Genomic DNA, 54,760 nt, shown 5'->3' on the forward strand with positions numbered 1-54,760 from the left:
GCATGCGAAAGCTCGTCCCCGAATGGCGGGCGAAGTCCTAGCACGACGGCCGAGCTATTCCGAAGCGGGCTCGCCCGACGCCGCCTTCCGCCGCGCCGAGGCCCGCATCTTCTCGCTCTCGCTCTTGAGCTGGCCGCAGGCGGCGAGGATGTCGCGGCCGCGGGGCGTGCGGATCGGCGAGGCGTAGCCCCCGCGGTTCAGGATCGCGGCGAACTGCTCGATCGTGGACCAGGACGAGCACTCGTACTCCGTCCCCGGCCACGGGTTGAACGGAATCAGGTTGATCTTGGCCGGGATGCCCTTCAGCAGCTGGACCAGGGCCTTGGCCTCGGCCGGGCTGTCGTTGACGCCCTTCAGCATCACATATTCGAAGGTCACCCGCTTGGCGTTGCCCAGGCCGGGGTAAGCGCGGATGCCCGCCATCAGCTCCTTCAGCGGGTACTTCTTGTTGAGCGGCACCAGCTTCTCGCGCAGCTCGTCGTTGGTCGCGTGCAGCGAGATGGCCAGCATCGCCTGGGTCTTCTCGCCCAGCGGCTGCAGCTGCGGGACCACGCCCGAGGTCGACACCGTGATCCGGCGGCGCGAGATGGCGATGCCCTCGTTATCGGCGATGATGTCGATGGCCTTAGCCACGTTGTCGAGATTGTAGAGCGGCTCGCCCATGCCCATGAACACGATGTTCGTGAGCTTGCGGTCCTCCTTGGGCGAGGGCCATTCCTCGAGGTCGTCGCGGGCCACCTGCACCTGCGCCACGATCTCGGCGGCGGTCAGGTTGCGGACCAGGGCCTGGGTGCCCGTATGGCAGAAGGTGCAGTTCAGCGTGCAGCCGACCTGGCTGGAGACGCACAGCGCGCCGGCGCGACCGACGTCGGGGATGTAGACGGTCTCGACCTCGATGCCGGGGCCCATCCGGATCAGCCACTTGCGGGTGCCGTCCTTGGACACCTGGCGCTCGACCACTTCCGGGCGCTCGAGGCTGAAGGATTCGACCAGCTTGGCCCGCTGCTCCTTGGCGATGTCCGTCATCCTGTCGAAGTCGGTGACGCCGTAGTGGTGCAGCCAGCGCCAGACCTGGCTGGCCCGCATCTTGGCCTTCTCGGGCGGCACCGCCCCCGCCTCGACCAGCGCAGCCGCAAGCTCCTGGCGGGAGAGGCCCGTCAGGTTCGGCGTCTTCTTCGGCGCAAGCTGTGTGGCCGGCGCCCGGCTGAGGTCGAGGGTCACGCCCAAGGGGTCAGGTCCTTCTGGAAGGGGCGGAATATAGGTGACACGCCCATTCCTTCCAAATCGCTGCGACGTCGCAGGCTTCAAACATCTGTTCGAACCCGCTAGGGTCGCCGCCAAACTCGAAATCGACGCGGGAGATACGTCCATGAAAGCGCTGCTGAGCAAGGCGGTCGGCGGTCCGGAGACCCTGGTTCTGGAGGACGTGGCGTCGCCCGAGGCCAAGCCGGGCTGGGCCGTCGTGTCGGTGAAGGCCGTAGGCGTGAACTTCCCCGACGTGCTGATCATCGAGGACAAGTACCAGTTCAAGCCGTCGCGCCCCTTCGCGCCGGGCGGCGAGATCTCGGGCGTGGTGAAGTCGGTCGGCGAGGGCGTCACCCACATCAAGCCGGGCGACCGGGTGCTGGGCAACACCGGCTGGGGCGGCATGGCCGAGGAGCTGGCGCTGGAGGCGCACCGGCTGGTGAAGATCCCCGACGCCATGCCCTATGACGAGGCGGCCGCCTTCATCATGACCTACGGCACCAGCTGGCATGCGCTGGATGCGCGCGCGAACCTCAAGCCGGGCCAGACCCTGCTGGTGCTGGGCGCGGCCGGCGGCGTGGGCCTCGCGGCCGTCGAGCTGGGCAAGGCGATGGGCGCGCGCGTGATCGCGGCCTGCTCCAGCCAGGAGAAGGTCGATCTGTGCATCAAGCACGGCGCCGACGCCGGGGTGGTCTATCCGAAGGGGCCGTTCGACCGCGACGGGCAGAAGGCGCTGGCGGGCCTGTTCAAGGACGCCTGCGGCCCGAACGGCGCGGACGTCATCTACGACCCCATCGGCGACGCCTATGCCGAGCCCGCGCTGCGCTCCATCGCCTGGGAAGGCACCTATCTGGTGGTGGGCTTCGCCGCCGGCGAGATCCCCAAGGTGCCGCTGAACCTCGCCCTCCTGAAAGGCTGCCAGATCGTCGGCGTGTTCTGGGGCGGCTGGGTGGCCAAGAATCCCGAGAAGCACCAGAAGAACGTCGCCGAACTGCTGGAGATGTACGCGCAGGGCAAGATCAAGCCGTTCGTCTCGGAACGCTTCCCGCTCGCGCGCGCCGGCGACGCCATCGCCCACCTCGCCAGCCGCAAGGCCCTGGGCAAGGTGGTGGTGACCGTCGACTAGGGACCCTCAGGGCTTTTCCCAGTCGACCTGCGGCCAGTCGGGCATGACCTGACCCTTCTGGCCGCTGCCGCGGAACGTGCCGTCCATCCGGGTGGACCAGATCGGCAGGCGCACCCCGCCCGGAACCGCCTCCAGCGGCCCGAGCACCGTCCCGGTAGTGGCCTCGCCCACTCCGAAGGCGAACGGCTCGCCCTGGGTGTTGAGGCGGTACCACATCAGCTGCGAACCATCGGGCCGGACCAGTTCCAATCGCCCGCCCGCCCCGACGCGCGGCGTCACGCCGGGATCGCCCACGGCCAGGCGGCGCACGTTGCGGTAGGGGTGGGCCTCCCACCAGTCGAGATCGCCCTTCACCTGCTGGGGCGTCATGGGCCCCAGGGCCGAGACTTCGCTCACGCGCCAGCCCCGATCGCCGACCACCGCCCGGGTGCGGCGCATGCCCCACGCGCTCCGGCCCTCGAACCGCATGCGGGGCGAGTCGAGGGCGATGGCCAGCACATTGTCATACGGGCCGGCGAGGTCCGGCTCGTAGTGCGTGGCCGCGATGCGCAGGCCCCTCGCCTTTCGCCAGGCCGCTGCGCCGCCCATCGCCTCGACCAGCCGCGCCGCCAGGGCTTCGCCCGATGGCGGATCCGCCGCCCCTGCGCCGCCGGCGCTCATGGCCACGAAGATTCCGCCGAGGATTATCCGTCGATCCAGCATTGCAGCCTCCGTTCGTGACGGGCACGCTTGCGCCGCGGGACCCGGGCGGCAAGGGGCGCATCGGCAGACGGCGTCGATCCTTGCGGCGAGCGGCGGACGCTCTTACTGAACGCCGATAACCTACAACCGAGGGGATGCGTATGGCGGGGCGGCTGGACGGCAAGGTGGCGGTGATCACCGGCGGGGCGTCGGGGATCGGGCTGGGGACGGTCGAGCTGTTCGTCGCCGAGGGCGCGTGCGTCGTCGCCGCCGACATCCAGGACGAGAAGGGGGCGATGCTGGAGCAGCGCTTCCCCGGCCGCGTCCGCTACGCCCACTGCGACGTCACGAAGGAAGCCGAGATCGCCGCGGCGCTGAAGCTGGCGGCGGACGAGTTCGGCGGGCTCGACATCCTGTTCAACAACGCCGGCATCTCGGACGGCATGCGCGAGCTGGCCTCGATCGACGCCGAGACCTGGAGCTGGATCTACGACGTCCTGGTGCGCGGCCCGGCGCTGGGCATGAAGCACGCCGTGCCGCTGATGCTGGCGCGCGGCGGCGGCTCGATCGTCAACACCGCCTCGATCGCGGGCCTGCAGGCCGGCTGGGGCCCGATCGCCTATTCGTCGGCCAAGGCGGCGGTGATCCACATGAGCCGTGTGGCCGCCGCCCAGCTGGGCACGCAGCGGATCCGGGTGAACGCCATCTGCCCCGGCCTGATCGCCACCTCGATCTTCGGCGCCTCGCTGGGCCTGCCCCGCGCCGTCGCCGACCAGATGGCCGCCCGCGTCGCCGAGAACGCCGCCAAGGTGCAGCCCGTGCCGAAGGCCGGCCTGCCCGACGACATCGCCCAGGCGGCGCTCTACCTGGCCTCGGACGCTTCCGCGTTCGTGACGGGCACCCATCTCGTGGTGGACGGCGGCATCACCGTGGGATCGCGCCACAGCTGGGACCAGAGCGGCGTCTCGCCGTTCGCGGAGCTGTTCGGGGACGCCTTCTCCCAATCCCAAGACTCGTGACCGAGCCGGGCGCGCCGGCCCCGGGCCGCCTCTCGGGCCTGTCGCACAACACCCAGGGCGCGCTCTGGATGTTGCTGTCGGCCGTCACCTTCTCGGCGATGGCCACGCTCATCAAGTTCCTGGGCGACGACTATCCGGCGGCGCTGCAGACGTTCTACCGCCAGCTGGCCGGCGTGGTGATCCTGCTGCCCGTGATCATCCGCTATCGCGGCGCGGCCTTCGCCACCTCCCGGCCGGGCATCCTGATCTTCCGGGCCAGCGCCGGGACCATCGGGGTGATCCTGTCGTTCTACGGCTTCCAGCACATGCCCCTGGCCGACGCCAACGCGCTGTCGTTCACCCGCACCCTGTGGCTGGTCCCGCTGGCGATCTTCGTCGTGAAGGAAGAGGTGGGCGCGCTGCGGATCGGCGCGGCGGTCGTGGGCTTCCTGGGCGTGCTCCTGATGGTGCGCCCGGGCGCGGGCGGCGAGTTCGCTGTGGGCGTGCCGGCCCTGGCCATGCTGGCCTCGTCGTTCCTGTTCGCGCTCACCGTCACCGGCATGAAGGTGCTGACCCGCGATCATGCGCCGCGGGTGATCCTGGTCTGGTCGGCGTTCCTGGGGCTGGCCTTCTCGATCCCGGGCGCGGCGCTCACCTGGCGGGTTCCCGAGCCCGTGGACCTGGCGCTGCTGGCCGCCATGGGCGTGATCGGCGTGATCAACCAGGCCTGCTACATCAAGGGGATGAGCCTGGGCGACGCCGCCGCCATGGCCCCCATCGACTACACCCGGCTGATCTTCACCGCGGCCATCGGCTTCTTCCTGTTCAGCGAGATCCCGACCGTCTGGACCATCGCCGGCGCCCTGGTGGTGGCGGGCTCGACGCTGTTCATCACGCTGCGCGAACAGCGGCTGGCGCGCTCCGCGAAGCTGAGCGCGGAGGCCGACGCGCCGTAGTCAGGGCGTCGTCTCCGGCAGGCCTTCCTTGCGCCGCATCCGTCGGATCTTGGCCCCGTCGCGCGCCAGTTCGGTCTTGAGCGCGGTGATGTTGGCCTTGACCCGGGCCTGCGCCGCCGGGGGCGCGGCCGCCAGCGGGTGCGCTTCGTTCCACGCCAGAACCCGGTCCAGCGTGGCGCTGAACCGCGGGATGTTCCCAGTGGCGTAGCGGACGACCTCCTCGTTGAAGGCGCCGAAGACCTGCGTGTCGCCGTCGGAGATTTCGATGCCGATCGCCCGTTCGAGCTCGGCCCGCATCATGGCCACGTAGAACCAGAACACCGCCTCGTCGCGCTCACCGTCGCGGGAGTGGCGCAGTGCGAACCGCAGGATGTCCGGCGCGCTGCGCTGCGGCATGCCCGCCGTCAGGCCCTCCACGGGCGCAAAGGCGATGGGATCGAGCGCCGCGGCCCGGGCCTGCACCCGGTCGGCTTCGGCCACGTCGGCTGGGCTGCCCGTTCGAAGCCCCTTGGCCAGGAGCGCCAGGTAGCCGGCGGTGTCCGGCTCCAGTTCGGCGGCCCGGCGGGCCCAGCGCAGACCTTCGGCGCGGTCGCGGAGGCGGTCGCTCATGGCGCTGTGCAGCCCACCTCCGAGGAGGTGATACTCGGCCAGCTGGAACATCTGCGGCGTCCAGCCGGCGAGCGCGAAGGACAGCCTCTGGTCCACTTCCAACTCTTCCCACAGCAGGTGGAGCCGCCTCGCTTCGGCCTCGTCTTTGGCAAAGCCGTACGCTCCGAACTCGAGATTGGAGCCAAGCTCACTGGCGGCGTCGGGGTCGCCATGCTCGACGCCGAGGCGATACCAGGCGCGGGCTGCGGCCACATCCTTGGGAATCCCCGGCCCACCGTCGGCGTAAGTTTTCGCGAGATGGAAGGCTGGGCCGCCGCGTTCCTCGAGGAAGCCCGGGACCAGGTTCTCCTGCCGGTCGATCTGCTGCTTCAGTTCAGCCATCTCGGCGGCCAGCGCCCGCTCCGACCATGCGGTCGCCTGCCTCGGGTCCTTCGGGTAGCCGTTCTCCCCCGACTCATAGCCGTGCGCCACGGAGCGCATTGCCGACACGCTGCCGGCCTCGGCGGCGGTCAGCATCCACCGCCGGCGCTCGTCCACCGGAACGCCCTCGTCATACTCCAGGCGCTGCATGGCCAAGACGTCACCGAGGCCCGCGGCCCGCAGTCTAAGCGCCCGCGCGCGATCCGGCTGGGCCGGGCGTTGCAGCGAATGGGACAGCACGTCGGCGAGGACGACCATCGCCGGGACGTCGCCCTTCTCGATCGCCAGGGTCAGGAGCCGCTCCGCCTCGGCGTCGTCGTCGCCCTCGGCGAGCACCCCAAGCTTGCGGAGCGCCATGGCGTCGCCCTTGTCGGCCGCCTGCTGCAAGATCGCCGCGCCGAGTTCCCGCTGGCCCGGCATGTGGCGGATATGGGCGACGCCCACCGTGGCCAGGGCCCGGGCATCGCCGGCCCGCGCCTTCTCGATCGTCTGAGGGGTGAACTCGCCCTCAGAGGTGATGCGCCGCATGCGGGTGCGGCCGGCGGGACAGAAGAGCGCGGGTTCGGCCAGGACGGTGCGCCACTCGCAGCCCGGGAACTCGCCGAGGCCAGGTGTTTGCGCGAGCGCAGACGCTGGGCACAGCACCATGCACGCGACGACAGCCAGGACGATCCACACGCTCTTCCCCCGATATGCAGCGACCCGACGCTACCGGGCGTTGCGCGCCCGCGCTACTCCCCGCGCAACCGCTCGATGTCGGCCTCGGCCGCCTGCTTGTGCTTGGGCTTGAGGTTGCGGCCGATGATGGCCATCAGCGCGGTGAAGACGGCGGCGTCGTCGGTGTAGCCCAGGCCCACGATGACGTCGGGGATCGCGTCGACCGGGAGGACGAAATAGGCCAGCGCGGCCAGCATCATCCCCTTGGCGGCCAGCGGGGTGTCGTCGTCCTTGGCGCAGTACCAGACCGACAGGGCCTCCTTGGCGAAGGGGACCTTGGCCGCGACCCGGCGCATCTTGGGCCAGAAGCCCTCGTCCACGCGCTGTTCGTTCAGCTTCATCACCGCGGGCACGAGGGCGCGGTCCGGCGCGATCTCGCGGTCCGGATCGAAGGTGACGTCAGGTGACGCTTTTTCCCGGGCGCTCATAGCGCTAAGCCTTCGCCGATTTTACTCACGCCATCATATGGGAGCTCGGCGTCCATGGAACTCAATTCATCCGTCGCGGCGGTGGTTACGGGCGGCGCCTCGGGCCTGGGCGAAGCGACTGCGCGCTCGCTTGCGGCCAAGGGCGTGAAGGTCGCCATCTTCGACATGAACGAACAAAAGGGCGAAGCGGTCGCATCGGACATCGGCGGCGTCTTCTGCAAGGTGAACGTCACCTCCGACGAGGAAGTCGACGCGGCCTTCGCCAAGGCCCGCGCGGCGCACGGCCAGGAGCGCATCCTGGTGAACTGCGCCGGCACCGGCAACGCCATCAAGACCGCCAGCCGCGACAAGGCCACCGGCGAGACCAAGCACTTCCCGCTCGACGCCTTCAACTGGATCATCCAGATCAACCTGGTCGGCACGTTCCGCTGCATCGCCAAGTCGGCGAAGGGCATGCTGGACCTGGAGCCGATCAACGGCGAGCGCGGCGCGATCGTGAACACCGCCTCGGTGGCGGCCGAGGACGGCCAGATGGGCCAGGCGGCCTACTCGGCGTCGAAGGGCGGCGTGGTCGGCATGACCCTGCCCATCGCCCGCGACCTGGCCGGCGACGGCATCCGGGTGAACTGCATCCTGCCGGGCATCTTCAACACCCCGCTGATGAACGCCGCCCCGCCGCAGGTGAAGGAGGCGCTGGCCGCCTCGGTGCCGTTCCCGAAGCGTCTCGGCAACGCCGAGGACTACGCTTCGCTGGCCCTGGAAATGATCACCAACGGCTACTTCAACGGCGAAGACGTCCGCCTCGACGGCGCCATCCGCATGGCTCCGCGCTGAGCCATCAGAGGCTGGCCTTCTCCCCTTGCGGGAGAAGGTGGCCGGCGTGAGCCGGTCGGATGAGGGGTCTCTCGGCGTCGCCGGAGACCCCTTCTTCGTTTTGAGGGCTGTTCACGAGAGTTCGGCACGACCCCTCATCCGTCGGCCGCCGGCCGACACCTTCTCCCGCAAGGGGAGAAGGACGTTTCCGATCAGCGCCGCCGGCGCGTCGGGCGGCTGGAGCCCATGAGGCCGCCGAGGACGCCGCGGATGAGTTCGCGGCCCACCTGGCTGCCGATGGTGCGCAGCATCGACTTGGCGAAGGCCTCGCCCATGCCCTGGCGGTTCGAGGGCCGGGCGGCCGGCGCGCGGCGGGGCTCGCCGCCGCCCTGGTTCGCCCAGCTGTCGTCGCGGCCGCGGGGGTCGGGCTGTTCGGCCTCTTCGACGGCGGCCTCGGCGGCCTTGGCGCGCGCCTGCAGCATCTCGTAGGCGCTCTCGCGGTCCTTGGTCTCGTCGTAGAGGCCGCGCACCGGGCTCTGGCCCATGACCCCCGTGCGCTCGGCCGGCTGCAGCGGACCCAGGCGCGAGACCGGCGGGCGGATCAGGGTCTTCTGCACCACCGTGGGCGCGCCCTTCTCGTCCAGCACAGAGACCAGCGCCTCGCCGACGCCCAGGCCCTGGATCGCCTCGGCGGTGTCGAAGGCCGGGTTGGGCCGGAAGCTCTCGGACGCCGCCTTCAGGCCGCGCTGCTCGGCCGGCGTGTAGGCGCGCAGCGCGTGCTGGATGCGGTTGCCCAACTGGCCCAGCACGGTGTCGGGGATGTCGGCCGGGTTCTGGGTGACGAAGTAGACGCCGACGCCCTTCGACCGGATCAGGCGGACCACCTGCTCCACCTTCTCCAGCAGCGAAGAGGGCGCGTCGCGGAACAGGAGGTGGGCCTCGTCGAAGAAGAACACCAGGCGCGGCTTCTCAGGGTCGCCCACCTCGGGCAGCTCCTCGAACATCTCGCTCATCAGCCACAGCAGGAAGGTGGCGTAGAGGCGGGGCGTCGAGATCAGCTTGTTGGCCGCCAGCACGCTGACGAAGCCGCGGCCCGAGCCGTCGACCCGCATCAGGTCCGACAGTTGCAGGGCCGGCTCGCCGAAGATGTTGGCGCCGCCCTGGTCCTCCAGCACCAGCAGCTTGCGCTGGATGGTGGCGATGGTGGTGGGAGAGATGTTGCCGTACTGGGCCGAGAGCGCCTTGGCGTTGTCGACCGCATAGGTCAGCGCCGCGCGCAGGTCCTTGAGGTCGAGGAGCAGCAGACCCTCCTCGTCGGCGGCGCGGAACACCACCGACAGCACGCCCGCCTGCACGTCGTTGAGTTCGAGGATCCGCGAGAGCAGCAGCGGTCCCATCTCGGACACCGTCGCGCGGATCGGGTGACCCTGCTCGCCGAACAGGTCCCAGAAGACGGTCGGCGCGGCCATCGGGTTGAGGGTCAGGCCCATCGACTGGGCGCGGGCCAGCATCTTCTCGTTCGGCGCGCCCGGGGCGGCGATCCCCGACAGGTCGCCCTTCACGTCGGCGCAGAACACCGGGACGCCCGCGTCCGAAAGGCCCTGGGCCAGGATCTGCAGCGTCACGGTCTTGCCGGTGCCGGTGGCCCCGGCCACCAGCCCGTGGCGGTTGGCCCGGTGCAGCAGCAGATGCTCCGGCTGGCCCGAGAACCCGATCAGAACGCCGTTGTCGGCCATGGACTTCCCCTCCGCACGCGCCGCAGGCGCCATCATCTGAAACCACGGAAAACACGGAAAACACAGAAGCTCGTGCGTCTCCGAGCCCGCGCGGCCCCCTTCCGTGTTCTTCCGTGTTTTCCGTGGTTGAATCAAATGGCGTGCTGACACGCTCCGAAGGCAGCGTTTTCCCGACAATTCATGCCGAGAACCGAGACTTTGAAGGCAAAGACACTCCCAATTCGGCAGAAAGCGGGGTAGAGAACGCCCGATTTGACGGCGTAGCCGACCACGTCGACATTGCCTCCGAGCCTTCTCTGAAAGCGCGCATGCCCGCCCAAAGACCTACGATGGCCGCCGACGCCGTCTCGCGCAACGCGCTGGTGATCCTGGCGACGATCGCGGCCGGAACCGTTCTGTACGTGCTGGGCGACATCCTGACGCCCCTGGCGCTGGCGCTGTTCCTGGCCGTGATGATCGACGGCTTCGCCCGCGTGCTGGAAGCCCGCGTGCCGGTCGTCAGCAGGCGGCTGGCGACGCCCGCGGCGATCGTCCTGTCGATCGCGATCTTCGGCGGCGCGGCCTTCTTCATCGCCGACAACGCCAGCGCGTTCGCCACCCAGCTCGTGGCCGACACGCCCAAGCTCAACGGCCTGATCGCGCGCATCGCAGGCCAGCTGGGCGTCGAGGCGCCGCCGTCGCTGACCCAGCTGGTCCAGCAGCTGAACCCCACCAGCTACCTAGGTCAGGTGGCGCGCGGGCTGCAGACCTTCGTGGCCGCGGCCGCGTTCGTCCTGGTCTATCTGGGCTTCATCCTAGCCTCGCGCCGCGGGTGGGAGCGCAAGGCGGTGAGCCTGTTCGGCGACCGCGAAGAGCGTCAGGAGGCCGTCGCCGCGTTCCTGCGCATCCGCAACGGCGTCGAGCAGTACCTATGGGTTCAGACCGTCACCGGCCTGATGATCGCGGTGGCGTCCTGGCTGGCGATGGTGGCCATCGGCCTGGACAACGCCCTCTTCTGGGCGATCCTCATCTTCATGGCGTCGTACATCCCGGTGGTCGGGGGCATCGTCGCCGTGGCCCTGCCGCCGATCTTCGCCTTCGTGCAGTTCGAGGGGATCGTGCAGCCCCTGATCCTGTTCGGCGTGCTGCAGGCGATCGGCATGTTCGTCGGCAACGTGGTCCAGCCGCGAATGCAGGGGCGCAGCCTGAACATCGACCCCATCGTCCTCCTGCTGGCGCTGGCGTTCTGGAGCGTGGTCTGGGGCTTGCCAGGCGCGTTCCTGTCGACGCCGCTCACGACGGTGATGATGGTGATCCTGGCCCAGTTCCGCGGCACGCACTGGATCGCCGTGATCCTCTCGGCCGACGGCAACCCGGGCGAGTTGCGCGAAGGCCGGGTCGAGCCGCCGTCGGCCAGCGGCCCCGCAAAACCGACGAAGACCCCAGCGCCCAAGCGGCGCTCGAAGAACTTGCCATCCGGGACTTAAACTCCGATGCACGCCTCCCTATCTACTGTTGGCTGGACGACACAATCCTCCAGCAGGTGCGTCCGTTTCCCAACCCCACGGGCGCAGCGAGCACCAGGTGTTTCGCCGGTCCCCCTCGGCGAAACCACACGCCGCCGGACACTCTCCTCCGGCGGCGTCCTCGCGTTCCGGTCCCACCCCATTTCGGCGTCCTCCACCCGCGTTGAGGAGGCGGCCCGATGACCCGCGCGCCCCGATCCGCCACCAAGGGGGCCGCCGCCGGGCTCGCCCGCGCCCTCCAGGCCGAACTCCAGGACGACGCAGCCCTCGACGGCGCCAAGGCCTTCGCCAGGCAGGCCGCGGCCGACGCCCAGCCTGAGGAGATCGCCCAGCTGGGCGCCCAGGGCCTCGCCCGGAACCTCGCCGACTTCTGGCGCTTCGCCGAGCGACGGCGCGGGCGCGGCGCGCAGATCCGCATCGCACCGGCGTTGGACGCCGAGCTCGACCGGCTCGAGATCGTGCAGGACGACGCGCCCTTCCTCGTCGACAGCGTGATGGGGGAGATCGCCGACCAGGGCCTGCAGGTCCGCGCGCTGTTCCATCCCATCGTCGAGGTGAAGCGCGATCGCGCCGGCGACCGTGGGGAGACCGGCGCGCCGCGCCGCGAGTCGATGATCCAGGTGCTGCTCGATCCGGTGGGCCGCGACCGGGAGAAGAGCCTCGTCGAGGGGGTCAAGGCCACGCTGTCCGACGTGCGTCAGGCGGTCGAGGACTTCCCGGCGATGCTGGAGCTGATGGGCAAGACCGTCGCCGAGCTGGACGCCTCGGGCCGCGCGCGACCCGACGAGGTGGAATTCCTCAAGTGGCTGCGGGCCGAGCACTTCGTCTTCCTGGGCGCGCGCGTCTACGAGTACCCCAGGCTGAAATCGGGCGAGTACGCCGCCGAAGAGCCGCTCTACCAGGCCAAGGACGGCCTGGGCGTGCTGCGCGATCCCGAGCGCACCGTCCTGCGGCGCGCCAACGAGCCGGCCGTGCTGATGGCGGCCATGAAGGATCGCATCGTCCGCGACCCGGCGGTGACCATCGCCAAGTCCAACGTCCGCAGCCGCGTGCACCGGCGGGGCTACATGGATTACGTCGGCATCAAGCGGTACGGCGACGACGGCCGGCCCTCGGGCGAGGTGCGCTTCGTCGGCCTGTTCACCGCCGAGGCCTACGACCAGCCCGCGGGCGTGGTGCCGCTGGTCCGAGAGAAGGTGGCCCGGGTTCTCGCCCGCGCCGGCGCCGCGCCGGGCAGCTACAACGAGAAGCGCCTCAAGAACATCGTCGAGAACCACCCCCGCGACGAGCTCTTCCAGATCAGCGAGGACGAGCTGCTGGAGATCGCGCTGGGCATCCTGCACCTGTCCGACCGGCCGCGGGTGAAGCTGTTCGAGCGCAAGGACCCGTTCGACCGGTTCGCCTCGGTGCTGCTGTTCGTGCCGCGCGACCGCTACGATTCCGACCTGCGCAAGAAGGCCGGCGACATCCTGACCGAGGCTTACGGCGGGCGACTGTCGGCCTACTACCCCAGCTTCAGCGACAGTCCGCTGGCGCGCGTCCACTTCATCATCGGGTTCACGCCGGGCCAGCACCGGCTCCCCGATCTGCGCCGGCTGGAAGCCGAGATCACCGAGGCGGCCCGCACCTGGGAGGACCGGTTCGACGCCGAGGTCCGCGCCAGCGGCCGCGAGGCCAGCGCCGTCGGCGACGTTGTCGGCCGCTACCGCGACGCGTTCCCCGCCGGATACCGCGACCGCTTCAGCGCCGCCGAGGCGCTGGAGGACGTGGCGGTCATCGACGGCTTCTCCGACGACCAGCAGATCTGCGTGCGGGCCTATCGCACCGAGGCCGACGGGCCGCTGCATTTCCGCTTCAAGCTCTATCGCCGGATCATCCCGGCGGCGCTCGCCGACGTGTTGCCGATCCTGGAGAACATGGGCCTGAAGGCGCTGGCCGAGGCCGGGTTCGCCATCACGCCGGAAGGGCGCGACGCCGTCTGGATCCATGACTTCGAGATCGAGGACCCCCGTGGCGCCGACCTGGTCTTCGCCGAGATCAAGGACGCGTTCGAGGACGCCGTCGTCGCCGTCTGGAGCGGGCGGACCGAGAACGACGGCTTCAACCGCCTGGTGATGGAGCTGTCCATCCCATGGCGCGACGCGGCCCTGATGCGCGCGCTCGCGCGCTATCGCCAGCAGTCCGGCCTCGACCCGTCGCAGCGGGTGCAGGAAGAGGCGCTGTCGAACCACCCCGGCGTGGCGCGGCTGATCCTCGATCTCTTCCGCATCAAGTTCGACCCCGCCATCGCCGCCGACGTCGCCACGCGCCAGGAGCAGGCGTCCGCGGTCATGGACGAGGTCAACGAGGCGCTGCAGCTGGTCGAGAGCCTGGACGACGACCGCGTGCTGCGCCGCCTGGCGCTGCTGGTCGGCGCGATCCAGCGGACCAACTTCTACCAGCGGACCGCAGACGGTTCGGTGAAGTCGTATATCTCGTTCAAGGTGGCCAGCGGCCAGCTGGCCGATCTGCCGGCGCCCAAGCCGTATCGCGAGATCTTCGTGTCCTCGACGCAGGTCGAGGGCGTGCACTGCCGTTTCGGCCCCGTCGCCCGGGGCGGCCTGCGCTGGTCGGACCGGCGCGACGACTTCCGCACCGAGGTTCTGGGGCTGGTGAAGGCCCAGCAGGTGAAGAACGCGGTGATCGTGCCCGTGGGCTCGAAGGGCGGGTTCTATCCCAAGCAGCTGCCGAAAGGCGGCTCGCCCGACGCCGTCCGCGCCGAGGCCATCGCGGCTTACAAGGTCTTCCTGTCGGGCCTTCTGGACATCACCGACAACCTGGACGCCAGGGGCAAGGTGATCCCGCCGCAGGGCGTGATCGTCCACGACGGCGACGATCCGTACCTGGTCGTGGCGGCCGACAAGGGCACGGCCACGTTCTCCGACATCGCCAACGGCGTGGCCGAGTCCTACGGCTTCTGGCTGGGCGATGCGTTCGCCTCGGGCGGGTCGGTGGGCTACGACCACAAGGTGATGGGCATCACGGCCCGCGGCGCCTGGGAGGCCGTGAAGCGGCACTTCCGCGAGATGGGCAAGGACATCCAGTCCGAGCCCTTCACCGTCGTCGGCTGCGGCGACATGTCGGGCGACGTGTTCGGCAACGGCATGCTGCTGTCGCGGTTCACCCGCCTGCAGGCCGCGTTCGATCACCGCGACATCTTCATCGATCCCGATCCCGACCCGGTGAAGAGCTATGCGGAACGCGAGCGGATGTTCGCCCTGCCCCGCTCGTCCTGGCAGGACTACGACAGGAAGAAGATCAGCAAGGGCGGCGGCGTGTTCTCGCGGTCGGCCAAGTCGATCCCGCTGTCGCCGCAGATCCGCGCCTTCCTGGGCACCGACGCCGAAACCCTGGCGCCGACCGAGGTCATCAACCTGATCCTCAAGGCGCCGGCCGAACTGCTCTACCTGGGCGGCATCGGCACCTATGTGAAGGCCAAGGGCGAGAGCCACCTCGACGTGGGCGACAAGGCCAACGACGCCGTGCGTGTGAACGGCGAGGACCTGCGGGTCCAGGTGGTGGGCGAAGGCGCCAACCTGGGGCTCACCCAGGCCGGCCGCATCGAGTTCGCCATGAAGGGCGGCCGGGTCGAGACCGACGCCATCGACAACTCGGCGGGCGTCGACTCGTCGGACCACGAGGTGAACATCAAGATCACCACCGGCATCCTGGAGCGGCAGGGCAAGCTGACGCGGGCCCAGCGCAACAAGCTGCTGCCGCAGATGACCGACGACGTGGCGGCCCACGTGCTGGTTCACAACTACGACCAGACCCTGGCGCTCTCGCTGCTGGAGCTGGACACCGTGGGCGAACTGGCCCCGCACGCCCGGTTCATGAGCGAGCTGGAGCACGCCGGGCGGCTGGACCGCGCCGTTGAGGGCCTGCCCGACGCGCTGGAGGTGGCCGAGCGGACCAAGGCGGGCAAGGGTCTCTATCGGCCCGAGCTGGCCGTGCTGCTGGCCTACGGCAAGCTGGAGCTGAAGCGCCTGATCGCCGCCAGCGACGCCACCGAGGATCCGTTCTTCGAAGGCCGCCTGGAGGCCTACTTCCCGAAGCTCCTGCGCAAGTACAAGGACGCGATCCACGGCCACCGCCTGCGGCCCGACATCATCGCCACCGTCATCGCCAACGACATGATCAACCGCTGCGGGCCCTCGTTCCCATCGCGGACGATGACGTCGGCCGGCTGTGACGTGGTGGCCCTGACCGCCGGCTACGAGGCGGCCAAGCAGGCGCTCGATTTCGAGACCCTCTGGGAGCAGGTCGAGGCGATGGACCTGAAGATCCCGTCGGCGGGCCAGCTGGCGCTGTTCCGGCGGCTGGTCTCGGGCCTCCGCGGCGCCACCTTCTGGCTGGCGCGGCGCAGCGGCCGCGAGGGCCTGACGGTGGCCGAGCTGACGGCGCGCTACGCCCCGGGCTTCAAGAGCCTGCACAGCCTGCTGCCCGAGATCCTGCCCAAGGCCGAGCGGGCGCAGGTCGACGCCCATGTCGCCCGACTGATCGAGGCCGGCGCGCCGGTGAAGATGGCCGAGGCGGCCGCCGTGCTGGGTCCCCTGGCCAACGCCGTCGACCTGGTCGACCTGGCGGAGGCGTCGAGCTGGAGCCTGCCCAACGTGGCGCGGCTCTACTACGCCACCGGCGCGGCCTTCGCCTTCGACCGGGTGCGGGCGGCGGCCGGCGAGTTCCGGGCGGGCGACATCTTCGAGCGCACCGCGTTGCGGCGACTGATCGAGGATCTGCTGAGCGAACAGACCCAGCTCACCCGGGCGATCATGGCCTTCGCCGGCAACTCGCAGGCCGGCGACGACGCGGTCTCGGCGCGGAACGCGGTCTCGGCCTGGGCGGCGCTGCGTCCCGATCTCGCGAACGCGGCCACCCGCACGGTCGAGGAGATCGAGGCCGGCGGCGGCGGCTGGACCTTCGCGAAGCTGACCATCGCGAACGCGGCCCTGCGCGAGCTGGCGGCGGAAGCGGCGAGCGGCCGGAAGCGGCGGGCCTCGTAGGGTCCCTGCCCGGCCCATTTCTCGCGGCGGTGGCGCAGCGGTGAAGTTCTTGATATGTTCGATTGCATGCCGTCCCTTGTGGAGCATCGCCGAACACTGGGGACATCTGCGTCCCGCCCCGTTGCGCGCCCCGGGCGACGCAAGGCATCAGAGGGCATGGCGCGTGAAATCGTTCTCGACACCGAGACCACGGGGTTCGATCCCCTGACCGGCGACCGGCTGGTCGAACTGGCGGCGCTGGAGATCGAGAGCTTCGTGCCCACCGGGCGCAGCTTCCACGTCTACATCGACCCGCTGCGCGACATGCCGGCCGAGGCCGAGAAGGTGCACGGGCTGTCGTCGGCGTTCCTGCGGGGCAAGCCGCGGTTCGACAGCGCCGAGGTGGTGGACGCGTTCCTGGAGTTCGTCGGCGATGCGCCGATCATCGCGCACAACGCCGCCTTCGACCGCGCCTTCGTGAACTGGGAGCTGGCCAACTGCGGGCGCGCCGAAATCCATGAAGCGCAATGGATCGACACCCTGGCCCTGGCCAAGAACCGCTTCCCGGGCATGCACAACTCGCTGGACGCCCTGTGCAAGCGCTTCAAGATCTCGCTGAGCGAGCGCGAGAAGCACGGGGCGCTGATCGACGCCAAGCTGCTGGCGGCGGTCTATCTCGAACTGAAGGGCGGCCGCGAGCGGCGCCTCGAGCTGTCTGCCGAGACCACCTCGACCTCGGTGTCGATGACGGTGCGGGTGGACTATGGCCCGCGGCCGCGGGCGCTGGCGCCGCGCTCAACCGAGGCCGAACGCGCGCGGCATGCCGCCTTCATCCGCGACAAGGTGAAGGGCGAGGCCCTCTGGGCCCCCTTCGGGCTGGAAGGCCTGATCGAGGCGGAAGAGAAGGCGGCTTAGCTTCCCTCCCTTGATGGGGAGGGACAGGCCGCGGAAGCGGCCAGGGTGAGGAGGCGTCGATCCTCACCGACTTCCCAAACCTGGCCCTACACTCCCTCACCCTGATCGCCTTCGGCGATCTGTCCCTCCCCATCAAGGGAGGGAAGATTTTAGGCGTGGCCGACCTGGGGCTCCTGGGCCTTGCGGGCCGCGTAGACGCCGGCGAAGTCGATGGGATCCAGCAGGAACGGCGGGAAGCCGCCTTCCGCCGTGACCTCGGCGATGATCCGTCGGGCGAACGGGAACAAGTAGCGCGGGCACTCGATCAGCAGCACCGGCTCCATCTCTTCGGGCGGCACGCCGCCGATGGCGAAGACGCCGCCGTACAGCAACTCGACGTGGAACAGCGGGCCGTCCGGGCGCGCGGCGCGGGCCGACAGCTTCAGGTCCACCTCGAACAGGCCGTCTTCGCGGCCGCGGGCGTTCATCTCGACGTTCAGGTCGATCTGCGGCTGGTCCTGGCTGGGACGCAGGGCGTCGGGGGCCCGCGGGTTCTCCATAGAAAGGTCGCGGATGAACTGGGCGAGGATGCGGATGCCGGGTTCGCCGCCCTGGGCCGGAGGCGCGCCCGCGCCAGCGTCGATTTCGCTCATGATGTCTCGGAAATCTCTTCGTTCGGACGCGGAGATCGCGTGCTTTCGGGGCGAGCGGCTAACATGGCGCCCCAATCGATGCAACGCCGCCCCTGACGGCGGCGTTCGTGCGGACTATATAGGATCATCTGGCGTATAAGGTTCAGAAGCGCCGCCATACCGAAAGCCCGCCGTTGCAAGTCCTTCAGCTGATCATCTTCGCAGGCCTCGCCGCCATCGTGCTCTACCAGCTCTATTCCGTGCTGGGACGGCGCAAGGGTTTGCAGCCTGAGGATCGCCAGACCGTCGAGGCGCTGGAGCGCCGCGCGCCCGCGCCCGTGCCCGGCGGCGATATGGTCGACGACGGCGTCGAACTGACCGGCCTGGCCGCCGTGCGGGCGAAGGATCCGACGTTCGACGTCAGCCGGTTCCTGTCCGGCGCCAAGAGCGCCTACGAGATGATCGTCAAGGCGTTCGCTGAGGGCGACCGCGAGACGCTGAAGAACCTGCTCGCGCCCCAGGTCCTGGCCAGCTTCGAGGCGGCGATCGACGCCCGCGAGGCCCAGGGCCGGACCGAGGCGGTGGAATTCTACCAGAGCCCGCGCGCCGACCTGGAGCGCGCCGACGTTCGCGATGGCGATCTGGCGCAGGTGACCGTGCGCTTCCTGGCCGAATTCCGCAGCCGCACCAAGGGTCCCGAGGGCGAGGGCGTCGACGATCGCCGCACCGCCGAACTGTGGACCTTCGAGCGCCGGCTGAAGAGCCGCGACCCGAACTGGCTGCTCGTCAACGTCGACGCCGCCGAGGCGTAACCGGGCATGCGACGGGGCGTCCTGGCGGCGATCCTCGCCGCGCTCAGTCTTGCGGCCTGCGCCACGCCCTCGGAACACGGCCCGACGCCGCCGGGCTTTCCAGCTCCCGCGCCGGCGCCGGCGCAGCCCCTCCCGCAGCCACAGCCGCCCGAGCCGCCGCGCCGCATCGAGCTGTCGCAGCTGCCCGGCTGGACGGCGGACGACCATGACGCCGCCTTCGAGGCCTGGCGTTCGACCTGCCACGCGAGCCGCGACCGGGCGTTGGCCGAGCTTTGCGCACGGGCTCGATCGGCGGGGCCGATCTCCCGAGGCGATGGCCGTACGTTCCTGGAGCGGGCGTTCCAGGCCGAACGGGTCGGCGGCGGCGAGGGGGTGCTCACCGCCTATTTCGCGCCGGTCTACGAGGCGCGGCGCACGCCCACCTCGGAATTCAGCGCCCCCGTCCGGCCCCGGCCCGCCGACCTGAAGGTCATCGACCCGGCGACGGTCGTGCAGGTGCTGCCCGATGGCAGCGAGGTCCCCTACCCCGACCGGCTGGCCATCGAGACCAGTTCGAACGCCGGCGCCCTGGCCTGGATGCGACCTGAAGAACTGTTCTTCCTGCAGGTGCAGGGCTCAGGCGTGCTGGTGCTGGAAGACGGCGCGCGGGTGAAGGCGCTGTATGCGGCGCACAACGGCCGCCCGTTCGTGGGGATCGCCAACCCCATGCGCGACCGGGGCCTGCTGGCGCGCGACAACACCTCGGGCGATGCGATCCGCAACTGGCTGGCGGCCCATCGCGGCTACGAGGCCGACGAGATCATGCGGCTCAACCCCCGCTACGCCTTCTTCCGCCTGGCGCCCGACGACGGGAAGCCGCCCGTGGGCGCGGCCAACATCCCCCTGCCCCGGGGCCGGGCGGTGGCGGTGGACCCAGGCTTCCACGCCATGGGCGAGCTGCTCTGGATCGATGGCGAAGCGCCGCTACTGGCGGGCGCCTTCCCCACCTACCGCCGGCTGGTGACGGCGCTGGACACAGGGGGCGCGATCAAGGGCGACGTGCGCGCCGACCTCTACCTGGGCGAAGGCGCCGCCGCCGGCGCCGAGGCCGGGCGGGTACGGCATACGCTGAAGATGTGGCGGCTCGTTCCGCGGTCATGAAGCGGCCCCTGAAGCCCGACGAGCAGCGGCTGTGGTCGATGGTGGCGGCCACGGTGCATCCCCTGCCCAGCCGGTTCGCGCCGAAGACGCCGCGGCCGCAGACCCTGGACGCCGCGGCCCGCATCGAGCCCAGCCGCGCTCAGGAGGCCAAGCAGCGCCTGCGCGAGGCGCTGGAGGGCATAGAGCCCAACCGCCGCCACCGTATCGTCAAGGAGCGCGAGGAGATCGGCGCGCGGATCGACCTGCATGGCCTGACGCAGGATCGGGCCAAGGCGGCGCTGGACGGCTTCCTGCAACGCGCCTTCGACGACGGCTGGCGCGCGGTGCTGGTGATCACCGGCAAGGGCGTGCAGGGCGACGGCGTGCTGAGGAAGCGCGTGCCCGAGTGGCTGGGCGAGGCGCACCTGACCCACATCGTGGCCGGCATCTCCGAGGCCGCGCGACATCATGGTGGCGCGGGAGCGCTCTACGTCGCGCTGAAACGTAAGGCGCGAAACTAGAGGCGCGCTAGTTCGGCAGCGCGAACGCCACCAGTTGATCCCCTCGCTTCGTGCCGCTCTTGGCGTGCCCCCCGGCCGCGATGACCACGTACTGGCGGCCCTTCCAGACATAGGTCATGGGCGTGGCCTGCCCCCCGGCCGGCAGACGGCCCTTCCAGAGCTCCTGGCCCGAGGCGGCGTCGAAGGCGCGCAGGAAGTTGTCCATGGCCGCCCCGATGAAGACGAGGCCGCCGCCGGTGGCGATCGGGCCGCCGAAGTTGGGGGTGCCGACGTTCTTGATGAAGAGGTGCGTGCCCGGCGCCAGGTCGCGGCTCGTCCCCAGGGTGACGCGCCACAGGATGCGGCCGTCCTTCAGGCTGACGGCGGCCAGCGTGCCCCACGGCGGCGGGTTGCAGGGCAGGCCAAGGGGCGAACGCACCAGGTCGCGGCGCATGCCGAAGGCCGCGCCCTCCTGCGGGCTGATCTCGGAGTCGGGGTTGGCCTTGTCGAGCGCGGCGACCTGGTCCTTGGGGATCAGGGTGATGTGGTGCAGCGCCGAGCTGGTGTTGACGTAGGCGACGCCGGCCCTGGCGTCATAGGCGATGCCGCCCCAGTTCGAGCCGCCGCCGGTGAACGGGTACATGATCGTGCCGCCGCCGGTCATGGGCGGAGTGTAGAGCCCCTCGGCCCGCGCGCCGGCCAGCTTCTTCCGGCAGGCGGCGCGATCCCAGGGCGTCAGGCCAAACGCGTCGTCGGGCCTGATCCTGTTCGGGGTCAGCGCTTCGGGCGCGACCGGGAACGGCTGAGTGGGCGACAACTGCTCGCCCAGGGCGCCGCCCTGGGGCACCGGGCGCTCCTCCACCGGGATGATCGGCTGTCCGGTCTCGCGGTCGAGGGTGAACAGGAGGCCCTGCTTGGTGGTCTGGATCACCGCCGGGCGCGCCGGGCCGCCCTTGTAGCTGACCATCCCCAGGGTGGGCTGGGCCGGGATGTCATAGTCCCAGACGTCGTGGTGCGTGGTCTGGAAGGCCCAGGCCACCTCGCCGGTCGCGGCCTTCACGGCGACGACCGAGTTGGCGTGGCCGGCGTTGCCGGGGCGCGCCGCGCCGTAGAAGTCGGGGCTGGGGCTGGAGGTGGGCAGGAAGACCAGGCCACGCGCCACGTCCACCGACATCGGCGCCCAGACGTTGGCGGCGCCCGCCGCGATAGCCGGTTTGGCCGCGGCCAGCGGGTCGTAGGCCCAGCGCAGCTGCCCGGTGACGGCGTCGAAGGCGTGGACCGCACCCGACGTCTCGTGGACCCGCTGGTTGTCATCGATGGACGAGCCGGTGATCACCACGCCGTCCACCACGACCGGCGCCGAGGTGATCTGGGCGCCGGCCGGGCGGGCCAGCTTGGCGCCCGGCATGGCGTCCACCTGGCCGTCCCGGCCGAAGCCGGCGCAGGTCTTGCCGGTGGCCGCATCCAGGGCGATCAGGCGCCGGTCATTGGTGGCCATGAAAACCCGCTCGGCGCAGGGAGCGCCCGCGGGCGCGGCGGGATCGCGCCAGTAGGCGACGCCGCGGCAGACGAACGAATTCGGATAGTGCAGCGTGTCGTCGATCCGGGCGTCGTAGCGCCACAGGCGCTTGCCGGTCTCGGGATCGTGGGCGCTGACCTCGTTGAAGGGCGTGCAGACCATCAGCCGGCCGCCGGCCAGGATCGGCGTAGCCTCGAACGCGGCGCGATCGCTGGCGTCGGGATGTCGGGCAAGCTCGCCGGTGGAGTAGGTCCAGGCGACCTTGAGGCCCCGGACGTTGGCCGGCGTGATCTGGGCGGCGGGCGAGAACCGCTGGCCGCCGGCGTCACCGCCGTAGTGGGCCCAGTCCACGTCGGGCGCGGGGGCGGCCTTGGGAACAGGCTGGGCGCAGGCGGCCAATGCGAGGGCCGAGGCGGCGACGAGGAACAGGCGCTGGGTCATGGCCTGCATCATCCACCGGTCCTGCCGCTGAGAAAGTCCGGCTGGTGCGGGCGGCGGACTGGCTGGGACGAGCGGTGAAGGCGCCGGGTCAGCGCCCGGGATGCGCGGTGGGCCTGCGGGACGAGCGGGGATCAGCCCCGCGCCGCCTTCTCCGCCAGGCCCGAGGTTCCTTCGCGGGCTTCCAGGCGTTCGGCCACTTCCTCGAGGCTGACGCCGGCCGCGGCGATCAGGACCAGCCAGTGGTAGATTAGGTCGGCGCTTTCGGCGGTCAGCGCGTCGCGGTCGCCCTGCGCGGCGGCGATGACGGTCTCGACCGCCTCCTCGCCCATCTTCTTGGCGGCGCGGTCCATGTCGCCCAGCAGCTGGGCGGTGTAGGACTTCGAGGTGTCGCCGCCCCGGCGGCTCTCGATGGTGGCGGCCAGGCGATCGATCACGTTGGCGAAGCGGGTCATGCGGCCTTCTCCGTGAGGCGCACCGGAACGCCGGCGGCGGCCATCGCGGCCTTGGCCTCGCCGATCGAGACCTCGCCGAAGTGGAAGATGCTGGCCGCCAGCACCGCGTCGGCCCCGGCCTTCACGCCGTCGACAAGATGCTGGGTATTGCCCGCGCCGCCCGAGGCGATCACCGGCACCGACACCGCCGAGCTCACGCGCCGCACCAGCTCCAGGTCGTAGCCGGTCTTGGCGCCGTCGCGGTCCATCGAGGTGAGCATGATCTCGCCCGCGCCCTTGGCGACGACCTCGACCGCATAGTCGATGGCGTCGAGGCCCGTGGGGTTGCGCCCCCCGTGGGTGAAGACTTCCCAGCGGCCATCGCTGGTCCGCTTGGCGTCGACGGACACGACCACGGCCTGGGAGCCGAAGGCGTCGGCGCAGCGGCTGACCACGTCGCGGTCGGTCACGGCGGCGGTCATGATCGAGATCTTGTCGGCCCCGGCCAGCAGCAGGCGGCGGCCGTCCTCGACGCTGCGGATCCCGCCGCCCACGCTGAGCGGCATGAAGCAGACGTCGGCGGTGCGGGCCACGACGTCGAGGATGATGCCGCGGTTCTCGTGGCTGGCGGTGATGTCGAGGAACATCAGCTCGTCGGCGCCGGCCGCGTCGTAGGCCTGGGCCTGTTCGACGGGGTCGCCGGCGTCCACCAGGTTCACGAACTGCACGCCCTTCACCACCCGGCCGTCCTTGACGTCCAGGCAGGGGATCAGGCGCACCTTCAAACTCACGCCGCGATCTCCAGGGCCTGGGCCGGGTTGATCGCGCCGTTGTAGAGCGCGCGGCCCAGGACGGCGCCGGCCACCGGCACCCCCTTGCGGGCCTTCAGCTTGATGATGTCGTCCACGCTGGCGAGGCCGCCGGCGGCGATGACCGGGATCGAGACGGCGTCGGCCATGGCGCCGAACGCCTCGACGTTGAAGCCCATGACGGTGCCGTCGCGGTCGATGTCGGTGACGATCAGGGCCGCCACACCGGCGTCCTCGAAGCGCTTCGCGACCGTGATGGCGTCCAGGTCGGAGTCGGCGGTCCAGCCCTCGACGGCGACCTTGCCGGCGCGGACGTCGACGCTGACGGCGATCTGCTCGGGCCACTTGCGGGCGGCGTCGAGCACGACCTTGGGCTCCTTCACCGCCACGGTGCCCAGGATCACGCGGCTGACGCCCGCCTCGATCCAGCGCTCGATGTCGGCCAGGGTGCGGATGCCGCCGCCCAGCTGCACGGGCACCGAGACGGTGGACAGGATCTTCTCGACGGCCGCGCCGTTCACGGCCTTGCCCTGGGTCGCGCCGTTCAGGTCGACCACGTGGATCCAGTGGAAGCCGGCGTCGACGAACGATCGGGCCTGGGCGCCGGGATCGGTGTTGAAGACCGTGGCGGTGGAGAGATCGCCGTGCAGGACGCGCACGCACTGGCCGTCCTTCAGGTCGATCGCCGGGTAGAGGATCACGGGCGCCACTCCAGGAAGTCGGCGAGGAGCCGTAGGCCTGCCGCTTGAGATTTTTCGGGGTGGAACTGCACCCCGGCGAGGTTGTCGCGAGCGACGGCTGCCGGGAAACGGCCGCCGTGGTCCACATAGGCCGCCACGTGCGCGGAGTCTTCCGGGAACATGGCGAAGGAATGGGTGAAATAGACGGGCGCGCCGCCCTTCAGGCCGGCCAGGATCGGGAGGTCTGTGACGTCCTCCAGGCTGTTCCAGCCCATGTGCGGCACCTTCAGCGAAGGGTCGGCGGGCTCGATCCGGCGCACGTCGGCCTCGATCCAGCCGAGGCCCGGGGTGACGCCGAACTCCAGGCCGCGGGTCGCCATCAGCTGCATGCCGACGCAGATGCCCAGGAACGGTACGCCGCGGCCGCCGACCGCCTCGTTCATGGCCTCGATCACGCCCGTCCTCTCGCTGAGGGCGGCCATGCAGGCGGCGAACGCGCCCACGCCGGGCAGGACGACGGCGTCGGCGGCGCGGATGGTCTCGGGATCGTTGGTGACCACGATGGCGGCGGTCCCGCCCGCGGCGCGGACGAGAGCCTTTTCGGCCGAGCGGAGGTTGCCCGACCCGTAGTCGATCAGGGCGACGCTCTTCATCAGGAGGGTTCCTAGAGCACGCCCTTGGTGGAGGGGGCGTGGCCGTGGGTCTTGGGGTCGAGTTCGACGGCCTGGCGCAAGGCTCGCGCCAGCGCCTTGAAACCGCTCTCGGCGATGTGGTGGCTGTTCGTCCCGCGCAGCAGGTCCAGGTGCACGCAGGCGCCCAGGTTCATCGCGAACGCGTGGTGGAATTCCTTGAACAGCTCGGTGTCCATGTCGCCGACCTTGGGCGTCTTGAAGTCGACGTTCCAGATCAGATAGGGCCGGTTCGACAGGTCGATCGCGCAGCGCGACAGGGTCTCGTCCATCGGGATGTAGGCGTGGCCGAAGCGGCGGATGCCCTTGAATCCGTCCAGCGCCTCCTTGATGGCCTGGCCCAGCACGATCCCGGTGTCTTCCACCGTGTGGTGCATGTCGATGTGCAGGTCGCCCTTGGTCTCGACGTCGATGTCGATGCCGCCGTGGCGGGCGAAGCTGTCGAGCATGTGGTCGAAGAAGCCGATCCCGGTGGTCACCTTGGACACGCCGGTTCCATCCAGGTCCACGGCGACGCGGATCTGGGTCTCCTTGGTGTTGCGGACGACTTCGGCCTTCCGGCTCATCGCGTCAGTACCCCTTCGACTCGGCCAGTTCCTTCAGCGACACCGCCGGACGCGGGCCGTAGTGCGAGATCACCTCGGCCGCCGCCAGGCTGGCCAGCTTGCCGCACTGCTGCAGCGGCCGCCCCCGGGAAAGGCCGAACATGAAACCGGCTGCGTATTGGTCGCCCGCGCCGGTCGTGTCCACGACTTTCTCGACCGGTTCGGCGGCCACGGTCAGGCGCTCGCCCTGGGACAGGATCACCGATCCCTTGTCGCTCCGGGTGACCGCGGCCAGGTCGCAGCGCGTGCGCAGCGCCTCGCAGGCGTCGTCGAAGCTGTCGGTCTCGAACAGCGCCAGGATCTCGCTCTCGTTGGCGAACAGCAGGTCGACCTGGCTTTCGATGAAGCCCAGGAGGCCGCCGCGGTGGCGTTCCACCACGAAGCTGTCCGACAGGGTCAGCGCGATCTTCCGGCCGGAACCGTGGGCCAGGGCCGCCGCCTTGGCGAAGGCGCGGCGGGCGGCCTCGGCGTCGAACAGATAGCCTTCGAGGTAGACGATCTTCGAGGCCTCGACGGTCGCGGCGTCGACATCGCTGTCGGTGAACTCCACCGAGGCGCCCAGGAAGGTGCACATGGTGCGCTGGGCGTCGGGGGTGACGTTGATCATCGACACCGCCGTGGCCGGGCCGCCGACCAGCGGCGCATTGTCGAACGTGGCGCCGATCGCGCGCATGTCCTTGGCGAAGGTGCGGCCCAGCTGATCGTCGGCCACCTTGCCCATGAAGGCGCCCTTGCCGCCGAAGCTGGCGAGGCCCGCGATGGTGTTCGCCGCCGAACCGCCCGAGGCTTCCACCGCCTGCTGCATCTTGGAGTACAGCGCGGCGCTGGCCTGGGGATCGACCAGCATCATGGCGCCCTTGGTCAGCCCGTTCTCGGACAGGAAGGCGTCGGTGCAGGGGGCGATCACGTCGACGATGGCGTTGCCGATCGCGGCGACGTCGTAGAGGTCTGGCATTGCTGGTGGAATTCCGTTCGGCTTGGAGGGCGGGGCTTACAGGGAAAGCGGTTGCGGCGCTAGGTGCGGACGCCGTTCCGGCGGCGGTTGGATGGGATGCTGCAGCCCGTATCAAGGCGTCCGGGTTTCGGCCTAGTCTCCGGGCAGAGACCCTGGGGAGGATGTATCAGCATGGCGCTTCTGACCCGCCGCGCGTTCGCGGCGTTTGCGGCCTGCGCTTGTCTGCCGGGGGTCGCCCTGGCGCAGGCGCCCGAGGGCGCGGGAAGGTTCGTCTGCCCGCCCTGCGGCTGCGGCAATGACGGCAAGGTGTTCGACAAGCCCGGCGTCTGCCCCGACCCGGCCTGCGGCATGGCTTTGGTCGCCGCGCCGGCCGAGCCCGCCCCAAAACCACCCAGCCCCTGAGCGGGAAGGTCAGGTCGCGCCTGCGGCGTCCGGGACTTCAGGCGGCCTCCTGGGCGAGGCCGGCCTCAAGGACGTCGAGGAGTTCCGCCACCTGGATCGGCTTGCCCACGACGCCGTCCATACCGGCGGCGAGGTAGGCGTCGGTCTCATGGCTCATCACGCTGGCGGTCACCGCGACGATCGGCGTCCTCGGCCGGCCGCGCTGGCCTTCCAGCGCCCGGATCTGCCGGGCGGCCTCCAGACCGTCGGTTCCTGGCATGTGGACGTCCATGAGAATGGCGTCCCACGGTTCCCTCGCCCACGCCGCCACCGCCTCGGCGCCGTCCGCGGCGCTGTCCGAGGCGATGTCGAGCTGGCGGAGCATCGACTGCAGCACCAGGCGGTTCGTGGCGTTGTCGTCGACCACGAGGATGCGCAGCTGTCCGGCCCCGTGCGGCGCGGCCTGGCGTTCGGGCGTCTCGGCGATCGCCGCCGTGGGCGGCATCGGCAGGCGCAGATCGAAGCGCGACCCGACACCGACGGCCGAGGTCAGCGCGATCTCTCCGCCCAGCAGGACCGCCAGTTCGCGGCAGATCGCCAGCCCCAGACCTGATCCGCCGGCCAGCCGGGTCATGGACCCATCGACCTGGACGAAGGGTTCGAAGACTTCCCCGCACATGTCCTCGGGGATCCCCACGCCGGTGTCCCAGATGCTGCAGCGCAGGTCATCCCCCGCCAGCACGATGTCGAGGCCCACCTCGCCCTGGATCGTGAACTTGATGGCGTTGGCGACCAGGTTCGACACGATCTGGCGCAGCTTCACCGCGTCGCCCAGCCGCGTGCTCGGGCCGTCGGCGGAGAAGGTCAGCTTGAAACCCAGCCCCTTCTCGCGCGCCAGCGGCGCGTAGATGCGCTCGATGCCCGAGGCGAACTCGCGGGCGTCGAACGGCTCGACGTAGGTCTCCATCCGCCCGGACTCGATCTTCGAGATGTCGAGAACGTCGTTGATGATGTCGAGCAGCGAGCCTGCCGAGGACTGGATCAGGCCCAGCCGTTCGCGCTGCGCCCGGGACAGGGGATGATGGTCCATCACCTGGGCCATGCCGATCACCCCGTTGAGGGGCGTGCGGATCTCATGGCTGATCGTGGCGAGGAACTCGGACTTCGCGCGACTGGCCGACTGCGCCTTGGTCGCCATCTCGCTGAGCTGCTCGGTGCGCGCCTGCACCCGCGCCTCAAGCTCGCGATTGGCCTCCTCGACCTCGTCCGTCCGGACCTGCAGCGCGGCCGCGAGTTCGGCGTTCTCGAGACCGAGCGTGATCGTGCTGACCAACAAGCGATGGCTCGAGGTGTGGGCGATGATCATCACGACCCAGAAGATCAGCCCGAGCGCGCCCAGCACGGGCTCGGCGCCGCCGTCCAGGAGCAGGATCAGGCTCGCGGGCACCAGCATGAGGGTGATGTAGGCCCGACCCGCCCACAGTCGCGGCGAGAGCACGCCGACGGCGCCTCCGGTCAGGGCCGACAGGATGACCAGGATCGTGAACTTCTGGGTCAGCGCCTCGATCGGCAACCGGATGCAGGCCAGCGCGGTCCAGAGGCCCGCCGTCAGGATCAGCAGAACGATGGGCGCGATTTCATGGCGGCGCAGGACCTGGAACGACTGGGTCGGATCGTCGAGGATCCGGCGCGAGCCGACGTGCAGAAGCACGCGAATGAACAGCGCGCCGAGGCCCAGCAGAAACCATCCCCCGTACCACTCGGGGTCGGTGCGGCTGCCCGCGATGGCGATGCCCACGGAGGCCGCGAACTGGGTGGCGAGGTTGGGCAGCGCGTGGCGACCGGCCGCGCGGATGATCGCGGCGCGGATCGGTTCGGGGTAGGCGGCGCGAAGGCGCATCGGGTCTCGACCAGTTCCAGATCCGGCCGCCGAAATCCGGCCGCGCGGTTCGAAGAACAGGGCTATGTCGACAGGGCTAAGCTTTTCTTAAATCTGGGAATTCTCGAGGCGCGGAGTCACCCAAAACGGGGAGCGCGCGCGTCGTCAGCCGCCCCAGCCGCGGCTGCCGCCCGAGCTGCGGGCCGACATGCGACCGCCGAAGCCGCCGCGCGAGATGACCGAGCTGCGGGTGCGGACCTTCTGCGGGGCGTTATAGACGTCCGGAGCGTCGAAGCCGCGGCTGCCGACGCGCGTGCGGCCGCTGGAATAGTCGGTCCAGACCCGTCCGCCGCTCGAGGTGTAGAAGCCGCCGTCGCGCCAGTCGCGGTACATGCCCCGGCCGCCCCAGCCGCCGTCCAGCATCTGGCCGACGATGAAGCCGGTGACCAGCGGGCCCCAGAACGAGCCGCCGCCGTTCGCCTGGCTGCGCGGCACGCACTGGCCTGGCCCGTAGACCTCTTCGCAGGTGGCCTGCTGGTCGTACTTCGGGCCCTTGGCCTCATCTTCCTTGGCGGCGGCGTCCGCCTTCACGCAGGCGTCGTCCGGGACCTCGTTCTTGTCCTTGCATTCCTGCAGGGACGCGTACGCCCAGGCGTCCACCGACTTGCCGGGATTTTCGATGCTGACGTTGTCGGCCGGCCCGTCGCCGCAGGCCGTCAGCGACACGCCGCCGGCGGCCATCAGGGTGGTAAGCGTCAGTCTGCGCGTGCGTTTCATCGCGTGAGCCCTCAGGCCGTCATGCAGGCGGCGTTCAGGATGCCCACCGCCAGCGAGATGAAGAGCAGATACAGCGCCGTCGACATCTCGCCGCGCTCGATGCGGGCCGAGACATCGGGCAGCGCGATGCGGCGCACCGCGACGAAGGTGACGATCTGGATCACCCCGGCCAGGAGCGCCCAGGCCACGAACTCGGGCAGCGAATGGGTCTGGGTCAGGGCCGAGGCCAGCGGGATCACATAGCCCAGCAGGGCGCCGCCCAGGGTCACCGCGGCCGCCATGTTCCCGCCCCGGATCAGCGCGCCTTCGTCGTGCGGCGTGACCCACCGATAGATCGCCTTGAAGATCAGCGCGAAGCCGCCCGCGGCCAGGAAGGCGAGCGCGAAGCTGAGCGCGCCGGATCCGAACGCGTAAGGATCGAAGACAATCATCGCAGCCCCTTCAGTTCCGTAGCATCGCTCGCACGGCCGATGCTCTAGGCCTCAAACTCGCCGACATCCAGCGGGATGCCGATCATGATCTCGTGGGTCAGATCGCCGCCCTGCGGCTCCATCTCGATGGCCAGCAGCAGTTCACTACCCTCGCCCGGCAGGTCGCGCGAGAACAGCATGCAGGTCTGATAGATTCGCCGGGCGTTGCGGCCGGAACGGTCGTCGTAGACGTTCTCCCAGAAGCTGACCGGCTCCTGTCGGGCATCGGTGTCCCCGAACCAGAAGCGGCGATAGACGTCCAACCCCTCCTGGGTGAACGCGGGGGAGCGCAGGCGATCGGCCCAATCGCGGCGGGCGTGGCTGTCCGGGGGATACGCCGACGACCAGGGCCGGAAGAGCGTGAAGTCCTCGGCCTCGAAACCTTGCGGATCGGGTGACACCATCTGCAGCATCACGTCATCTTCGGTGTAGAATCGGTGGACCCAGCCGTCGACGCCCAGGTCGACGGAGCCCTGGGCCACGATCTCGAGGGTGTCGGTGTCCATCTTGAACAGCGCGTCAGACCCCAGCCGTCGCCAGGCCAGCGGGTCGAGCCTCACGGTTCGCCCGATCGTGACGTTGCGCACCACCGGAATCGCCGGTTCGGCGTCCTGTTGTTTGCCGCCGCCAAACAGTTTGCGGAAGACCACGTCGTCAGCCCTTGTTATGCCCCAAGCATAGACCCATCTTGCGAAGTGTCAAACATACGCGTATGCATACCATGAATGCGACGGACGCCGGATAGCATGAGCCTGAGCCCCGCAGAACGGACTCGCCTGTGGCGCGCCGAGCGGCAACGGCTCGGCCTCGTGAAGCTCGAACTCTGGGTGCCTCCGGGCGCCAAGGCCGACATCCAGGCCGCCGCACGAGCCATTATCACAGCGTCGAGCCGCGGACCGGCGCTGCTGAGAAACCCAGACCCTCCGCAGGGATCATTCCAGATGGACCATGTCATCGACACCGACTGGTCGGTGAAGAGTCTAGCCGGCGCGCTGACCGAGACCCGGCTACTGCGCGACGGGGAACTCACCGCGCGCGTGCTGGAGGGTTCGGAGCCCGTCCTGCAGATCACCATGCACGAGTTCGGCGATCTGCCGATCTACCTGTCGGTGGGCGCCGAGCAAATCGTCGTGAGCGCCCTCATGTGGCCCGTCGACGAGCAGAAGGACCAGGCCGCCTTCAACGTCTTCCTGCTGAAGGCGCAGAAGCTGGTGCCGCTGTCGAATTTCGGCATCACCACGGTGGCCGGGCGCGACTACTACGAGATCTTCGGCGAACTCGCGTGCAAGACCACCCTGCAGACCGTGATCATCGAGCTGCGCATGCTGGCTGAGAACGCCATCCGCGCCGCCGATGAGCTGCGGGAAACCTTCGCGTCGGCCGCCTGAGAGAGCCCGCATGTCCATCTTCACCAAGCTGATCACCCTCTTCCGCGGCACGGCGCATGAAGCCGGCGCCGCGGTGGTCGACGCCAACGCGCTGCGCATCCTGGACCAGGAAATCCGCGACGCGGACAACGCCCTGGGCCGCGCCCGCGACGACCTGGCGACCCTGGTCGCCAAGCGGCGCATGCTCGAGAAGGAGCTGCAGAACCTGAAGGACCAGTCGGTCCGCTACGAGGGTTCGGCCCGCGCCGCGCTCAGCAAGGGCGATGAGACCCTGGCGCTGGAAGTCGCCACCCGGATTTCCGAGCTGGAGTCCGAGATCGACCTGAAGACGCCCCAGCTGGCCGACATGCGCAGCGCCGAGGAGCGCATGCACCAGACCATCGCCACGACCCAGCAGCGCGTCGAGAACCTGCGCCGCGAGATCGACGTGGTGAAGGTCAACGACAGCGTCCAGAAGGCCCAGGCCGCGGTAGCGTCTCAGGGCGCGGGCGCCGCCTCGCGCCTGGGCTCGGCCGCCGACAGCCTCAAGCGCATCAAGGAGCGCCAGGCGATCGCGGACGAGAAGTTCAAGGCGGCCGGCGAACTGGAAGACCGCCGCACCGGCGCCGACCTCGACGCCAAGCTGAAGGCCGCGGGCATCCTGCCGGGGCACTCGTCGGCCAGCGACGTGCTGGCCCGCCTCAAGGCGCCGAAGGAAGAGCCCCTGCAACTGGAGGCCCCCCGCCTGCAGATCGAGGCCCAGCCCGTGCCGGCAGACCGCAAGGACGAGGCTTAGGCCCTACTCTCTCCCGCGCGCCGCTTGCGGCGCGACGAGAGGGAGAGGGTGGGGAGAGGGCGGCGCCGCGCGGCGAGTATCACCAGCGGTTGCCCGAGAGGGCGCAGCGTCGAAGCCGCGGCCCGCCTCACACACCCCCTGCCGAGCCGCCTTCTCCCTACCCTCTCCCTCTCCGCTTCGCGGGGGGAGAGGAAGCGCAGGAGCGCACCATGAAACGCATCCAAACCGCTGAACGCCCCGGCTGGGACGAGAAGGCCGAGGCGCTGGGCTTCACCTGGCGCCATCTCGACGGCGCCCGGTACTGGGACGAGCGGGCCTACTACCAATTCACGCTCTCCGAGGTCGACGACGGCATCGAAGAGCCGGCGCGCGAGCTGCACCAGATGTGCCTGTCGCTGGTGGACGAGGTGGTCCGCAGCGAGGAGCTGATGGGCAAGCTGGCGATCCCGCCGGACTCGCGGGACGACGTCGCCGACAGCTGGGCGATGAAGCAGCCGTCGCTCTATGGCCGCTTCGACTTCGCCTACGACGGCGAGGGTCCGGCCAAGCTGTTCGAATACAACGCCGATACGCCCACCAGCATCTACGAGACCGGCACGTTCCAGTGGGTGTGGCTGGAGGACATGATCGCCTCGGGCGCCCTGCCGCCGGAGGCCGACCAGTTCAACAGCCTGCACGAGAAGCTCGAGCGACGGTTCAAGGCGATCTTCCCGGGCGGCGGCTTCGTGCACTTCACCAGCGATCCGGACTCGGTCGAGGATCGCCAGACGGTGAAGTACCTCGAGGACATCGCCACCCAGGCAGGGCTCGAGCCCAAGTTCGTCCCCATCGAGAGCATCGGGCTCGACGCCGACGGCCGCTTCGTCGACGAGGACAACTACATCGTCCAGGCGATCTTCAAGCTGTACCCGTGGGAAGAGATGTTCCGCGAGGACTATGCCGGCAAGATCGCGGGGTCCCGCACCCAGTTCCTGGAGCCGGCCTGGAAGGCGATCCTGTCGAACAAGGGCCTCCTGCCCCTGCTGTGGGAGCGCCACGCAGGACACCCCAACCTGCTGCCCGCCTTCTTCGAAGACGATCCGCGGGTCGCCGAGCTGGGCAATTCGTATGTGCGGAAGCCGCTGTTCAGCCGCGAAGGCGCGAATATCGAACTGGTCGACGAGGGCCGCCGCGCGGCGGTGCTGGACCAGGGCTATGGCGAGGAAGGCCACATCCGCCAGGCGCTGCACACGATCACGGCCTTCGACGGCAACTACCCGGTGATCGGCGCATGGATCGTAGGCGACGAACCGGCCGGCGTCGGCATCCGCGAGGACCGAAGCCGCGTGACGAAGAACCTGTCGCGGTTCATCCCCCACGTGATCCTGGGCTGATTTCAGCGTGGTCCGCGCGCGACCGCCGGCTCATCCAGAAAGCCCCGCCGCCGCCAATGGCCCAGCCGGGCGATGATCGGCGACGTGCGGGGTATGGCCCGCACGGGCGGCGCCGTCGGCATCCTAAAGGACCGCGAACAGGGCGAGGGTCGCCGGGACGATGAAGATCACGGTCACGGCCAGGCCCAGGATCGCGTCATGCAGACGGGTGGGGGCGGCGCTGTCGCAGCGGGGATTCAGGCAATCGGTCGTCATCGCTGTGCTCCTGCGGAGGGGAGGTTTCGGATGACCGGAATAAAGGCCGAACGGTGGTCGGCGACAAAGGAGAAGTCGGGCGTTCAGTTGATCTGAAGTCACTCGAAACGCTGCAGGCCGTCGGCGTCGGCCTGGGCGATGAGCCAGTTGCGGAACTTGCGGATGTCGGGTCGATCCGCCTTTTCGGGTAGGGTCAGGATCCACTGACTGAACGGGCTGAGCAGCTCGACGTCGAAGGGCTTCACCAGCCGCCCCGTGGCCAGTTCGTCCAGCACCAGCGCGCGCTCGCCCAGCGCCACGCCCCGCCCGGCAATGGCCGCCTCGATAGCCAGGTAGACGTTCGAGAACTGCTGGCCGCCGCGCCAGTCCACCTCGGGCGCCCCGGCCAGCGCCAGCCAGTCGCCCCAGTGCGGCTCGCCCTGGGCCAGGTAGACATCGGCCAGCAGTTGGGCGTTCGCCAGGTCGTGCGGCGAATCCAGCCGGGTCTGCTCCAGGAGGCGGGGGCTGCACACCGGGAACATGAAGAGCGACACCAGCTTGCGGGCGTGGAAGCCGGGAAAGGGGCCCCGGCCAAAGCGGATCGCGACGTCATAGCGTTCGCGCACGAGATCGACGGCCTGATCCGACGCCGAAACCAGGACCTGGATGTCGGGATGGCGCTCGTTGAACAGGTGCAGACGCGGCACCAGCCAGCGGGCGGCGAACGAATGCATGGCGGTGACGGCCAGGACACCCGGCCGTTCCGCCCGCACATCGGCCACCGCCTCCTCCAGCCGGCTGAGACCCTGACGCACCCCGGTGGCCAGTCGCCGCCCCGTGTCGGTCAGGCGGACGGCACGGTTGAAACGCTCGAACAGCCGTACGGCCAGCTCGGTCTCCAGCGCCTTGATCTGGCGGCTGACGGCGCCGGGGGTGATCGCCAGTTCTTCCGCAGCCTGCAGGAAGCTCTCGTGCCGCGCCGCCGCCTCGAACACCCGCAGCGCGGTGAGCGGGAGACGGCTCATGTCACGAACAGGTGCTTCGACGGGCAGAGGTCGGCGACCGGGCACCGTTCGCACCTGGGGCGCCGGGCGACGCAGACGTAGCGGCCGTGCAGGATCAGCCAGTGATGCGCGCGGGTGAGGGCCGGCTCGGGGACGATGGCCATCAACTCGGCCTCGACCTTGTCGGGCGTCTTGCCGGTGGAGAGGCCCAGGCGGTGGCTGACGCGGAAGACGTGGGTGTCGACGGCGATGGCGGGCTCGATGCGCAGCTCGTTCAGCACCACCGAGGCGGTCTTGCGGCCGACGCCGGGCAGGGCCTGGAGCTGTTCGCGGACCAGGGGCACCTCGCCGCCATGGCTTTCAATCAGGATCTCGGCCATCCGGATCACGTTCTTGGCCTTCATGTTGTAGAGGCCGATCGAGCTGATGAAGGATTTCAGGCCATCCTCGCCCAGCGCCAGCATCTTGTGCGGCGTGTCGGCGACGGCGAAGAGCCTGGCGGTCGCCTTGTTGACCGAGACGTCGGTGGCCTGGGCCGACAGCGCCACGGCGACGACCAGTTCATAGGGGCTGGCGTAGTCCAGCTCGGTGCGCGGGTCGCTCTCCTGGCTCTCGAACCGCTCGAACAGCTCGGCGATCCGCGCGGCCTCCGCCGGCTTGAGTTTCTTGCGGGGGGCGGGTTTTGCCATGCGGGGAACATGCTGTGCGTCTGGGCGCGGGTTCAAGCGCCGTGCGGCGGTAGCGCCCCCTCCACCACTTCGTGGTCCCCCTCCCCCATTGGCAGGGGGAGGAATTCAAGCGGAACGGTCGGCCACAGTTCCTCACCCGCTCGCGGGGGAGGGGGACCGCGAAGCGGTGGAGGGGGCGCTGGGCTACCCGCGATCCACCGCGAACGGCCCGAAGGCCTGCTGGACCGGCATCAGCTCCAGCGTGTTGACGTTGATGTGGGCCGGCAGCTTCAGCACGCTCTCGCAGACCAGGGCGACGTCGTCGGCGCTCATGGCGTGGACGCCCTTGTACACGTTGTCGGCCTTCTCCTGGTCGCCGGCGAAACGGACCACCGAGAACTCGGTCTCCGCCATGCCGGGTTCGATGGAGGTCACTCGCACCTTCGTGCCGATCAGGTCGGCGCGCAGGTTCAGCGAGAACTGGCGCACGAAAGCCTTCGTGGCGCCGTACACATTGCCGCCCGGATACGGGTAGCTCGCCGCCACCGACGAGAGGTTCAGCACGTCGCCGCGGTTGCGGGCCACCATGCCGGGCAGGACGGCGCGGGTGATGCGGACCAGCCCGGTGACGTTGGTGGCGATCATCGTCTCCCAGTCGCTGAGCGAGGCCTCGTGGGCCTTGCCCAGGCCCAGGGCCAGGCCCGCGTTGTTGTAGAGGATGTCGATGGCCCCGAAGGCGGCCGGCAGGCTGGGCAGCAGGCCGGCGATGGACGCCTCGGAGGTGACGTCCAGCTCGCGAGTCACCAGGCGATCCGTCGCCAGGTCCTTCGCCAGCGCCTCCAGCCGCGCGGCGCGCCGGCCGGTGGCGATCACCTGGCCGCCCGCGGCCACGATCCGCCGCGCCATGGCCTCGCCGAACCCCGAGGTCGCGCCCGTTACGAGGGCGATCCGGCCCTCCGCCCAGTTGTCCGCCATCATCCGACCTTCGCCACTGAATCCACGATCGCCATCGCCGCATCCCGCCCGATCAGCCGTTCGACGATCCAGGCCGCGAGGTCCTGTGTGGCCAGGCAGCCGCCGCCCGTGGCGAGGTTGCCGTGAACCACGAAGGGCCGCCGCTCGGTCCTGACGCCCATGGCCTCAAGCTCGGCGAAGACGCTGGGATAGGTGGTTGCGCTGAGGCCGTCCAGCAGGCGCAGCGCCGCCAGGATCAGGACGCCGGAGTCGATGGCCGCGACCAGCTGCCGCGCCGGGTCCAGGTTCAGCGCGCCCAGGAACGCCGGGTCCTTGATCTTCAGCCGGCTGCCGGGGCCGCTGACGATGAAGATGGCGTCGGCGCCTGCCGCCCAGTCCAGCGGCTCGTGGCGGTCGATGGCCAAGCCCGAGTACGAGGTGATGCGCGGCGCGTCGGCGCAGATGCGGACGTCCCACTCGCCCGGATAGGCGGCGTAAGTCGGGTCCTTGACGCGGTAGAACAGGTCCCAGGGCATGAACAGGTCCACGTCGGTAAACCCCTCGAACGCCACTATCGCGATCTTCATGCGCACCCCTCCAGCCCGGTTCCGTTTGGACGCCCGATGTGGGGCAGGCGGCGTGCGCGGCGCAGAGCCAGTTCGCAGCCTGTGGACTTGCCGGCCACGAGGGTCTTAACGTCCGCCGGCATGACGCACGGCGCGCTCTACATGGATGCGGAGATCAAGCCGAACCGCTCGCTGTCGGAGCGGGGCTTCATCATCCTGATCTCGGTCATCACCGCGGCCAATGTGGCGTCCGCGGCGGTGTTCGTGCGGATGGGAGCCCACTGGGTGCTTCCGTTCCTGGGTATCGACGTGCTGGCGATCGTCGTGGCGTTCATCGCCAGCTACCGGTCGGGGCGGATCATCGAGCGGATCCAGGTCAGCCCCGGCGCGGTGCGCGTCACCTGGGAGGGCCCGCGAGACAGCCGGATCGTCTGGGAAAGCCCCACCGCCTTCACCCGCATCACCGTGGAGAAGGACGAAGAAGACCGGGTCATGGCCCTGCACCTGGCGCTCTCGGGCCGCGAGACGCCCGTGGCCGCGGCCCTGAGCCCCGGCGAGCGGGGCGAGTTCGCCAAGGCCCTCGAAGACGCCATCTGGCGCGCCCGCCGACATCGCGACTGATCAGCGCCATTGAAAGTCGTTTAGTTCTAAGTTACATCTAGTTTAGCACTAAACGGAATGATGCGATGCCGACACGCCGGACGGTCCTGGAAGTTCTGATCGGAGGCGGCGCCCTGGCCATCGGGGGCTGCGCCTCCGGCAGCGGTCCCGATCCCGCGGCGGCCTGGCGCAATCCCGGCGCGGGCGAGCGTGATCCGCGCCGCTGGGCCCTGGCGCACGCGATCCTCGCGCCCAACCCGCACAATCGCCAGCCCTGGCTGGTCGACCTGCCCGGGACGGACGAGATCGTCTTCTATGCCGACACCACCCGCCTGCTGCCGGCCACCGATCCGCCCAACCGCCAGATCACGCTCGGCTGCGGGGCGTTCCTCGAACTTCTGGACCTGGCGGCGCGCGAGCGCGGCTTGCGGGCCGACATCACGCTCTGGCCTCAGGGGGAGCCGCAGCCGGTGCTGGACGCACGCCCCGTGGCGCACGTGCGGCTGGCCGCCGACGGCGCGGTGAAGCCCGATCCGCTTTTCCGCCAGATCACCGCCCGGCACACCAGTCGCGAGGCCTACGACCTGTCGTCGCCGCCCGCCGCCGCCGACCTCGCCCGCGTGGTCGCCGTCGCGCCGTCGCCCCTTACGGCCGCGGCGGTCGCCGACAAGGCCGGGGTCGCACGCCTCATCGACATCGGCGCGCGCGGCTTTGCGCGCGAGATGACCACCGCCGACGCGGCCCAGGAATCGGCGCGGCTGACGCGGATTGGTCCCGCCGAGATCGCCCGTCACCGGGACGGCATCGCGCTCAAGGGGCCGTTCCTGGAGGGCATGGCGGCGATCGGCCTGCTGACGCGCGAGACGATGGGCGACCCAAACTCATTCGCCACCCGTAGCGCCATCGACATGTTCGCCAAGACCATCGCCGCAACCCCCGCCTTCGTCTGGCTGAAGGGGCCCGACAACAGCCGCGCGACCCAGATCGCGAGCGGCCGGGCCTATGCGCGCATGCACTTGACGGCGACCGCGCTGGGCCTGTCGATGCAGCCTTGGAGCATGACGCTGCAGGAGTTCCCCGAGATGGCCGAACTGTATCGCGAGACCCAGGCCGCCCTGGGCGCGAGCCCGCGGGCGCCGCTGCAGATGCTGGTCCGGATCGGCAAGGCCAAGCCCGTGGAGCCTGCGCCGCGTCGAGGCCTCGCCCAGCATATCCGGGCATGACGCCGCCGAACGACCCGACGGCCTTCGTCTTCTTCAACGAGGTCGCGATCATCGAGCACCTGTCCCGCACCGCCGCCGAGCGCGTCCTGCCGGAAGGGCTGTCGCTGGCCGGATTCACGGTGCTGAACCACATGGTCCGGCTGGGTCACGAACGTCGGGCCCCGGCGCAGATCGCCAACGCCGTGCAGGTGACCAAGGGCGCCATGACGGGGACGCTGAAGCGGCTCGAGGCAGGCGGATGGGTCCGCGTCGAACCCGATCCCGATGACGGGCGCGGCAAGACCGTGACCGTCACGCCCGCGGGACGGGCGGTGCGCGAGGCCGCGATCGCCAACCTGAGCCCGCTCTTCAGCGAACTGCTCCGCGAGGTGGACCTGGAGGCGCTGGCCGCCGTGCTGCCGACCCTGCAGCATGTGCGCCGGGTGCTGGACGCCGCGCGGGATTAGGCTCCGACCGCGGCCTTCAGCGCCTCGAGGCGGCGATCGTCGGCGGGGTGGGTGGAGATCACTTCCGCAGGTTTCGCCGCATCCGCCGAGCGCGCGATCATCCGCTCCCAGAAGCGGATCGCGGCCGTCGGGTCCTTGCCGGCCTTGCGCATGAGATCAACGCCCACGCGGTCGGCCTCCAGCTCGTGCTTGCGGGAGTAGGGCAGGATCACGCCCAGAGTCGCGCCGACGCCCAGCGCCGCGCCGATTTCGTCGGTCCACTCGCCCGCCTCCTGGGCGATCAGCATCTGGGCGACGGCGACGCCGGCCTTCACTGCGACCTCCTGGCTCATCCGCTCGGCGGAGTGACGGGCGATGACATGGCCCACCTCGTGACCCAGGACCGAGGCGACCTCGTCGTCGCTGCCGGCCAGCTCCAGGAGGCCCCTGAAGAACCCCACCTTGCCGTTCGGCAGCACGAAGGCGTTGAGCTCGGGGCTGTCCAGAACCTTGAACGACCAGTCGAGGTCGTTCCGGCCCGACGCCCTCACCAGCGGCGCGCCGATGCGGGCCAGCCGGGCATGGGCGGCGGGATCGGCCACCGGCGGGACCTTGGCCACCACCTCGTCCCAGGTCTGGTCGGCGAAGCTCACCAGCTGGGCGTCGTCCACCAGCACCAGCTGCTTGCGCCCGGTGGCGGCGTTCTCGCTGCAGCCGGCAAGGCCGGCCGCGCCCAGCGCCGCCATGAACCCCCGCCGGGAAAAGCAGCGGCCGCACATCAGAGGATGAACTTCGACAGGTCGGCGTTCTTCGACAGCTCGCCGATGCGGCCCTGCACATAGTCCGCGTCGATGGTGATGGTCTCGCCCGTGCGGTCGGCGGCGGTGAAGCTGATATCCTCCATCACCCGCTCGAGCACCGTCTGCAGCCGGCGCGCGCCGATGTTCTCGACCGCGCCGTTCACGGCCACGGCGGCGTCCGCCAGGGCGTCGTAGGCATCTTCGGAGAAGCTCAGCGTCACGCCCTCGGTGGCGAGCAGCGCCTGATGCTGGCGGATCAGATTGGCCTCGGGCTCGACCAGGATCCGGCGCATGTCCTCGCGGGTCAGCGCCTTCAGCTCCACCCGGATGGGCAGGCGGCCCTGCAGTTCGGGCAGCAGGTCGGACGGCTTGGCCACATGGAACGCGCCCGAGGCGATGAAGAGGATGTGGTCCGTCTTCACGGGACCGTGCTTGGTGGAGACGGTGGTGCCCTCGATCAGCGGCAGCAGGTCGCGCTGCACGCCCTCGCGGCTCACGTCGGCGCCCGCGCGGTCCTGGCGGCTGGCCACCTTGTCGATCTCGTCCAGGAAGACGATCCCCTCGTTCTCGGCCAGGGCCAGGGCCTCGGTGGTCAGCGCCTCCTGGTCGACCAGCTTGTCGCTCTCCTCGGCGATCAGCGGGGCCCAGGCGCCGGAGACGATGGTCTTGTGGGTCTTGGTGCGGCCGCCGAACGCCTTGCCCAGCATATCGCCGAGATTGAGCATGCCCATGTTGGGCTGGCCCGGGATGTCCATCATCGGCAGCGACGGCGCGCTCTCGGCCAGCTGCAGCTCGACCTCCTTGTCGTCCAGCTCGCCGGCCCGGAGCTTCTTGCGGAAGCTCTCGCGGGCGGCGGTAGACCCAGGGCCGGTGAGGGCGTCCAGGATACGCTCCTCGGCGGCGGCCTCGGCCCGGGCGCGCACGCCCGCGCGGCGCTTGTCGCGCACCATGGCGATGGCGCTTTCGACCAGGTCGCGGACGATCTGGTCCACGTCACGGCCGACGTAGCCCACCTCGGTAAACTTGGTGGCCTCGACCTTCAGGAACGGCGCCTGGGCCAGCTTCGCCAGCCGGCGGGCGATCTCGGTCTTCCCGACGCCGGTGGGGCCGATCATCAGGATGTTCTTGGGCGTCACCTCGTCGCGCAGATCATCGGGCACGCGGCGCCGACGCCAGCGGTTGCGCAGGGCCACGGCCACGGCCTTCTTGGCCTCGTTCTGGCCGACGATGTAGCGGTCGAGTTCGGAGACGATTTCGCGGGGGGAAAATTCGGTCATGTGTCCGATCAGATAGTCACGAGGCGGGGGCTGCGACAGGCGGCGTCTTCAATGGCGGCGCGGGCAGCAGCACGTCGTACAGCAGCCGCCAGCCCGCCTTGTCGTCGCGCCAGACGCGGACGTAGTGCGCGCGCTGGGCCGAGCCGTCCTGCGCCGTCCACGCCGCGGCCCCGTAGGTCCAGGCCAGGTCGCCGGCGCTGGAGGCCGAACCGCCCAGCGGCGAGAACGCGATGGATGCGGCGCGCGTGGCCAGCTCGGCCTCGATCTCGGCGCGGTTGGCGGGCGGTTTGGCGCGGGATCCCACGATCCGGCCGTCCTCGGCGACGACGGCCAGGTAGGCGGCCTTCACGTCGGTCTTCGCCGCGTCGTGCAGCGCCCGCTCGGCCGCGGCGACCTCGGCCATGGCCTTGGCGGGCGATCCCGCCCGGCGGGTCGAGAGTCTGGCGTAGGCGGCAGGTGAGTCCTTGGGCTCGGCCCCCGTCATGTCGCTGGGCGGACCGCCGTCGTAGAGCCACTTCCAGGAGCCGTCCGGCTGCTTGCCCCAGACGGTGAAGTAGTAGCCGCGCGGCTGGCCGTCGAAGGTATAGGGCCCGGTGGTGAAGCCCAGGTCGCCCGAGCGCGCGATCCCCGCCCACAGCGGCCACCACACGAGCGGCTTGCCCTTAGGCCGCGGCTCGCCGAACGCCGCCCTGGCCAGGATCGGCTCAGGGCCGAAGACGATGCCGTCGGGCGCCGAATGCTTGAAGAAGCTGGCCTGCACGCCGAGCTCGAGCCCGTCGGCCGCGAAGGCTCGTTCCGCGGCGACCACCGGGGCGGGCGTGATCTCGGCGGCGAGGGCGGGGGAGGCGAGGAGAAGGGCCGCCAGCAGGGCCGCGATCCACCCTCCCTCCCTTGATGAGGAGGGACAGATCGCGAAGCGATCAGGGTGAGGCAGTGTGGGCCAGACCTGAGACGTCGGTGAGGATCGCAACTCCCTCACCCTGGCCGCTGGCGCGGCCTGTCCCTCCCCATCAAGGGAGGGAGGCTCACAGCACCTCAACCGTCAGGCTCCCGTTGGTGTAGACGCAGATGTCCGCGGCGATCGCCATGGCCTTGCGGGCGACCTCTTCGGCGTCCAGGCCCTCGACGTCGACCAGGGCCCGCGCCGCCGCCAGCGCATAGTTCCCGCCCGAGCCGATGGCGGCCACGCCGTGCTCGGGCTCCAGTACGTCGCCGACCCCGGTGACGGTGAGGATCTGGTCCTTGTCGGCCACGATCAGCATGGCTTCGAGGCGGCGCAGGTAGCGATCGGTGCGCCAGTCCTTGGCGAGGTCGACGCAGGCGCGGGCCAGCTGCTCGGGGTACTGCTCCAGCTTGGCCTCGAGGCGCTCGATGAGGGTGAAGGCGTCGGCCGTGGAGCCCGCGAAGCCGGCGATCACCCGCCCGCCCGCCAGGGTGCGCACCTTCTTCGCCGTGCCCTTGACGATGGTGGGGCCCATGGAGACCTGGCCGTCGCCGGCGACGACGGTCTTCCCCCCTTTGCGCACCGCCAGGATCGTGGTGCCGTGCCAGTCCGGAAAGCTTGAGTTATCTGCCATCCGGGCCGATGTGAGGACCCCGCACACCGAGGTCAAGTGAATGAGTTTCACGGATGACGAGATCGAACGCTACGCGCGGCACCTTGTGCTGCGCGAGGTGGGCGGTCCGGGCCAGCAGAAGCTGAAGGCCGCCAGCGTGCTGATCGTGGGCGCGGGCGGGCTGGGCGCTCCGGCGGCGCTGTACCTGGCGGCGGCGGGCGTCGGCACGATCCTCCTGGCCGATCCCGACGAGGTGGATGTCTCGAACCTGCAGCGCCAGGTGATCTACGACTCCGACGATCTGGGGCGCGCGAAGGTCGAGGCCGCCGCCGACCGGCTGCACGCGCTGAACCCGCACGTGTTCGTGGCGGGCTTCAACGGGGCGTTCAGCGCCGAGACCGCCGACGAGCTGGTCGACGGCGTCGACCTGGTCCTGGACGGCACCGACGACTTCGGCGTGCGGTTCTGCGTGAACGAGGCCTGTGTGCGCCACGGCAAGCCGCTGATCTCCGGCGCCATCGGCCGCTGGACCGGGCAGGTGGGCGTGTTCGGCCGACAGCCCTGCTACCGCTGCCTGGTGCCCGAGATCCCGCCCGACGCGGAGACCTGCACCGCCGTCGGCGTGGTGGGGGCGCTGGCGGGCGTGGTCGGCTCGATGATGGCCCTGGAAGCCGTGAAACTTCTCACCGGCGCGGGCGAGCCGCTGGCCGGCCGCCTGCTGATCTACGACGCCCTGGCGGCCGAGACCCGCACCGTCCGCGTGGCGGGCGATCCGGAGTGTCCGGTGTGTGGGAAATTCTCCCTCCCTTGATGGGGAGGGACAGATCCCATCCCGCCCCAAGGGCGGGCTGCGTACAAGGAAGCGCCGGGTCGCCGAGCGACCCGGTGGGCGATCAGGGTGGGGGAGTGGCGATCCTCACCAACGTCGGCGCTCGTGCCCCCCTCTTCCTCACCCTGGCCGCTGGCGCGGCCTGTCCCTCCCCATCAAGGGAGGGAGGTCAGATGTGCTTGCCCACAAACCCGGTCATCTGGGTGAGGATCGTCTTCCACGTCTCGTCCGACCAGTTGCGGTGGCCTTCGCCCTTGATCTCGACGTGTTCGCAGGTCTTGCCGGCCGCCTTCAGGGCCTTGGCCATCAGCCGGGACTGGCGGGGGTCGACGATGGTGTCCTCGGTCCCGTGGATCAGCAGCACCGGCGCGGTGATCTCGGCGGCGCGGCGGGCGGGCGAGGCGCGCACCAGCAGCTCCTGGTCGGTCTTGGGGTTGCCCATCGAGCCGCACCAGTAGGCGTAAGCGGGGCTGTCGGCGCCGTCCTCGCGCCGGGAGAACGCCAGCGCCTCGATCAGGTCGGCGTCGCCGGCGATCGAGACCACCGCCTTATACATCGACGGCTGCCGCACGGCGCCCATCAGCGCCGCATAGCCGCCGTAGCTGGCGCCGCAGATCGCCAGCCGCTTCGGATCGGCGCGGCCTGAGGCGATGACCTGGGCGACCGCGTCCTCGACGTCGTCCTGCATGCGGTCGGCCCACTGGCGGCGGCCCAGCTCGGCGAACGCCTTGCCGTAGCCCCCCGAGCCCCGGAAGTTCGGCTGCAGCACCAGCCAGCCTTGGGCCGCCAGCGCCTGGACCGTGACGTCGTAGTCCAGGTAGTCGCGAATCTCGGGCCCGCCGTGCGGCAGCACCACCATCGGCTGCGGGCCCTTGCCGCCGTGGATCGGCGTGGTCAGGTAGCTTGTGATCTCGGCGCCGTCGCGGGTCCTCACCTTGAGCGCCTCGGTGCGGGCCAGACGGTCGGGTCGCAGCCAGGGCTTGGCGTGGCCCACGTACTCCAGCGCCCGCGTCTGGCGATCGTAGACCTGGAAACAGCCCGGCTCCTGCGGGCCGCTCACCTTGAGCAGCAGGCGCTTGTGGTCCTGGTCGATGTCGTAGAGCTGGACGTTGCAGCTGTCCTTCAGCGCCCGGTTGATCGCCTTGAAGTGGGCGCCCAGCGACGGGTCGTTGAACTGGTAGTTCAGCCGGTCGTCCCAATAGGCGCCGCCGACATAACGCAGGTTCTCGTCCACGAAGGCCGACTGCAGGTCGCGGTCGGGCCGCTCGGCGATCACCTCGCCGAAGTCGAGGGTGGCGATATCGAAGGTGCGGATGACGCTGGTGTCCTTGCCATCCATCCGCTGGCAGACGAGGAACACGCCCGCCTTCTGGGTGGGCGCCACGACGTCGAAGTCGGGCAGCTTCTTCATCTCGTTGAGCCGCGACTTGCGGATCAGCTTCCACTCGGTCTCGCCGGGCGCGCGGCCATAGACCCAGCCGATGGTGCCGCGGGCGTTGGCGTCCATGCGCAGCATCGGCACCCCGCCCTGGGTGAGCCACGACTGGGTCGTGACCCCGCCCTGTTCCATCAGCGTGGCCTCGCCCGTGTAGACGTCGACCTTGTAGAGCCCGTAGCTGCCACGGCTGTCGTTCCAGGCCTGCATGAGGATCGCGCGGGGGTCGTCCTTCAGGAAATCGACGACGTGGCTGGTGTCGAAGCCCTGTTTCAGCAGGCCCTTGGCGCCCGCGAACATGATCACCGAGTCCTGGCCCTTGAGGTCCACCGAGATCACCCGACGCACGGGGATCGGCACGAAAGTGTTGTAGAACCAGACGCCGTAAGGGGCGCCCTTCTCGTCGCGGTAGAAGGTGATCCAGATCAGCAGGCGTTCGTCGTTGGCCCACTCGATCTGGCGCACGTCCTGCTCGCCGATCAGGGCGATGGACGGCTGCGCCGCGAGGTCCGACATCTTCGACAGCGCCACGTAGGCGGTGGTCTTGCCGTCCTTCACCTGGGTCCGGAGGATCGCCAGCTGCTCGCCGTCGGGCGAGATGGCCGCGTCGTGGACATGCGGCGCCTGGAGCAGCTCGTCGATGCTGGGGGGCGTGGGTTCGGCGACCTGTGCGCGCGCCGCCGCCGCCGACGCCAGCGCGGGCGCGGCGGCTCCGACGGCGATCATCGAACGGCGGGTCAGCATCAGGCGGCGGGAAGCCCCGTAACTCAGTTACGGAATTGTCTCTGGGAGCGGGCGAACGTCAATCTGTCGGGGACTGCGACGCGACGAACGGCGCGCCGCTAAAGCATCTGCGGCAGGACCCGGTCGGGCGGGCGGTGGCCGTCCATCCAGGTCTTGATGTTGATGATCACCTTCTCGCCCATGTCGACGCGGGCCTCGACGGTGGCCGAGCCCATGTGCGGCAGCAGCACCGCCTGGGGCAGCTTGAGGAGCTTGGGGTTGATCCGCGGCTCCTGCTCGAAGACGTCGAGGCCGCAGCCGGCGATCTTGCCGTCGGCCAGCAGGTCGGCCAGCGCCTGTTCGTCGATGATGGAGCCGCGGGCGGTGTTGATCACCACCGCATGGGGCTGCAGCAGGCGAAGCCGGCGGGCCGAGAGCAGGTGGTAGGTGGAGGGCGTGGCCGGCGTGTGCACCGAGACGATGTCCACCCGGGCCAGCATCTGGTCCAGCGAGTCCCAGTAGGTGGCTTCCAGCTCGTCCGAGACCACGTGGCTGACGGGCTTTCGGTTGTGATAGTGGATCTGCAGGCCGAACGCCTTGGCGCGGCGCGCCACCGAGGCGCCGATCCGGCCCATCCCGATGATCCCCAGCCGCTTGCCGGTGATGCGGCGACCCAGCATCCAGGTGGGGGCCCAGCCAGTGAACTCGCCCGACTGCACCGCGTTCGCGCCTTCGACCACCCGGCGCAGGGTGGCCATGATCAGCGTCATGGTCAGGTCGGCGGTGTCCTCGGTCAGCACGCCCGGCGTGTTGGTGACGATGATGCCCTTGGCGTTGGCGGCGGCCACGTCGATGTGATCCACGCCCGCGCCGAAGTTGGCGATCAGCTTCAGCCGCTCGCCGGCCTTCTCGATCAGGCCGGCGTCGATCTTGTCGGTGATCGTGGACGACAGCACGTCGCAGCGCCCGACGGCTTCGATGAGCTGCTTTCGGCTCATCGGCTCGTCGGAGATGTTCAATTCGGTGTCGAAAAGCTCCCGCATCCGGGTCTCGACCGGATCCGGCAGTTTGCGGGTGACGATGACTTTCGGCTTGCGGGTCGGCATGTGCCTACGGGAAAAAGGTCGGGCGACGTCCGCCTCGATCTGAGGGGCGCGGCGCGCTGAATTGCGGAACCCTTAGCAGGGGGGCCACGCACGGCCAAGGCGAGGCGAAGGGTTGAGTACCTCTAGGGGAAGCAGGCTGGGGATCGTGGCGCTGGCCGTGCTGGTCCTCGCAGGCCCGGCCGCGGCCGCTGACCGTCCGACTCCCTCGGGCTACGCCGTGCCACGCTATGTGACGCTGAAGTTCGGCAAGGTGAACGCGCGCGCCGGCCCCGGCGACGATCATCGCCTGCTGTGGGTCTACCGCACCAAGGGCCTGCCGGTGCAGGTGGTGGCCGAGACCAGCGAGTGGCGGCGCGTGTGCGACCCCGAGGGCGGGCTGGCCTGGGTGCACAAGCGCGTGACCGACGGCCGGCGCGCGGTGATCAACCTGCAGAATCGCCCCGCGCCCCTTTACCGCAAGCCCAAGGCCGGGGCGGAGACGGCGGCGTTCCTCAACGTCCGGGCGATGGCGGCGCTGGACCGCTGCGAGAAGGGCTGGTGCAAGGTCAAGGCCGACGGCGCCTCGGGCTGGTCCCGCCAGGGCGCGCTTTGGGGAACCGCCGACCCACCGCAGTGTCGTTGAGGCCTGCGCCTCCGATTCTCAAGAAAAACGGCTTTTAGTTCAAAGACATGAAGACGTTCTCTTCGCGGAACCGGGGGCCGCTTTTGCGGAACGCGCTCCGGCGTGCTAGGCCCGGCGCCTCTGTCGGACTGCAGGACCATCGTTGATGACCGCCTTCGTGCCCAAGGGCCACTACAGCTACGAGGAACTCCTCGCGTCGGGACGCGGCGAGCTGTTCGGCCCGGGCAACGCCCAGCTGCCGGCGCCTCCGATGCTGATGTTCGACCGCATCACGACGATCAACGCGGACGGCGGCCAGCACGGCAAGGGCTATGTCGAGGCCGAACTGGATATCCATCCCGACCTCTGGTTCTTCGCCTGCCATTTCATCAACGACCCGGTGATGCCGGGCTGCCTGGGCCTGGACGCCATGTGGCAGCTGGTCGGTTTCTTCCTGGGCTGGAACGGCGCGCCGGGTCGCGGCCGCGCCCTCGGCTCGGGCGAAGTCCGGTTCTTCGGCGAGGTGACCCCCGACATCAAGAAGGTCACCTACAAGATCGAAATGAAGCGCGTGATCCTGCGCCGGCTGGTCATGGGCATCGGCGACGGGGTTCTCCTGGCCGACGGAAAGCCCATCTATGAGGCCAAGGATCTTCGCGTGGGCCTCTTCAAGCCCAGCGAACGGGTCTGAGTGGGAGGAGACGGTCTGATGCGCCGCGTCGTCGTGACCGGGATGGGCATTGTCTCGTCCATCGGCAACAACACCAATGAAGTCCTGGCCTCCTTGCGCGAGGCGAAGTCGGGCGTGACCGCCGCGCCCGAGTACGCCGAACTGGGATTTCGCTGCCAGGTGCATGCGCCGCCGCGCATCGGCTGGGAGGCGATGGTCGACCGTCGCGCCGCCCGATTCCTGGCCCAGGGCACGGGCTTCAGCCACATCGCCATGGAGCAGGCGATCGCGGACTCGGGCCTCGAGGAGTCGGAAGTCTCCCACGAGCGCACCGGCCTGATCGTGGGCTCGGGCGGCCCGTCCACCCGGTCGATCATCGAGGCGGCCGAGACCGCGAAGACCCGTGGCCCCAAGCGGGTTGGTCCGTTCGCAGTGCCCAAGGCGATGAGCTCGGGCCCGTCGGCCACGCTCGCCACCTGGTTCAAGATCCGCGGCCTGAACTTCTCGATCAGCTCGGCCTGCGCCACCTCTACCCACTGCATCGGCTCGGCCTACGAACAGATCCTGATGGGCAAGCAGGACGTGGTGTTCGCCGGCGGCACGGAAGAGCTGGACTGGACCCTGTCGGTGCTGTTCGACGCGATGGGCGCCATGGCGTCCAAGTTCAACGACCGGCCCGAAGTGGCCTCCAGAGCCTATGACGCCGATCGCGACGGCTTCGTGATCGCCGGCGGCGCCGGCATCGTGGTGCTGGAAGAGTACGAACGCGCCAAGGCGCGCGGGGCCAAGATCTACGGCGAGATCGTCGGCTATGCCGCAAACTCGGACGGCTTCGACATGGTCGCGCCGTCGGGCGAGGGCGCCGCGCGCTGCATGCGCCTGGCCAACGCCGACAATCGCACGATCGACTACCTGAACCCGCACGGCACCGGCACCCCGGTGGGCGACGTGAAGGAGATGGAGGCGGTCCGCGCCGTGTTCGGCGACCACGCGCCGCTGATCTCGTCGACCAAGTCGCTGACCGGCCACAGCCTGGGCGCCGCGGGCGCTCAGGAGGCGATCTATTCGCTGCTGATGCTGAACAACGGCTTCGCCGCCGAGAGCGCCCACATCGAAAACCTGGACCCGGCCTTCGCCGACCTGCCGATCGTGCGCCAGCGCATCGACAAGCCGCTGGAAACGGTGATGAGCAACAGCTTCGGGTTCGGCGGCACGAACGGCTGCCTGGTGATGGCGCGGGCCTAGTGGCCGGCGAGATCCCGCGGCCGCCCGACAAGCCGCGGGACTACGAGTGCTGCAAGCGCGGCTGCTGCCCGTGCATCTTCGACTACTACTACGACGCCCTCGAGCGCTGGGAACAGCGCGTCGAGGCGCTGGGGCACGATCCGAAGGAAGTGCTGAAGCGCTTTCCCTCCCCCTAGTCAGAGCATCCTGGCCGCTGGCGCGGCCTGTCCCGCCCCATTAAGGGAGGGAAACGAACGAGGGAGAACCACGCCGTGGCCGACGAGTATCAGATGCCGACCGGGACCCTGATGAAGGGGAAGAAGGGCGTCATCACGGGGGTCGCCAACCACCAGTCCATCGCCTGGGGTATCGCCAGTCAGCTGGCCGCCCAGGGCGCCGAGCTCGCCTTCCTGCACCTGCCGGGCATGGAGCGCCGGGTGACGCCGCTGGCCGAGAGCGTGAACGCGAAGCTGATCGCGCCGGCCGACGTCACCGACGACGCGGCCATGGACGAGGCCTTCGGCAAGGTGGCCGACACCTTCGGCCAGATCGACTTCTTCCTCCACGCCATCGCCTTCGCCAACAAGGACGAGCTGAAGGGCAGCTTCGTGGACAACACCACCCGCGAGGGCTTCCTGCGGGCGATGAACATCTCGGCGTTCAGTTTCGTCGACTGCGCCCGGCGCGCGGCGGCCCTGATGCCCGAGACCGGCGGCTCGATCGTGACGCTCACCTACATGGGCTCGGAGCGGGCGATCCCGAACTACAACACCATGGGCGTGGCCAAGGCCGCTCTGGAGGCCGCCACCCGCTACGCGGCGCGCGACCTGGGACCCAAGGGCATCCGGGTGAACGCGCTGTCGCCAGGGGCGATGAAGACGCTCTCGCTGGCCGGCATCTCCGGCGGCCGCGGCATGCTGGCCAAGGGCCGCTCGCTGTCGGCCATGAAGGAAGACACCTCGATGGAAGGCGTCGCCGGCGCGGCGCTGTGGCTGCTGTCCGACCTGGGCAGGTCGACCACCGGCGAAGTCGTCCACGTGGACGCCGGCTTCCACATCATGGGCTTCTCGGACGACGAAGAGACCGAAGCCTAGAGCGTGACCGCGCTTAGCTGAATCGGGATTCCGGGTTTGGGCGGATCATGATTCAAGATGTGGGCTGGATGGGAGGCCAGCTCGCATGGGTCGACCCTACTCGCTTGATCTGCGGGATCGAGTGGCGCGCTTCGTGGTGGCGGGCGGGACGTGCCGTGAGGCGGCGGAGCGGTTCGGGGTCGGGGTGGCGACGGCGGTGCGCTGGTCGCAGCGTCTGCGGAGCGAAGGCAGCGCCGCAGCGCGGCGGATGGGCGGTCATCGGCCGCTGGTGCTGGCGGGCGAGCGGGACTGGCTGCTGGCGCGGATCGCGGAGCAGCCGGACCTGACGCTCCGGGCGATCCAGGCCGAGCTCGCCGACCGCGGCGTGGTTGTGAGCTACGACGCGGTGTGGCGTTTCTACCTGCGCCAGGGCGTGACCTTCAAAAAAAAGCCTGCACGCCATCGAGCAGGACCGACCGGACGTGGCCAGGAAGCGGGACCGCTGGCGACGCCATCAGGGCCGGCTTGATCCGCGCCGCCTGGTCTTCATCGACGAGACTTGGGCGAAGACCAACATGACCCGCACCCACGGCCGCTGCGCGCGTGGCCAGCGGCTGGTCGGCAAGGTTCCTCACGGCCACTGGAAGACCCTGACCTTCCTGGCCGCACTGCGATGCGATCGGATCGACGCGCCCTTCGTCCTGGATGGGCCGATCAACGGCGAGTGGTTCCGGGCCTACGTCGAACAGGTCCTCGTCCCGACGCTCGCCCCCGGCGATGTGGTGATCATGGACAACCTCGGCAGCCACAAGGGCAAGGCCGTCCGCCAGGCCATCCGGCGCGCCGGCGCGCACCTGATTTTCCTGCCGCCCTACAGCCCCGACCTGAACCCCATCGAACAGGTCTTCGCCAAGCTGAAGACCCTCCTGCGCAAAGCCGCCGAGCGCACCGTCGAAGCCACCTGGCGACGCATCGGCCTCCTCCTCGACCACTTCTCAGCCGCCGAGTGTGCCAACTACCTCGTCAACTCCGGATACGCTCCATGCTGAAGCGGTCACGCTCTAGAGCGCATCCCGCCGAGGATGAGCCACTGCAGGCGACAAGGATGCGCTCCAGCAGGAAGACGACGAGCCCGTGTCTCCCGCTCGGCTTTATTAAAGCCAAGGGGGACGGGCTCTAGGGCGCGTAGGCGCGCATGAAGCGCGTGGCGGCTTCCACCGCCACACGCTCGATTTCGGCGTCGGTCAGGTCGACCGGCTGGCCCATCAGGGTGGCGGTCTGGAAGCGGCCCAGCACCATGCCGCCGAAGAACTCCGCGGCCTCCAGCGGGTCGGGGCATGACAGGCGCCCCGCGGCGTTCTCCAGGCGCAGGAAGTCGGCCAGGTTTCGCCGGCTGGCACGGGGTCCGGCCTCGTAGATGGCGCGGGCCACGTCGGGCATGGTCGTCGAGGCCAGCATCGCCATGCGATAGATCGCCATCCCGCGGGTGTTGAGCACGGCGTTCAGCAGGACGCGCGCGTAGGCCGCCAGCGTCTCCTCCGGCGCCTCGATCGCGCCCGGCGCAGCCAGCACCTCGCCGATCTCGTGGGCCCGGCGCTCGGACATCGCCCGCGCCAGCTCGGCCTTGCCGCCATAGTGATTGTAAATCGTCTGCTTCGAGACGCCGGCCCGCCGCGCGATCTCCTCCAGCGAAGCGCTCAGGCCCCGCTCGGCCATCACCTCCATGGCGGCGTCGAGGATCGCCTCGTTCTTCGAGACATCGATCTGGCCCGCCACGCGCGGCATCAGTGGCCCCCGCCCTGCTGCTTGGCCGGGTCGATCGACACCGGCTTCACGAAGAAGGCCAGCCCTACCGCGAACCAGCAGCCCATCGCCAGCGCGGCGAAGGCGTCGCCGAAGCTCAGCACGGCGGCCTGGCGGTGGATCATCAGGTTCATGGCCTTGGCGGCCATGCCGTTGGGGTCGGATGCGCCGCTGGCGGCCATCATCTGGGTCAGCCCGTCCATCAGGCCGGCGCTGGCGGCGTTGTCCATCGACGCGGCGCTGGCCAGGTCCATGTAGTGGACCGCGCCCTGATGGCTGAGGATGGTGGACAGCACGGCCAGGCCGATCGCCCCGGCCACGTTGCGAACCAGGTTAATCAGCCCCGAGGCGTCCTTCATCATCGTCACCGGCAATGAGGCGACGCTCATCTGCTGGGCGGCGATCATCGCCACCATGGTGCCCAGGCCGCGCGCGACCTGCAGGATGAAGAACTCGGCAAAGCCCCACTGGTCGGTGACCCGCACACCCTGCTGGATCCCCCACGCCGCCAGCGAGAACCCGAGGATCATCGCGACCCGCGGGTCCATGAAACGCACCAGCCGTCCCGCGATGGGGGCCGACAGGAACATGGTGGCCCCGGTGACCAGCATGGTGTTGCCCACCTCGGCCGACGAGAAGCCGCGCACCTGGCCCAGGAAAATCGGCATCAGGAAGGTGCCGCCAAACAGGCTGACCCCGGTCACGAAGGTCATGACGATGCCCAGCGAGAAGTTGCGGTCGCGGAAGGGGGCCAGCGAGACGATCGGCTGCCAGTAGACCAGCTGGCGCCAGATGAAGGCGACGCCCGTCAGGCCGGCGGTGACGGCCAGCCAGAGGATCACCGGATCGTCGAACCAGCCCTCGGAGTTTCCCTCCTCCAGGCAGTACTGCATCGAGAGCAGGAACACCGCCATCAGGCCGAGGCCCCACCAGTCGATGCCCTTCGACAGGCTGGGGTCGCCCTTGTCGAAGTTGGCGTAGCGGCCGACCAGGAAGATCACCAGCACCCCCACCGGGATGTTGATGAAGAACAGCCAGCGCCAGCTCAGCAGGTCGGTCAGGTGGCCGCCCAGCGTCGGGCCGATGGTGGACGACAGGGTGACGATCAGGCCCACGATGACATTGGCCGTCACCCGGCGCTCGGGCGGGAAGACGGTCATGGCGGTGGCGAACACCGGCGGGATCATCGCCCCGGCGAACAGGCCCTGCAGCGCGCGGAAGAAGATCATCGCCGCGACCGACGACGACAGGCCCACCGCCGCCGAGGTGATGATGAACCCCACCACCGCGATCACGTAGAACGACCGCGTGCCCCACATCTTGGTCAGGTAGGCGGTCAGCGGCATGACCACGACCTCGGCCAGCAGGTAGATGGTCTGAACCCAGCTGATCTCGTCGGCCGTGGCGCCGATGCCCGACTGGATCTGCACCAGCGAGCTGGCCACGATCTGGATGTCGAGCATGGCCATGAACTGGCCGATCACCATCCCGCCGAAGCCCAGGAACACCTTCACCCAGTCGACGGCGCTGCCGTCGGCGCCCAGCATCACGGGCGCGTCGGGCTTCCGCACCCGCGGGGCTTCGGGATGGAGGACCGCGTCAGTCACGGGGCTACTGCGCCGCGCCCCGGTGGGCGAACTGGGCCGGCGTCGCCGCCGCGCCCGCCTCGGCGAACGAGGGGCCGGTGTCGCGGGTCACGTCCACCTTGACCTTCAGGGACAGGCCGGGACGCAGGCCGCCGGCCAGCTTCTGGTCCTTGTCGATGGCGATGCGGACGGGAAGGCGCTGGGTGATCTTGGTGAAGTTGCCGACGGCGTTCTCCACGGGGATCAGCGCGAACTCGGCGCCTGTGGCCGGCGCGAAGCTGGCGATGCGCCCCTTTATCGGTTCCTTGCCGAAGGCGTCGGCGTGGATCTCCACCGGCTGGCCGATGCGCAGGCGCGAGACCTGCGTTTCCTTGAAGTTGGCGACCACATAGGCGTCGGCCAGGGGCACGATGCTCATCAGGGCGCCGCCCGGTCGCACGTACTGGCCCACGCGCACGGCCCTGGCGCCGACGACCCCGGCGACGGGCGCGCGGATTTCGGTGCGGGAGAGGTCGATGCGGGTCTGCTCGGCGGCGGCCCGCGCGGCCGCCGCCTGGGCCAGGCTCTGCTCCCGGGCCGAGCCCAACGACTGGGCAGCCCGACGCTCGGCCTCCAGGGCCGCGCGCGCCTGTGCGACCCCGGCCTCGGCTTGCTCCTGGGCGTTGCGCGCCGTCTGCGCGCGCTGCGGCGAGACCCAGCCCTGCTGCGCGAGCGCGCCATAGCGCTTCAACTCGCCGTCGGCCCAGTTGGCCTGGGCGTGGGCGCTCTCCACGGCGGCCGCCCGCTGGGCGATCATCGCCTGTTCGAGGCGCGCCTTGTCGTCGACCGCCGAGACCGCCGCCTCCAGGGCCTGGGCGTTGGCCTCGGCCTGGGCCAGTCTGGCCTTCAGCGTGGCGGGGTCGATGCGCACCAGAACCTGGCCGGGACGGACCGCCTGGTTGTCGTCGACCAGCACCTCGGCGACGTAGCCGTCCACCAGCGGCGCCACGGTCACCTTGTCCGCGCCCACGAAGGCGTTG

General features: G+C 69.8%; 56 protein-coding genes (2 of these 56 only partly in view). 24 read left to right on the plus strand and 32 right to left on the minus strand.

Annotated features, from left to right (window positions below):
* Positions 1–4, minus strand: the start of a protein-coding gene (locus tag ACQ66R_RS12385) for a DUF350 domain-containing protein (RefSeq protein WP_430422372.1). Its footprint begins 416 nt before the window's first position; the window shows 4 of its 420 coding nt (coding positions 1–4); it begins with the start codon at positions 2–4; the stop codon falls past the left edge of the window.
* Positions 5–54: 50 nt separating this feature from the next.
* The gene (gene rlmN / locus ACQ66R_RS12390; RefSeq protein ID WP_430422374.1) at positions 55–1,227 is read right to left on the minus strand and encodes a 23S rRNA (adenine(2503)-C(2))-methyltransferase RlmN; all 1,173 of its coding nucleotides are present in this window, start codon (positions 1,225–1,227) and stop codon (positions 55–57) included.
* Positions 1,228–1,369: 142 nt separating this feature from the next.
* Between rlmN and ACQ66R_RS12395 the strand changes: the two genes are divergently transcribed.
* Positions 1,370–2,371, plus strand: coding sequence for an NADPH:quinone oxidoreductase family protein (locus tag ACQ66R_RS12395; protein ID WP_430422376.1), 1,002 nt, complete (start codon positions 1,370–1,372; stop codon positions 2,369–2,371).
* A 6-nt stretch (positions 2,372–2,377) separates the two neighbouring features.
* On the opposite strand, the gene ACQ66R_RS12400 is transcribed toward ACQ66R_RS12395, so the two are convergent.
* Entirely contained in the window at positions 2,378–3,073 is a 696-nt protein-coding gene (locus ACQ66R_RS12400) for a hypothetical protein (protein ID WP_430422378.1), read from the minus strand.
* A 140-nt stretch (positions 3,074–3,213) separates the two neighbouring features.
* On the opposite strand from ACQ66R_RS12400, the gene ACQ66R_RS12405 reads away from it, so the two are divergent.
* Both ACQ66R_RS12405 and ACQ66R_RS12410 read left to right on the plus strand, forming a co-directional pair.
* Complete coding sequence (locus ACQ66R_RS12405; protein ID WP_430422380.1) at positions 3,214–4,071, plus strand: SDR family NAD(P)-dependent oxidoreductase; 858 nt, start codon at positions 3,214–3,216, stop codon at positions 4,069–4,071.
* Between the two features lie 68 nt (positions 4,072–4,139).
* The gene (locus ACQ66R_RS12410; RefSeq protein ID WP_430426291.1) at positions 4,140–5,006 is read left to right on the plus strand and encodes a DMT family transporter; all 867 of its coding nucleotides are present in this window, start codon (positions 4,140–4,142) and stop codon (positions 5,004–5,006) included.
* On the opposite strand, the gene ACQ66R_RS12415 is transcribed toward ACQ66R_RS12410, so the two are convergent.
* Both ACQ66R_RS12415 and ACQ66R_RS12420 read right to left on the minus strand, forming a co-directional pair.
* Positions 5,007–6,713, minus strand: coding sequence for a tetratricopeptide repeat protein (locus tag ACQ66R_RS12415; protein WP_430422382.1), 1,707 nt, complete (start codon positions 6,711–6,713; stop codon positions 5,007–5,009).
* A gap of 53 nt (positions 6,714–6,766) precedes the next feature.
* Positions 6,767–7,180 (minus strand): YkvA family protein, encoded by a 414-nt coding sequence (locus ACQ66R_RS12420; RefSeq protein WP_430422384.1) that lies wholly within the window; start codon positions 7,178–7,180, stop codon positions 6,767–6,769.
* Between the two features lie 54 nt (positions 7,181–7,234).
* On the opposite strand from ACQ66R_RS12420, the gene ACQ66R_RS12425 reads away from it, so the two are divergent.
* On the plus strand, positions 7,235–8,014 hold the full coding sequence (locus ACQ66R_RS12425; protein WP_430422385.1) for an SDR family NAD(P)-dependent oxidoreductase: 780 nt from the start codon (positions 7,235–7,237) through the stop codon (positions 8,012–8,014).
* A gap of 191 nt (positions 8,015–8,205) precedes the next feature.
* Here the strand turns inward: ACQ66R_RS12425 and ACQ66R_RS12430 are convergent, their stop codons facing one another.
* Entirely contained in the window at positions 8,206–9,729 is a 1,524-nt protein-coding gene (locus tag ACQ66R_RS12430; RefSeq protein ID WP_430422387.1) for a helicase HerA-like domain-containing protein, read from the minus strand.
* A gap of 329 nt (positions 9,730–10,058) precedes the next feature.
* Between ACQ66R_RS12430 and ACQ66R_RS12435 the strand changes: the two genes are divergently transcribed.
* The 3 genes from ACQ66R_RS12435 to dnaQ all read left to right on the plus strand — a co-directional run bounded on the left by ACQ66R_RS12435 (position 10,059) and on the right by dnaQ (position 17,170).
* A complete protein-coding gene (locus tag ACQ66R_RS12435) occupies positions 10,059–11,195 on the plus strand; it encodes an AI-2E family transporter (protein ID WP_430422389.1) in 1,137 nt (378 codons plus the stop codon).
* Between the two features lie 218 nt (positions 11,196–11,413).
* Positions 11,414–16,276 (plus strand): NAD-glutamate dehydrogenase, encoded by a 4,863-nt coding sequence (locus tag ACQ66R_RS12440; protein ID WP_430422391.1) that lies wholly within the window; start codon positions 11,414–11,416, stop codon positions 16,274–16,276.
* A 156-nt stretch (positions 16,277–16,432) separates the two neighbouring features.
* A complete protein-coding gene (dnaQ, locus tag ACQ66R_RS12445) occupies positions 16,433–17,170 on the plus strand; it encodes a DNA polymerase III subunit epsilon (protein WP_430422393.1) in 738 nt (245 codons plus the stop codon).
* Positions 17,171–17,319: 149 nt separating this feature from the next.
* On the opposite strand, the gene secB is transcribed toward dnaQ, so the two are convergent.
* Entirely contained in the window at positions 17,320–17,802 is a 483-nt protein-coding gene (gene secB, locus ACQ66R_RS12450; protein ID WP_293360995.1) for a protein-export chaperone SecB, read from the minus strand.
* 173 nt (positions 17,803–17,975) lie between these two features.
* Between secB and timA the strand changes: the two genes are divergently transcribed.
* The 3 genes from timA to ACQ66R_RS12465 are packed head-to-tail and all read left to right on the plus strand — an operon-like array spanning position 17,976 to position 20,233.
* Positions 17,976–18,593 (plus strand): TIM44-related membrane protein TimA, encoded by a 618-nt coding sequence (gene timA / locus ACQ66R_RS12455; protein WP_430422395.1) that lies wholly within the window; start codon positions 17,976–17,978, stop codon positions 18,591–18,593.
* A gap of 6 nt (positions 18,594–18,599) precedes the next feature.
* Positions 18,600–19,733 (plus strand): MltA domain-containing protein, encoded by a 1,134-nt coding sequence (locus ACQ66R_RS12460; protein ID WP_430422397.1) that lies wholly within the window; start codon positions 18,600–18,602, stop codon positions 19,731–19,733.
* Positions 19,730–20,233, plus strand: coding sequence for a Smr/MutS family protein (locus tag ACQ66R_RS12465; protein ID WP_430422398.1), 504 nt, complete (start codon positions 19,730–19,732; stop codon positions 20,231–20,233). Before ACQ66R_RS12460 ends, ACQ66R_RS12465 begins: the two co-directional genes overlap by 4 nt.
* 7 nt (positions 20,234–20,240) lie before the next feature.
* Here ACQ66R_RS12465 and ACQ66R_RS12470 read toward each other — a convergent pair whose 3' ends face one another.
* The 7 genes from ACQ66R_RS12470 to ACQ66R_RS12500 form a co-directional block, all read right to left on the minus strand.
* On the minus strand, positions 20,241–22,184 hold the full coding sequence (locus tag ACQ66R_RS12470; RefSeq protein WP_430422400.1) for a pyrroloquinoline quinone-dependent dehydrogenase: 1,944 nt from the start codon (positions 22,182–22,184) through the stop codon (positions 20,241–20,243).
* Positions 22,185–22,303: 119 nt separating this feature from the next.
* Positions 22,304–22,624, minus strand: a complete 321-nt coding sequence (locus ACQ66R_RS12475) for a phosphoribosyl-ATP diphosphatase (RefSeq protein ID WP_293361005.1) — start codon at positions 22,622–22,624, stop codon at positions 22,304–22,306.
* Positions 22,621–23,394, minus strand: a complete 774-nt coding sequence (hisF, locus tag ACQ66R_RS12480) for an imidazole glycerol phosphate synthase subunit HisF (protein WP_430422402.1) — start codon at positions 23,392–23,394, stop codon at positions 22,621–22,623. Before hisF ends, ACQ66R_RS12475 begins: the two co-directional genes overlap by 4 nt.
* Entirely contained in the window at positions 23,391–24,113 is a 723-nt protein-coding gene (gene hisA, locus ACQ66R_RS12485) for a 1-(5-phosphoribosyl)-5-[(5-phosphoribosylamino)methylideneamino]imidazole-4-carboxamide isomerase (RefSeq protein ID WP_430422404.1), read from the minus strand. The genes hisF and hisA overlap by 4 nt, the downstream gene beginning before the upstream one ends.
* The gene (hisH, locus tag ACQ66R_RS12490) at positions 24,110–24,745 is read right to left on the minus strand and encodes an imidazole glycerol phosphate synthase subunit HisH (RefSeq protein ID WP_430422406.1); all 636 of its coding nucleotides are present in this window, start codon (positions 24,743–24,745) and stop codon (positions 24,110–24,112) included. The genes hisA and hisH overlap by 4 nt, the downstream gene beginning before the upstream one ends.
* Before the next feature lie 11 nt (positions 24,746–24,756).
* Positions 24,757–25,347 (minus strand): imidazoleglycerol-phosphate dehydratase HisB, encoded by a 591-nt coding sequence (hisB, locus tag ACQ66R_RS12495; RefSeq protein WP_430422408.1) that lies wholly within the window; start codon positions 25,345–25,347, stop codon positions 24,757–24,759.
* Between the two features lie 4 nt (positions 25,348–25,351).
* Positions 25,352–26,341 (minus strand): adenosine kinase, encoded by a 990-nt coding sequence (locus ACQ66R_RS12500; RefSeq protein ID WP_430422409.1) that lies wholly within the window; start codon positions 26,339–26,341, stop codon positions 25,352–25,354.
* Positions 26,342–26,512: 171 nt separating this feature from the next.
* Between ACQ66R_RS12500 and ACQ66R_RS12505 the strand changes: the two genes are divergently transcribed.
* Complete coding sequence (locus tag ACQ66R_RS12505; RefSeq protein ID WP_430422411.1) at positions 26,513–26,743, plus strand: hypothetical protein; 231 nt, start codon at positions 26,513–26,515, stop codon at positions 26,741–26,743.
* A 37-nt stretch (positions 26,744–26,780) separates the two neighbouring features.
* Here the strand turns inward: ACQ66R_RS12505 and ACQ66R_RS12510 are convergent, their stop codons facing one another.
* From ACQ66R_RS12510 to ACQ66R_RS12525, 4 genes are all read right to left on the minus strand, one after another.
* Complete coding sequence (locus ACQ66R_RS12510) at positions 26,781–28,622, minus strand: ATP-binding protein (protein WP_430422413.1); 1,842 nt, start codon at positions 28,620–28,622, stop codon at positions 26,781–26,783.
* A gap of 144 nt (positions 28,623–28,766) precedes the next feature.
* On the minus strand, positions 28,767–29,378 hold the full coding sequence (locus ACQ66R_RS12515) for a DUF1190 domain-containing protein (protein WP_430422414.1): 612 nt from the start codon (positions 29,376–29,378) through the stop codon (positions 28,767–28,769).
* An 11-nt stretch (positions 29,379–29,389) separates the two neighbouring features.
* Positions 29,390–29,809 (minus strand): DUF350 domain-containing protein, encoded by a 420-nt coding sequence (locus tag ACQ66R_RS12520; RefSeq protein WP_430422416.1) that lies wholly within the window; start codon positions 29,807–29,809, stop codon positions 29,390–29,392.
* 44 nt (positions 29,810–29,853) lie between these two features.
* Positions 29,854–30,498: a DUF2491 family protein gene (locus ACQ66R_RS12525; protein ID WP_430422418.1), complete on the minus strand. Its 645-nt coding sequence runs from the start codon at positions 30,496–30,498 to the stop codon at positions 29,854–29,856.
* 96 nt (positions 30,499–30,594) lie between these two features.
* Between ACQ66R_RS12525 and ACQ66R_RS12530 the strand changes: the two genes are divergently transcribed.
* The 3 genes from ACQ66R_RS12530 (at position 30,595) to ACQ66R_RS12540 (ending at position 33,384) form a co-directional block, all read left to right on the plus strand.
* Complete coding sequence (locus tag ACQ66R_RS12530) at positions 30,595–31,236, plus strand: YjfI family protein (protein ID WP_430422419.1); 642 nt, start codon at positions 30,595–30,597, stop codon at positions 31,234–31,236.
* Positions 31,237–31,246: 10 nt separating this feature from the next.
* Positions 31,247–32,011 (plus strand): PspA/IM30 family protein, encoded by a 765-nt coding sequence (locus tag ACQ66R_RS12535; RefSeq protein WP_430422421.1) that lies wholly within the window; start codon positions 31,247–31,249, stop codon positions 32,009–32,011.
* A 209-nt stretch (positions 32,012–32,220) separates the two neighbouring features.
* On the plus strand, positions 32,221–33,384 hold the full coding sequence (locus tag ACQ66R_RS12540; protein WP_430422423.1) for a glutathionylspermidine synthase family protein: 1,164 nt from the start codon (positions 32,221–32,223) through the stop codon (positions 33,382–33,384).
* A 123-nt stretch (positions 33,385–33,507) separates the two neighbouring features.
* Here ACQ66R_RS12540 and ACQ66R_RS12545 read toward each other — a convergent pair whose 3' ends face one another.
* The 5 genes from ACQ66R_RS12545 to ACQ66R_RS12565 all read right to left on the minus strand — a co-directional run bounded on the left by ACQ66R_RS12545 (position 33,508) and on the right by ACQ66R_RS12565 (position 36,831).
* The gene (locus tag ACQ66R_RS12545) at positions 33,508–33,639 is read right to left on the minus strand and encodes a hypothetical protein (RefSeq protein ID WP_430422425.1); all 132 of its coding nucleotides are present in this window, start codon (positions 33,637–33,639) and stop codon (positions 33,508–33,510) included.
* Between the two features lie 98 nt (positions 33,640–33,737).
* On the minus strand, positions 33,738–34,643 hold the full coding sequence (gene gcvA, locus ACQ66R_RS12550) for a transcriptional regulator GcvA (RefSeq protein ID WP_430422427.1): 906 nt from the start codon (positions 34,641–34,643) through the stop codon (positions 33,738–33,740).
* On the minus strand, positions 34,640–35,311 hold the full coding sequence (gene nth / locus ACQ66R_RS12555; RefSeq protein WP_430422429.1) for an endonuclease III: 672 nt from the start codon (positions 35,309–35,311) through the stop codon (positions 34,640–34,642). Before nth ends, gcvA begins: the two co-directional genes overlap by 4 nt.
* Positions 35,312–35,494: 183 nt before the next feature.
* The gene (locus ACQ66R_RS12560) at positions 35,495–36,265 is read right to left on the minus strand and encodes an SDR family NAD(P)-dependent oxidoreductase (RefSeq protein WP_430422430.1); all 771 of its coding nucleotides are present in this window, start codon (positions 36,263–36,265) and stop codon (positions 35,495–35,497) included.
* Positions 36,265–36,831: a DJ-1/PfpI family protein gene (locus ACQ66R_RS12565; RefSeq protein ID WP_430422432.1), complete on the minus strand. Its 567-nt coding sequence runs from the start codon at positions 36,829–36,831 to the stop codon at positions 36,265–36,267. The genes ACQ66R_RS12560 and ACQ66R_RS12565 overlap by 1 nt, the downstream gene beginning before the upstream one ends.
* A gap of 120 nt (positions 36,832–36,951) precedes the next feature.
* Here ACQ66R_RS12565 and ACQ66R_RS12570 point away from each other — a divergent pair, with 120 nt between their 5' ends.
* The 3 genes from ACQ66R_RS12570 to ACQ66R_RS12580 all read left to right on the plus strand — a co-directional run bounded on the left by ACQ66R_RS12570 (position 36,952) and on the right by ACQ66R_RS12580 (position 39,079).
* Positions 36,952–37,431 (plus strand): DUF2244 domain-containing protein, encoded by a 480-nt coding sequence (locus ACQ66R_RS12570; RefSeq protein WP_430422434.1) that lies wholly within the window; start codon positions 36,952–36,954, stop codon positions 37,429–37,431.
* Positions 37,432–37,496: 65 nt separating this feature from the next.
* Positions 37,497–38,633, plus strand: a complete 1,137-nt coding sequence (locus ACQ66R_RS12575) for an Acg family FMN-binding oxidoreductase (RefSeq protein WP_430422436.1) — start codon at positions 37,497–37,499, stop codon at positions 38,631–38,633.
* Complete coding sequence (locus tag ACQ66R_RS12580) at positions 38,630–39,079, plus strand: MarR family winged helix-turn-helix transcriptional regulator (protein WP_430422437.1); 450 nt, start codon at positions 38,630–38,632, stop codon at positions 39,077–39,079. The genes ACQ66R_RS12575 and ACQ66R_RS12580 overlap by 4 nt, the downstream gene beginning before the upstream one ends.
* On the opposite strand, the gene ACQ66R_RS12585 is transcribed toward ACQ66R_RS12580, so the two are convergent.
* The 4 genes from ACQ66R_RS12585 to hslV all read right to left on the minus strand — a co-directional run bounded on the left by ACQ66R_RS12585 (position 39,076) and on the right by hslV (position 42,712).
* Positions 39,076–39,804, minus strand: coding sequence for a M48 family metallopeptidase (locus tag ACQ66R_RS12585; RefSeq protein WP_430422439.1), 729 nt, complete (start codon positions 39,802–39,804; stop codon positions 39,076–39,078). The two genes, ACQ66R_RS12580 and ACQ66R_RS12585, sit on opposite strands and share 4 nt — an antisense overlap.
* Positions 39,805–39,836: 32 nt before the next feature.
* A complete protein-coding gene (gene hslU / locus ACQ66R_RS12590; protein WP_430422441.1) occupies positions 39,837–41,135 on the minus strand; it encodes an ATP-dependent protease ATPase subunit HslU in 1,299 nt (432 codons plus the stop codon).
* 16 nt (positions 41,136–41,151) lie between these two features.
* Entirely contained in the window at positions 41,152–41,943 is a 792-nt protein-coding gene (locus tag ACQ66R_RS12595; protein ID WP_430422443.1) for a DUF4440 domain-containing protein, read from the minus strand.
* Positions 41,944–42,160: 217 nt separating this feature from the next.
* On the minus strand, positions 42,161–42,712 hold the full coding sequence (hslV, locus tag ACQ66R_RS12600; protein ID WP_293361053.1) for an ATP-dependent protease subunit HslV: 552 nt from the start codon (positions 42,710–42,712) through the stop codon (positions 42,161–42,163).
* A gap of 40 nt (positions 42,713–42,752) precedes the next feature.
* Between hslV and ACQ66R_RS12605 the strand changes: the two genes are divergently transcribed.
* Positions 42,753–43,502, plus strand: a complete 750-nt coding sequence (locus ACQ66R_RS12605; RefSeq protein WP_430422445.1) for a HesA/MoeB/ThiF family protein — start codon at positions 42,753–42,755, stop codon at positions 43,500–43,502.
* A gap of 187 nt (positions 43,503–43,689) precedes the next feature.
* On the opposite strand, the gene ACQ66R_RS12610 is transcribed toward ACQ66R_RS12605, so the two are convergent.
* Both ACQ66R_RS12610 and ACQ66R_RS12615 read right to left on the minus strand, forming a co-directional pair.
* Positions 43,690–45,699, minus strand: a complete 2,010-nt coding sequence (locus tag ACQ66R_RS12610) for an alpha/beta hydrolase family protein (protein ID WP_430422447.1) — start codon at positions 45,697–45,699, stop codon at positions 43,690–43,692.
* Between the two features lie 98 nt (positions 45,700–45,797).
* Entirely contained in the window at positions 45,798–46,784 is a 987-nt protein-coding gene (locus ACQ66R_RS12615; protein ID WP_430422449.1) for a 2-hydroxyacid dehydrogenase, read from the minus strand.
* 145 nt (positions 46,785–46,929) lie between these two features.
* On the opposite strand from ACQ66R_RS12615, the gene ACQ66R_RS12620 reads away from it, so the two are divergent.
* From ACQ66R_RS12620 to ACQ66R_RS12645, 6 genes are all read left to right on the plus strand, one after another.
* Positions 46,930–47,406 (plus strand): SH3 domain-containing protein, encoded by a 477-nt coding sequence (locus tag ACQ66R_RS12620; protein ID WP_430422451.1) that lies wholly within the window; start codon positions 46,930–46,932, stop codon positions 47,404–47,406.
* Positions 47,407–47,551: 145 nt separating this feature from the next.
* Positions 47,552–48,076 (plus strand): 3-hydroxyacyl-[acyl-carrier-protein] dehydratase FabA, encoded by a 525-nt coding sequence (fabA, locus tag ACQ66R_RS12625; RefSeq protein WP_430422453.1) that lies wholly within the window; start codon positions 47,552–47,554, stop codon positions 48,074–48,076.
* Positions 48,077–48,094: 18 nt separating this feature from the next.
* Positions 48,095–49,300, plus strand: coding sequence for a beta-ketoacyl-ACP synthase I (fabB, locus tag ACQ66R_RS12630; RefSeq protein WP_430422455.1), 1,206 nt, complete (start codon positions 48,095–48,097; stop codon positions 49,298–49,300).
* On the plus strand, positions 49,300–49,476 hold the full coding sequence (locus ACQ66R_RS12635) for an oxidoreductase-like domain-containing protein (protein ID WP_430422457.1): 177 nt from the start codon (positions 49,300–49,302) through the stop codon (positions 49,474–49,476). The genes fabB and ACQ66R_RS12635 overlap by 1 nt, the downstream gene beginning before the upstream one ends.
* Positions 49,477–49,551: 75 nt before the next feature.
* Positions 49,552–50,373 (plus strand): enoyl-ACP reductase FabI, encoded by an 822-nt coding sequence (locus ACQ66R_RS12640; protein WP_430422458.1) that lies wholly within the window; start codon positions 49,552–49,554, stop codon positions 50,371–50,373.
* Positions 50,374–50,458: 85 nt separating this feature from the next.
* A protein-coding gene (locus tag ACQ66R_RS12645) for an IS630 family transposase (RefSeq protein WP_430419033.1) occupies positions 50,459–51,401 on the plus strand; the annotation gives its coding sequence in 2 pieces (ribosomal slippage) (positions 50,459–50,794 and positions 50,796–51,401; 942 coding nt in all).
* 127 nt (positions 51,402–51,528) lie between these two features.
* Here ACQ66R_RS12645 and ACQ66R_RS12650 read toward each other — a convergent pair.
* The 3 genes in view from ACQ66R_RS12650 to ACQ66R_RS12660 are tightly spaced (at most 4 nt apart) and all read right to left on the minus strand, a layout consistent with a single transcriptional unit that may run on beyond the window.
* On the minus strand, positions 51,529–52,137 hold the full coding sequence (locus tag ACQ66R_RS12650) for a TetR/AcrR family transcriptional regulator (protein WP_430422460.1): 609 nt from the start codon (positions 52,135–52,137) through the stop codon (positions 51,529–51,531).
* The gene (locus tag ACQ66R_RS12655) at positions 52,137–53,762 is read right to left on the minus strand and encodes a DHA2 family efflux MFS transporter permease subunit (RefSeq protein WP_430422462.1); all 1,626 of its coding nucleotides are present in this window, start codon (positions 53,760–53,762) and stop codon (positions 52,137–52,139) included. Before ACQ66R_RS12655 ends, ACQ66R_RS12650 begins: the two co-directional genes overlap by 1 nt.
* A gap of 4 nt (positions 53,763–53,766) precedes the next feature.
* Positions 53,767–54,760, minus strand: partial view of an HlyD family secretion protein gene (locus ACQ66R_RS12660; protein ID WP_430422464.1) — the 3' portion only. It continues 119 nt past the right edge of the window; only the last 994 of its 1,113 coding nucleotides appear in the window; its start codon lies beyond the right edge, outside the window — the gene reads right to left on this strand; its stop codon occupies positions 53,767–53,769.

Origin of the sequence: Phenylobacterium sp. (assembly GCF_965284355.1) — a bacterium.
In the GTDB taxonomy this organism is placed as follows: Bacteria; Pseudomonadota; Alphaproteobacteria; order Caulobacterales; family Caulobacteraceae; genus Phenylobacterium.

Coding starts and splice junctions, on each gene's coding strand:
- ACQ66R_RS12545 (WP_430422425.1), bottom strand. CDS start 33,639: ATGACGACCGATTGCCTGAATCCCCGCTGCGACAGCGCCGCCCCCACC.
- ACQ66R_RS12540 (WP_430422423.1), top strand. CDS start 32,221: ATGAAACGCATCCAAACCGCTGAACGCCCCGGCTGGGACGAGAAGGCC.
- ACQ66R_RS12530 (WP_430422419.1), top strand. CDS start 30,595: ATGAGCCTGAGCCCCGCAGAACGGACTCGCCTGTGGCGCGCCGAGCGG.
- hslV (WP_293361053.1), bottom strand. CDS start 42,712: ATGGCAGATAACTCAAGCTTTCCGGACTGGCACGGCACCACGATCCTG.
- dnaQ (WP_430422393.1), top strand. CDS start 16,433: ATGGCGCGTGAAATCGTTCTCGACACCGAGACCACGGGGTTCGATCCC.
- ACQ66R_RS12515 (WP_430422414.1), bottom strand. CDS start 29,378: ATGAAACGCACGCGCAGACTGACGCTTACCACCCTGATGGCCGCCGGC.
- ACQ66R_RS12410 (WP_430426291.1), top strand. CDS start 4,140: ATGTTGCTGTCGGCCGTCACCTTCTCGGCGATGGCCACGCTCATCAAG.
- ACQ66R_RS12610 (WP_430422447.1), bottom strand. CDS start 45,699: ATGCTGACCCGCCGTTCGATGATCGCCGTCGGAGCCGCCGCGCCCGCG.
- hisB (WP_430422408.1), bottom strand. CDS start 25,347: ATGAGCCGGAAGGCCGAAGTCGTCCGCAACACCAAGGAGACCCAGATC.
- ACQ66R_RS12500 (WP_430422409.1), bottom strand. CDS start 26,341: ATGCCAGACCTCTACGACGTCGCCGCGATCGGCAACGCCATCGTCGAC.
- ACQ66R_RS12570 (WP_430422434.1), top strand. CDS start 36,952: ATGACGCACGGCGCGCTCTACATGGATGCGGAGATCAAGCCGAACCGC.
- ACQ66R_RS12405 (WP_430422380.1), top strand. CDS start 3,214: ATGGCGGGGCGGCTGGACGGCAAGGTGGCGGTGATCACCGGCGGGGCG.
- ACQ66R_RS12420 (WP_430422384.1), bottom strand. CDS start 7,180: ATGAGCGCCCGGGAAAAAGCGTCACCTGACGTCACCTTCGATCCGGAC.
- ACQ66R_RS12565 (WP_430422432.1), bottom strand. CDS start 36,831: ATGAAGATCGCGATAGTGGCGTTCGAGGGGTTTACCGACGTGGACCTG.
- ACQ66R_RS12430 (WP_430422387.1), bottom strand. CDS start 9,729: ATGGCCGACAACGGCGTTCTGATCGGGTTCTCGGGCCAGCCGGAGCAT.
- ACQ66R_RS12535 (WP_430422421.1), top strand. CDS start 31,247: ATGTCCATCTTCACCAAGCTGATCACCCTCTTCCGCGGCACGGCGCAT.
- hslU (WP_430422441.1), bottom strand. CDS start 41,135: ATGACCGAATTTTCCCCCCGCGAAATCGTCTCCGAACTCGACCGCTAC.
- ACQ66R_RS12425 (WP_430422385.1), top strand. CDS start 7,235: ATGGAACTCAATTCATCCGTCGCGGCGGTGGTTACGGGCGGCGCCTCG.
- ACQ66R_RS12465 (WP_430422398.1), top strand. CDS start 19,730: ATGAAGCGGCCCCTGAAGCCCGACGAGCAGCGGCTGTGGTCGATGGTG.
- ACQ66R_RS12470 (WP_430422400.1), bottom strand. CDS start 22,184: ATGATGCAGGCCATGACCCAGCGCCTGTTCCTCGTCGCCGCCTCGGCC.
- ACQ66R_RS12400 (WP_430422378.1), bottom strand. CDS start 3,073: ATGCTGGATCGACGGATAATCCTCGGCGGAATCTTCGTGGCCATGAGC.
- ACQ66R_RS12605 (WP_430422445.1), top strand. CDS start 42,753: ATGAGTTTCACGGATGACGAGATCGAACGCTACGCGCGGCACCTTGTG.
- ACQ66R_RS12460 (WP_430422397.1), top strand. CDS start 18,600: ATGCGACGGGGCGTCCTGGCGGCGATCCTCGCCGCGCTCAGTCTTGCG.
- ACQ66R_RS12560 (WP_430422430.1), bottom strand. CDS start 36,265: ATGGCGGACAACTGGGCGGAGGGCCGGATCGCCCTCGTAACGGGCGCG.
- hisH (WP_430422406.1), bottom strand. CDS start 24,745: ATGAAGAGCGTCGCCCTGATCGACTACGGGTCGGGCAACCTCCGCTCG.
- ACQ66R_RS12615 (WP_430422449.1), bottom strand. CDS start 46,784: ATGCCGACCCGCAAGCCGAAAGTCATCGTCACCCGCAAACTGCCGGAT.
- fabB (WP_430422455.1), top strand. CDS start 48,095: ATGCGCCGCGTCGTCGTGACCGGGATGGGCATTGTCTCGTCCATCGGC.
- ACQ66R_RS12475 (WP_293361005.1), bottom strand. CDS start 22,624: ATGACCCGCTTCGCCAACGTGATCGATCGCCTGGCCGCCACCATCGAG.
- nth (WP_430422429.1), bottom strand. CDS start 35,311: ATGGCAAAACCCGCCCCCCGCAAGAAACTCAAGCCGGCGGAGGCCGCG.
- ACQ66R_RS12575 (WP_430422436.1), top strand. CDS start 37,497: ATGCCGACACGCCGGACGGTCCTGGAAGTTCTGATCGGAGGCGGCGCC.
- ACQ66R_RS12520 (WP_430422416.1), bottom strand. CDS start 29,809: ATGATTGTCTTCGATCCTTACGCGTTCGGATCCGGCGCGCTCAGCTTC.
- ACQ66R_RS12435 (WP_430422389.1), top strand. CDS start 10,059: ATGGCCGCCGACGCCGTCTCGCGCAACGCGCTGGTGATCCTGGCGACG.
- ACQ66R_RS12395 (WP_430422376.1), top strand. CDS start 1,370: ATGAAAGCGCTGCTGAGCAAGGCGGTCGGCGGTCCGGAGACCCTGGTT.
- ACQ66R_RS12650 (WP_430422460.1), bottom strand. CDS start 52,137: ATGCCGCGCGTGGCGGGCCAGATCGATGTCTCGAAGAACGAGGCGATC.
- ACQ66R_RS12510 (WP_430422413.1), bottom strand. CDS start 28,622: ATGCGCCTTCGCGCCGCCTACCCCGAACCGATCCGCGCCGCGATCATC.
- fabA (WP_430422453.1), top strand. CDS start 47,552: ATGACCGCCTTCGTGCCCAAGGGCCACTACAGCTACGAGGAACTCCTC.
- secB (WP_293360995.1), bottom strand. CDS start 17,802: ATGAGCGAAATCGACGCTGGCGCGGGCGCGCCTCCGGCCCAGGGCGGC.
- ACQ66R_RS12580 (WP_430422437.1), top strand. CDS start 38,630: ATGACGCCGCCGAACGACCCGACGGCCTTCGTCTTCTTCAACGAGGTC.
- ACQ66R_RS12585 (WP_430422439.1), bottom strand. CDS start 39,804: ATGGCGGCGCTGGGCGCGGCCGGCCTTGCCGGCTGCAGCGAGAACGCC.
- gcvA (WP_430422427.1), bottom strand. CDS start 34,643: ATGAGCCGTCTCCCGCTCACCGCGCTGCGGGTGTTCGAGGCGGCGGCG.
- ACQ66R_RS12440 (WP_430422391.1), top strand. CDS start 11,414: ATGACCCGCGCGCCCCGATCCGCCACCAAGGGGGCCGCCGCCGGGCTC.
- ACQ66R_RS12505 (WP_430422411.1), top strand. CDS start 26,513: ATGGCGCTTCTGACCCGCCGCGCGTTCGCGGCGTTTGCGGCCTGCGCT.